This window comes from Paenibacillus sp. 276b (genome assembly GCF_900107875.1).
Taxonomy (GTDB): domain Bacteria; phylum Bacillota; class Bacilli; order Paenibacillales; family Paenibacillaceae; genus Paenibacillus; species Paenibacillus marchantiae.
Genome location: NZ_FNRR01000011.1, coordinates 115,344 through 157,833, shown reverse-complemented (window position 1 = coordinate 157,833; position 42,490 = coordinate 115,344). Strand labels below are relative to the sequence as shown.

The following is a 42,490-nucleotide window of genomic DNA, read 5'->3' as shown; positions in this document are numbered from 1 at the left end:
TAGCTACCGTTTCCGGTAGTTGTCCCAAACTTGAGGGCAGGTTGCCTACGTGTTACTCACCCGTCCGCCGCTAACTATCCGAGAAGCAAGCTTCTCTTCAAGTCCGCTCGACTTGCATGTATTAGGCATGCCGCCAGCGTTCGTCCTGAGCCAGGATCAAACTCTCCAATAAAGATGAATTTCAGTAGCGTGGTTAAACGCTATGAAAATCATCTCAAGTATTTGAAAAGAGCGATAAGCTCATTTTGAAACTGACGAGATTAAAAATCTCATTGTTTCGCTTTGAAATCATACAGTCCGAAGACTCGTACCGATTTCTCAGCGTCGATCTTGCAAGCAAGATCGTTACTCACTCGTTGTTCAGTTTTCAAAGATCAAACTCGTTTTCGTTGCCGTCGTTGTTTTCTTCAGCAACTCTTATATAATATCACGTCCGAACCAACTTTGCAAGCTCTTTTTTTAAGTTTCTTTCGAAGCTTATTTCATTCGCTTGCCGCACCGTGTTTCTCGTGTTTTCTTGGCCGGATTAATAATATATCATGTTCTAATACTAATTACAACCCATATTATAAATTAATTTTATTTCAATATATTTAGTTGATCTACTTTCCTATTATAAATGTCTCCAGCGGTTGTTAAGTTAACGGAATCTACGGAACCACTCTATGCGTTCTATGGGATAGCCTATACTGGCTGTAATTCCAACGTTAATACTCTAATGAACAGTTTGTCTTGTAGGGCCATGAAAACTTTTCTTCATTAATGTCACTACTTATTAAGTTAGCTTCATCTATATACTGTTGTCTTTCATTACAGTAATAGGATATCGTTCATTGATCTTTTCGTATTCGCCAAGTCTCGTTTAGAGTCATTTTTGCGTATTAATGTATTTCGTATATGCGCATATCTTTATTTCAACATAAATCCCTCACCCCTTTATGTATATACAAGTTAGGCACAATTCACTTTTTAAAATGAAGGGTCCTTATTCCTTTTGGCATTTAATTTCCCCAATCTTCAAAGAAATTGCCGTTATAAATTTGCGCATTTTTTAATAATGAACACAATAATGAAAGAAATGAGGAAAATTCTGAAAACCTTGGTACTAAAGCATCATTTTCATTCAAAAACTAACATTAGTCTAACCCTATTACGATATATCACATGGATACGAAGCACCATACGTAGAGCGAACACGCATCCAGATGGTCATAATTAGAAAAAGGAGTGAACTATGTTGTTAAATAAGATAAGGTGGAGTACTCTTCCCTTCTTTGCTAAAAATCTCGTTATTTCATTCGGCAGTATTATGTTGATTGGGGTTATCCTCATTACTGCGGGATATCAACTGCAAAAGAATATTCTGAGTCAACAATTGTACGAGCAGGCTGAAGTTACAACACAGAAATGGTTTGATGATCTGGATACAGACAAAGTAATTGAAGCAGTAAAAGAGAAAAGTTATTCTGGACCTGTTCAGAAAGAATTAAGAGAATACCTGGATTCCATCCACGAGCTATATCCCAATATTGCACAAGCCTATATCTTCGGCACTGAACTGAAGGAAGGAAATCAGACGTCCATCATCGCGATTCCTACTAATTTGTTGGGGCCTTTTGAAGAAAGCAATATGGCAGCAGGTTCAATGTATCCATTACCACAGAAAAATGTTATAGCTCTTGAAGGTATGAAAAACGACGAGGAACCTGCATTAAGCAGCTTTTATACGGACGAATACGGTACTTGGACTACGATTATGTACCCTATCAAAAATGCCGAAGGAAAAATGTACGCCGCACTTTACTTCGACGTTGATGCAAACGCAGTTCCAAAAGGACTTCATAAGCTGATTACATACAGTAGTATTTTCCTTATCGGTTTCCTGGTCCTGTTTATGGTACTGCAGTTTATTCTATTAAAGAAAACACTTAAGCCAATCCGTGACCTTATGAAGGGTATTGAGACTGCAAGCGCAGGCAATCTGGATGTAACCATCCAAACCGGACGGGATGATCTGGGAATTATCAATGAAAAATTCAATACGATGATTCAGCGATTCAATGACACGATGTTCAAAGTCCAAACGACATCTTATCATCTCTCTGACTCATCCAAGAAATTATTAGATATTTCCGAGAAAAATAACGATAATATCCAGATGATCAGCAGCAATATTCGGGACATCTCTCACGGCCTTCGCTCCCAGGATCAGGCGAGCGTGGAAAGTGCCCGAGCAATGACAGAAATGTCTACCGTTGTGCAGACGATTGCCAGCAGTTCTGCAGATGTAGCGGATGAGGCATTAAGCATGGAACAACGTTCCAATACAGGTCATGAGATTATGCAACAAGTGGTTGAGCAGATGAGACTGATCTCTGGTGCGGTGAAGCACACGTCGGAATCGATACAGTCTCTGGAAAGCCGCTCCAACGAAATTAGCAGCATCGTAAATATGATTACGCAAATTGCAGATCAGACTAATTTGCTCGCCCTGAATGCTTCCATTGAGGCGGCTCGTGTAGGTGAGGAAGGAAAAGGGTTTGCGGTTGTCGCAGGAGAAGTCCGCAAGCTCGCTGAACAGTCCCAGGATTCTGCCAAACAAATCCGTACCTTAATTGACGGCATTCAGCGCGATATCCTTCAATCTGCCGAAGCTATGCAGCTTGGCTCCCAAGAAGTGGTGAAGGGATCTCAGGTCACTATGGAGACGGGGCAATTTTTTGAAGATATTTTGACAGCTACGAACAAAGTCGCTAACCAAATTCAGGATATCTCCAGTTCTACCGAAGAAATATCCGCCAGCACACAGGAAATGTCCGCTACTGCGGATGAGTTGTCTGCGAGCGTCAGCAAAGCAGCACATAGCAGCAAACAGATTGAGCAATCCATTGCCGAACAGGAATCATCCATGGCCTCCATTGTTGCTGCCTCTGATGAACTTTCGGCTGTATCGGGCCAATTGCAAGAACTGATCTCTTTCTTTAAAGTAAGGGCCAACTAGAGCTGAATACCAAGTAAACCATAAGAACGTTAATAACAAAAAAACCGAGATGCTTGAGGGTAATTCCTGCGTCTTGGTTTTTTGTTATTCGTTTAATATGATGCGCTTGCGATGAAATAAAAAAGAGACCATCCCTGTATTCAGGTCAGTTCCCTTCTCTACTCTATCTCGTGCCCATTTAAACGGACTTGTCACTTGAAGTTTCGGAGCCATCTTCTTTCATTCAAGCTGCTATATAATAGACTGTATTACAGATTTAAGAGATCTTATCCAGATATCGGGTGGGCAGATCTCTTATACCTTTATAACTTCACCTTTTATTTTCCTTGTAGGTACTTGTATATCTCTGATACTCTTTCTTTACCCGATCATATCGACCCTCACCCGTATAGAACACGATCTCTACAAAATGATCCTGTGCTTCTAAAATGGTGTGTAGCTGGACAATCTTACGTTTATTTACTACTTGGTACCCTTCCATCTGAATCCCCTTCAAACCATTGATTTCAACAGACGTGCGTTCTGGAACGAGAATGGAGTTCTCTGGATCAGCATACATTTCAGCGACATAACGTCCATACTCCTCTAACGTTAGATCGGAATCAGATTCTTCCTTTGGTTCGAGATATATCGACATGTAATCATTGTTTGCCTGCAGAGAGATATCCAGATCTGAACCCCGTAATTCAAAATCTTGAACTTCCCAATTAGATGGAGTACGGATCTGGAATTGAGAATATTTTCCCTGATGCGATGTAAGATCGGTCGATGAAAGGACAAGGTCTGATGGTTCATCATTCAATATCCGAAATTGTTGAGACATTTTTTCGAAAAATTCCCGGTCTGCTAACGTAAATTCATACATCGATGTATATGTAATGATATAAAAATGGTAGTTACTTTCTAGGTATGCTGTAATGTACCCGAATTGATTCCTCTCATAACTGGTTCTTCCTTCTTTTACGTAAGCCTCCTTTTTATCAATAGTTAGATTGCTGGTTCTGATGATCTCATCTTTCTTTCTCTTTGGGCCTTGTTTGGATTCAATATTTTTCTTGTGGATTGCCATGTAATCGGTCAATGACGTATCCGATAAGTAGTCTGCCCGGTTCACTCGGTCGATTCGGATGGACTTTGTTCGATCCACTGGCGATAACTTCAATAGTGATGGATTAATAAGTTCTGTTGAAACCTTCCAATCCGAAGAGAGGGTTATTTCCACTTCCTTGTTCTTAGAGAATATTGTTACAGGTATTTCATTAACCGTTTTTTTCGAAGAAATAAATTTGGAGACCGCAGGAGTATTGGGAACACCTGACGAAGAGCTGCACGCAGTAAGCGTAACACCAACCATAAACAAATTAATTGTGTGTATCATTCTTTTATTGGACAATGACAAATCTCCTTTGTTCTAGGTAGTATATCGACACCACACAGGGGTAATTTACCATTTATATCGGCAATTTGGATATCACTTATTAGGCTCTGTTAAGCATAATTTTTTTAACGCATCAAGCCAAAAAAAAGAGAGCTGCCCTGTTTCAGGTCAGATCTCTTCTCCAACTTATCTCGTGCCCACTTACTGGGACTTGTCACTTGGCGTTTCGGCATCGGTTTTATTCTTTGTGCCTTTACTTTTATAAGGCTTCGGGGCACTTTTCGCCCGGTTAGCGGCGGCTTGCCAACGGTTCCAGCCTTTTTTGCCAGTACCACGGCCGGTACCGCCTTTTCCTTTTGCTTTGCTCATGTTATCACTCCAATAATCCTGTATATGCTTAAAAATGACCGTCCTCGGTAACTTATTATGCAACCCAGCCCATCTTCTTCACTTCCAGCTTTCTTATTATAACAAAAATTGACGTCTTTACGTTCATTTCCATAAATCATTGTATTGTTATTCTGTTATGAAAGCGGTATAGTGGACATAATTGAAAGAGGAAGCTGTGTCTTCTTCGGGATTGTTACTGGTAAGCAGGCGATACCCAAACAAAAGGCTGTCTAATAAGCCTTTGTTTGGGTTTTTTGTTATTATTACGAGCTATTGAGGTGAACACATACATGATCATCCGACAGATTTTCAACAACAACGTCATTCGCGCCGAGAATCAGGTAGGCCAAGAGTTTGTTGTCATCGGCAACGGTCTGGGCTTCAAGAAGAAGAATGGGCAGCCCGTGGATGAGGATAAAATCGAGAAAACCTTTGTGCTGAAATCGGATAAAATACCGCAAAAATTGATTGACCTGATCGGTGAAACATCGGTTGAATATTTAAAATTAGCTGACGAAATTGTAGGCTACGCCAAAAAGGAAATGGGCGATATTTTTAGTGATAATATCTATATATCGTTAATTGATCATATTCAATTCGCCATTACAAGGTACCGCAAATCCGTCGGACTGAAGAATTCCCTTTTGTGGCAAATCAAGAAGTTTTACAAAAAGGAATTTGGGATTGGCATGAATGCAGTAGATCTGATTCAGGAACAATTCGGCATCCAAATGGATGAGCATGAGGCCAGCTTTATTGCCATGCATTTTGTCAACGCTCGCCAAGATGGTCAGGGTATGAAACAAACGGTTGAAATTACCGAGGTTATTGATGATATTTTCAACATTGTCACCAATCATTACCACATCGCCCTGGATGAAAATTCATTTAATTATTCCCGGTTTATTACCCATCTGCAATACTTTGTGCAGAGAATGCTGAGTAATGAACAGGAGCAATTTGCATCGGGTGATAACTTCCTGTATGAGCAGGTTAAAGACAAATATGCCAAGGCTTTTCAGTGTACACAACTGATTAATCAATACCTTGAAGAGAAGTTTGAAAGCGCCATGTCCATTGATGAAAAAGTGTACTTGACGATCCATATTCACCGTGTCACTTCCCGTAACGAAATGCTGGACGCTGAATAAAAAAAGCTTGCAAACGATTTCGGCGTCATTTATAGTAGGTCTCACAACTTAACGACAAGGATTGTTACTGGTAAAGCAGGCGATACCTAAATGATTGGCAACGGGTCATCTTTCCGATGATCATAGCCATTCGTTTAGGTATTTTTTTGTTTTCAGGCAATCTTAACAACAAAGGAGAATGAACATGGATCATAAAAAAATGGGGGATGACATCGTTCGTCTCGTCGGCGGAGAAGCCAATATCAATGGTCTTGTCCACTGTGCAACCCGGCTGAGATTCGATCTGAAGGATTCGAAAAAGGCTGAACGCGAAACGCTCGAGAAACACGATGGTATCATTACCGTTGTCGAAAGCGGCGGACAGTTCCAGGTCGTCATTGGCAGCAATGTGGCTCATGTATATGCAGAGATCATGAAGAACAGAGATTTTGGAGGGGATTCTTCCTCATCTGCTGAGTCCACAGGAGAAAAAACATCGGTTTTATCCAAAGTTTTTGAAATTATATCCGGAAGTTTCTCACCTTTAATCCCGGCCATGGCAGGATCAGGTATGTTAAAAGCTTTGTTGACTGTCCTGACTATGCTTGGATGGATGTCTGATACAAGTGACACGTACCTGATTCTATCTGCTGCCGGGAACGCAGTCTTTTATTTCTTGCCTATCTTCCTCGGTATCACACTTGGTATGAAACTGAAAGCCAATCCTTATGTAGCCGGTGTAATTGGTGCCGCTCTGATGGAGCCGAACTTTACCGGACTGATGGATAAAGGCTCGGATGTATCGTTCCTCGGCATACCCGTTGTCATGATGAATTATTCAGCCAGCGTGTTCCCGATCTTCATATCGATCAGCATCTACGCTGTACTCGACAAACTACTGAAGAAAATCATTTTGAAAGATCTGCAATTGTTCCTGGTACCGATGATTGCTCTGATGATTATGGTTCCTTTGTCCGCAATGGCCTTCGGACCATTCGGCACCACGGTAGGTGACTGGATCTCCTCCGGCGTAACTTGGCTTATTGGTGTCAGCGGTATTTTGTCAGGAGTTGTACTGGGTGGATTCATGACCTTCATGGTTGTCTTCGGGCTCCACTGGGGTTTCACACCAATCACGATTCAGAATATCGGGGTTGGCGGCGATCCGATTGAAGCCATGGCAGCTGCAGCTGTGTTTGCACAAATCGGTGTAGCATTTGGTATTTTCCTGAAAGCCAAAAAGAACAAAACTCTGAGAACCCTTGCAGGTTCCACCAGCCTTACCGGTTTACTTGCAGGTGTCACTGAACCGATCGTATACGGTCTGATCTTGCGTTATAAACGAGTGATTCCTATCGTTGTCATTGCAGGTGCGATCGGCGGTGCCATTAATGGTCACTTTGGCGTTAAAATGACTGCTTATGTGTTCCACAATATATTTGCCATTCCTGTCTATACACCAACGGTTGTCTACGTGATTGCGATTGCCTGCTCCTTTGCTGTAGCAGCGATATTGACCGTGATGTTCGGATATGAAAGCAAAACTAAAGACACAGCTTCTTCCGAAAAAAATGAATCTGTTTCCAATACATTGACTGAAAGTACACCGGAAGAACTTCCTGTCGTACCTGAGGCAAAAACAACTGAAATCAAAAAAGAACAAATTTATAGTCCTCTTACAGGTAAAGCTGTAGCCTTAAGCACCATTAACGATCCTGCTTTCTCAACAGGTGCCATGGGCAAAGGATTGGCAATTGTTCCTGAGATTGGTGAAGTCGTCTCTCCCGTGGATGGCGTTGTAACTTCCCTCTTCCCAACTGGACATGCCATTGGATTAACGACCAACGCAGGTACCGAGATTTTGATTCATATTGGTATTAACACGGTGGCGCTGAAGGGGAAACATTTTAATCCTGTCGTTCAGGAAGGCGATATCGTAAGACAAGGCGATCTATTGATCCATTTTGAAATCGATAAAATTAAAGAGGCTGGATACGAAACCGTGACTCCTGTCATTGTTACTCTCACGCAGCAGGAAGTGGATGTATTCGAAACGACTCAAGAGCATGTACAGAAAAACGATGTCCTGCTGACTTTGGTTGTCTAACTCTTGTCTAACTCAACTTATATCATATGTATTCAATTTAGGAGGAACTAACAATGAAGCATACTCAACTTAAACCATTTCCTAAAGATTTCTTCTGGGGAGGATCAACCTCCGCCTATCAAATTGAGGGAGCCTGGGATGAAGATGGCAAAGGCCCTTCTGTCATCGACATGGGCAATCATGTGGAAGGCGTAACCGACTTCAAGGTAACCAGTGATCACTATCATATGTACAAAGAAGATGTGGCCCTGATGGCCGAAATGGGCTTCAAAGCCTACCGTTTCTCCATCGCCTGGACTCGCATCTATCCGCAAGGAGCAGGTGAAGTAAATCCAAAGGGACTGGCATTTTATGATTCCTTGATTGATGAGTTGATTAAATACGGTATTGAGCCCATTGTGACCATGTATCACTTTGATCTTCCTTATGCGCTTGAAGAAAAAGGGGGCTGGTCCAACCGTGCAACGATAGATGCCTTTGAACAATATGCCAAAACACTTTATGAAAACTACGGTGACCGGGTCAAATATTGGCTGACCATCAATGAACAAAATATGCTAATCCTTCACCCCGGCTCTCTGGGTACCCTGGATACAACACTTGTTGATCCACAAAAAACTCTGTATCAGCAAAATCACCACATGCTGGTCGCTCAAGCCAAAGCCATGGTTCTGTGTCATGAGATGCTGCCTGAAGCCAAAATCGGCCCAGCTCCCAATATCGGTGTTATCTATCCCGCGAGCTCCAAACCGGAAGATACGCTCGCTGCTGATAACTATGCTGCCATTCGCAACTGGCTCTATCTCGATATGGCGGTATATGGACGCTACAATCATATTGCCTGGAGTTATCTCGAAGAAAAAGGATATACCCCTGTCATTGAAGATGGAGACATGGACATCCTGGCTCAAGGAAACCCTGATTTTATCGCTTTTAACTACTATACATCACAGACCGTTGGTGAAAGCCTGAATGATGGCAATGACTTCTCCCATACAGGAGACCAGCATGAAATCGTCGGGGAGCCAGGAGCTTACAGAGGATCTGTAAATCCAAATCTGCAAAAGACTGAATTTGGTTGGGAAATTGATCCCGTTGGTTTCCGCTCAACGCTGCGCCAGATCTACTCCCGTTATCATCTGCCATTGATCGTTACCGAGAATGGTCTGGGTGCATTTGATAAACTAGAGGAAGGCGACGTGATCAACGACCCTTACCGCATCGAGTTTTTCAATAAACATATCGAACAGATTCAACTGGCTATTACAGACGGTGTAGATGTATTCGGCTTCTGCCCTTGGTCTGCGATTGATCTGGTCAGCACACATCAGGGATCAAGCAAACGTTATGGATTCATCTACGTGGATCGGGAAGAATTCGATATCAAGGAATTAAGACGTATCCGCAAACAGAGCTTCCACTGGTATCAAAAACTGATTGAAACCAATGGAGAAGTGCGTTAATACTGTAAAATAAAAAGCCAGTCGTTTACACATCGTTCATGTGTAGCCGACTGGCTTTTTGTTTTGGTTCACTCACTCATTCATATTCAAATCAGGATTACATTTCTGCTTTGGCGTTGCCTGTGGAGTTAACTCCTCTTAATACCCGCAGAGATAACAGGAAACAGATTGCCAGAACAACAGCTGCTGAAACGTAAGGATAGTTGATATTCACATCAAACAGTGCTCCCGCTACAATTGGACCTGCGATATTCCCCAAACTTGTGTAGGCTGAGTTCAATCCGGCCACAAAGCCTTGCTGTTCTTCCGCCAGTTTGGACATCTGCGTACTGATTGCCGGACGCAATATATCCATACCAAGGAAGACGATAAACGTTACGACAAGAATCATCCAGTAGGTGTTCACAAACAAGGTCAACAGTACAAATACGGCTACAAAAAGCAAGCAGACCGAAATGACTTTTTTCTCACCAAACCGGTTTAACAGCCAGCCAATCATGGAGACCTGCACCACAGCTCCCGCAATGGAACCAAACGTAATAATGAATGCAATATCCTTGGTGGTGAAGCCAAATTTGTGATCCACAAACAGTGAAAATACCGTCTCATAGTTAGCCAGACCAAACGCCATGACAAATACGATAATCAAACTGAAAAAGTAAGGCTCCCGGTACGAATGCAGCAACTGGGAAACCATGCCCGGGCTTTTGACCTTCGATGCACCCGCAACAGGTTTGGTTTGCTCTCCGGTAATTCTGGTCGATTCCGGCAAAATAATCAATGTAATGATGGATGCCAGCAAACCTGCAATACCTGCGGCATAGAAAGGAATCCGAATGCCAAAGTCCGCGATATATCCGCCGATCCCCGGACCAATAATAAATCCTGTAGTAATTGCCGCATTGATTAATCCCATGCCTCTACCGCGTTCTTCATCTGTCGTAATATCTGCGGTATACGCCATAACTGCCGGGAAGATCATTGCTGCACCGATTCCGCCAAGCATCCGGGCCGCGAAGAGCAGCGATGGTGCATTCACAGCACCAAACATAAACTCCGATACAGCAAAGATTAACATGCCGCCAACAATAATTTTTTTACGTCCCAAGATGTCAGACCAACGGCCCGCAACTGGAGAAAACAGAAACTGCGTGAAGGAGAATGCTGCTACCAGCAAACCAACCGTGAACCCGGTGATATGCAGTAGATCCATGTACGCAGGCATAATAGGTACAACAAGACCTATACCTGTAAAAACGAGAAAAATATTAAACATTAACAGCAGCAATGCGCCCCTGTTCCGTGTAAGTAATGCCATGATTCCATCCTCCGTAGTTGTCAAAATGTTGCCTTAAGCTTTATCTTTTGCTATTCCATATAAGAATACGCTAGCCGCTTGGCGGTATAAGGCAAGAGCCTGTTCTGGCTCCATTCCGCGCGACAGCTGACTAAGTCCAATAATGGTGCTTTCCAGAATGAGCGCAAGATTGTCTGCGTTGTCTGCCTTGAACTCTCCGCTCTCTATCCCCTGTTCCACCAATTGTTTGTTAAATTGAATATGCCGCTCAAACATCAAAGATATTCGTTCTTCAATATCATTTTCTTTCTTTTCCCCGGTAAAAAACTCATCTGCCGCCTTGGTTAGCGGGTGATTCATATCGTCGAGGATTAATTGTTCTGCCAAGCCGTAGATCTTCTCCGTAGAAGTATGATACAGATGCTCCTTGGCCGCCCAATTCTCTTCCCATTCCCGATCCCACTCATCAATCAGATACAGAAAGAGGCCTTCCTTACTTTTAAAATGGTAATAGATATTGCCTTTGCTGCTGCCTGTCGCAGCCACAATATCTTCAATGGAAGTTGCTTTATACCCTTTTTGCACAAAAAGAGCTCTTGAGGCATCCGCAAGTTTCTTCTTGGTCTGCTCGGTTTGAATTTGCTTTTTATTCATACTCATCCATTTCACTCCGCCTCTTGCATACTGAACGTTCGTTCTGTATTTTAACAGAACCATCACACTTAAGCAATCAAAAAGGAGAATCGGCTTGGTGCCCATTCTCCCTACATAACTTTTATTTCACTTTTTTTCCTTGACCATGAAGTATTTTCAGTTGTCCATTTTCATAACCGACTTGATACGTAACTTTATATTTCGTGGTGACCAATTCACTGTCTTTTCGTTCATCCGCTGTAATAACCGCAGTGACCTCTATTTCATCATTTGACTTGTCTGAGGACGAAACTTCGGCAATGGTAACATAACTGGTGTTGATGTAACCTTCACGGAACTTGGCATAACTTATACCGCTCTGCCACTCACTGCCAAGCAAGGCATATGCGGTAACATAGTCATTCAGATTCAGGTTCATATAAAATTCGGTCACCAGACCCTCCGCTTCCAAAGAAGCTGAGTCTGCTCCCGATCCCTGACTGCCACTCGTCTGAACCGCCGTTTTAGACGATGATGGTTTCTCAGACCAGGCCTGGACCTGCTTCAATACACTGGTGATCGGAATGCTGAACCCAATTCCACCTTCCTGCTCCACAACGGCTGAATTAATGCCCAATACTTCACCGGTTTCTGCACTGATCAGTGGGCCACCGCTGTTGCCGTGTGTAATAGGCGCCGAGATTTGATACAGATTACTATAGATATACGGGGCAATTTCGAAGCTGCGGCCAACTCCGCTGATAATGCCTGTAGTTACGGTGTTCTCCAGACCCAGCGGACTACCCAGAGCGAGAATCTCATCACCCGTCTCCGCTTTGGATTTGGCGATAGGTAACGGTTTAACTTTTTTCAGATCAGGCACCCTGACGACAGCAACATCCGTCTCTTCTCCAATCCCGATAACGGTTCCCTTATACTCCTCATGATTCAGGGTTCGAATCGTTACTTCTTTCGACCCCTCCACCACGTGAGCATTAGTTACCACATCCCCCTGATCATTGTAGAGAAAACCGGAACCCAGTCCGCTGCTGCTCTCAATTGTAACCACTTTCTTCTGACTCTCTTCAATAATCTGTTTACGTGTTTTCTTCACGGCTGTCTGGGAGGACGGTTTAGACGCTGTGGTTGCCGTTTCCTTCGTAGTGACAACAGCCAGTCTTGGTCCATCCTGCAGTTGATCTGCTGAATACTGATGAATCCAGAACACCCCTCCTGCTCCCGCTCCAATAATAATTGCACTGGATATAATCGTACTCCATGTTCGTTTGGCCATTCCAACCTGTCCTCCTATTCCAGATACCACGTTGCGTTCACTACAGAAACTTCAGCTTCCTCGTACACACCGTAATAATACGTTTCAAAAAATCCCTGATCCCCTACATCAAGCCAGCTTGGATACACATCCGCATAGGTTTGACCGAGATATGCCCCGTCTGAGCTGTAGATGTCCAGCATAACCGTCACGGAAGAGATAGGACGAGTGGCATTATTCACGATTGAGCCGCTTATATACAGATCGCCATACATATCAAGCGTCGCTTCTACGTCTACAATACTCACCGCTGCTGTGCGGTTTTTCAGGTCTTCTTCTGCCGCTTGTTGCTCAGCAAGTTGAATTCGTTCGGCTTCTGCTTTTTCAAAAGCCTTCTTCTCACTCAGCACCCGTTCGCGATATGCTGTCAATTTGTCATCCTCGGGCGCGTAGGACAGTCCCAAATCAACGGTTTGCAATGCAGCCGTAAAATCCTTTTTCTTCACTTGCTGTTCAGCTTGCTTATAGCTAAGGCCAGCCAGCTTGTCGATGATTTGTTTCTGAACCGCCTCTGCTTCCTTGCCTTTCAATTTCGATACCGTGTCCAATTTCTCAGCAAGTGCCTGTACGGTTGTCAAACTATCGATTTCTTTCTTTACCTTCAGGACAGCCAGTGTCACCTTGTTGTTGTTTAGAGTCGTACGTACCTTGGCAAATACCGGTTCTTCTCGCTCTTTCAACACTTTTGCTACAGCCTGAAGTGTCTTGTCACCTGCAGCAAGTTTTCCCGTTTTCAAACTTGTCGCAGCTTCGTTCAGCTGATTCATTAGATTGAAGGCTTTGGCTGTAATTTGGCGATCCTGCACAAGTCCATCAACATTTGGCCGTTTTGCAAGAGCCGAGTCCAGAAGTTGAAGCGCCTCTTGATATTTTCCGTCCAAGCCCGCCTGCTCCGCCTGTTGATGCAGTGTTTTTACCTCCGCATTGATGCCCATCTCCTGCTTGTAATAATAAGTCAACAAGGCCCCCATCACCGCTGCCAGAAGCAGTGGAATAATCCAGCTAAATGCTCGGCCTTGTGCCGTGTTGCTCTGCTTCAGTGCAGACTGATGCTGTCTGGATAACTGATCTAATGCTTTGCCCGTTCCACTTTCCAGACCAACTGCTGTTTCTGCCCAAATCTGTTCATCTGTAGAGCTTGAATCTTTTAATTTCGTTCTACACTTTCTACATGTGCTGTCCCCTGGATTGCTTTTGGTCCCACATACGTGACAATACACCCTGATCCCTCCATCAAAAAGAACGTATGTATACTATGCTATTTATACATGAATCGACACTTATCATATAGTAAAAAGGTAAATTACACCATATGTTATTGGGATATATGAACGCAAAAAGTGCCTCCCTGTTAATAGGAAGGCACTGACAAATGTATTCTATTCTTGCGTAGGAAAGCTACTTAGATCCATATAGGAAACTTCCCATAGATGATCATCCGGGTCCTGAAAACTCCACCCATACATAAACCCATGATCTTGAGGATCATTATACGGCTTGCCGCCAGCATCCAGGGCAGCTTGTACAATCAGATCGACTTGTTCACGACTCTCCACCGACAAGGCTACGATGACTTCCGCCGTGTCCGCCGCGTTGGATATTTTTTTGGAAATAAAAGATTGAAAACGATCCTCCACCAGCAGCATCGCATAGATGTTGTCTCCAATGATCATGCAAGTCGCAGACTCGTCTGTAAAATTCACATTGAACTCAAACCCTACTTTGGTAAAAAAATCAACGGACCTCTTCAAATCCTTAACGGGCAAATTAACAAAAATCTGCTTAGCGCGAACAGCCACCATCGATCACCTCAATCTAATAGAATGGATTTCACTTCAAATTAACATCTCGCGTATACGCTGTCAATTCATTATAATAACGATATTCCAAACTGTGAGGTGACACGGATGTTATTCCGAATCGTTCGAAGTAATTAGTCGTCGGGCTGGGTCAAAACGCGTACCAGCTAACATGGGGTACGTCTGCCCTTTTGAGCCTGTTCGGCATCTAATCGTAACGATTTGGTACAACATCTGTCTAGAATCAAGAACTCACATTGGAGGAATCATATAAATGAAGAAAAAGATGGACTATACTACTTTTTACGAACGTATTGGGCAATTGAATGGCTGGGACTTCAGCTCCCTGAAAGTGACTTCAGAAGGCATCGAATGGAATTTCTACGAGGAAGTTATACGCTGCACCGAACCGTCTGATCTATTGCTTGATATTGGTACAGGTGGTGGAGAAGCTGTTCTTTCTATCTCGAATGCCGCACTGTTATTGGTTGGAATCGACCTTTCCCGGGGAATGATTGAGACTGCCCAGCGTAATCTTAAGGCATCTGGTTCCAGGTCGAATGTCCGTTTTGTGCATATGAATGCAGAGCAACTGACATTTCCAGATCAATTCTTTAATGTGGTTTCCTCCAGACACTGCGACTTCTGCGCTACAGAAGTATTCAGGGTATTGGCTGATGGCGGTGTATTCCTTACCCAACAAGTCAGTGAACATGATAAATGTAATATCTGCAAGGCTTTTGACCGTGGACAATCGCTGGGCGTTCAGCCTGGCACATTAATGGAACGATACAAACGTGAACTTCGCGAAGCGGGTTTTCGTGACATTGAGGCACACGAATATAATGCAACAGAATATTACGCCACGCCTGATGATCTGCTTTTCCTACTGACCCATGCACCGATCATTTCCGGTTTTGGAGAGAAGGAATCCGACTTAGAGCATTTCCAACAGTTTGTTGAGCAAAATCGCTGCGATAAAGGGATTCGAACGAACTCGGCACGTTTTATGCTGACAGCTCGGAAATAAATCTTATAACATAAAGGCAAAATAAAGCCCATCCACCATTTTAGTAACATGAATGGTGGATGGGCTCTTCAAATACTAAAGATACATCGTAAATCGCAAATCAATTTACTGCGTTACTCCCTTTTTCTCCAGGAAAGGCTTTAATTTATCCAAAACATAATGACTGCCGCCTCTTCCGTTCACTTGTTCAATGACTGCGGCTATAAGGAAGGATGGTGATTCGGTATCAAACACCACAACAAAACCGTTCTCCTGTCCTTTTTCCCCCTTCTTGGCCTTAAGCTCGGCAGTCCCTGTCTTAGCCGCCAGTCCTTCAGGGAGTGAGTTCAAGGAATGAGCCGTTCCTCCCGATCGGGTCACGACCTCGCCCAAGGCATCCTTAACCGTATTTGCGACTTCAGGTGTAATCACAACTTCCGGTTCGGCGGTTTCCTTTTCCTCTATCAGTACAGGCTTCACCATTTTTCCTTCATTAATAAAAGGGGTGAAGGAGGATGCCAGATGGATTGGCGACATCAACATTTCTCCCTGTCCATAGGATGTGTCAGCGAGCAGCACCTCGGATGACAAATCGAGATGTGCCTCGTTTGCATACTGACTTGGTTTCAAATACAGTTCATCCAGTCCAAAGTTGTCTCCAAAACCGAACTTCTGAATGCCATCTATGAACTTGGCGCTGCCCATCTCAACAGCTTCCTTCGCAAAATAAATATTGTCTGAGTAGACCAGCGCATCAACCATGTTCACCGGGGATACACTTTTCACACGTTTCACATAGTAACCGCCCCAGCTCTCATCCTTGCGCCATTGCAGACCAGAGATATCATGCGATTTGTCCACTGTGGTAACCTTCTCCATCAAACCTGCCGCTGCCGTAATGGCTTTGAAGGTTGAACCTGGTGCATAACGGTTCGTAAACCGATTGATAAAAGGAAGCTTTTCATCTGCTGAATAGGCATCCCACTCTGCCTGTGTCAGTCCCGTAACCATCTTGTTCGGATTATAGGCAGGCGCACTTGCCAGTGCCAGCAGATTACCATCCGTTGGGTTCATCAGCACCATTGCTCCGGCGTCACCACCACTCGATAATGTCTTATACAACTTGCGCTGTTGCTCAGAGCTGATCGTCAGTTGAATATTCTCTCCATCCACTGCATCCTTGCGAATAAGCTCAGAGCGAGTGTTTCCAGATTCATCAGTGATCTCGATCAGGCCACCTCGTTCGCCGCGAAGCTGTTTCTCTAAGGATTGCTCCAGTCCGGCTTTGCCAATCCAATCTTCCGCACGATAGTATCCTTCCGTATCTTTCTCCAAATCTTCCTTGGTGGCCTTGCGCACATAACCGATTAAATGAGCAGCAGCCTCACCAAGAGGATAATATCGTATTTCCTTGGATTGAACTTGCACACCAGCCAGTGCTGTAGGCACCCGGGAGTCCTCTGTTGAAGCAATCGGGACAAAATATTCCGGCTTCACCCATTTCTGTGCAAGCGCGGTGTTAATCATAGCTTCTGTTACTTTGTAATGCTCCGCGATCCGGGCGATCATCGGCTCCGGATTTTCTCCCAGCTTCTCAGGTACGATTCCCCATTCATATATATTTCCCTTTGTTGCGAGGGGCAGCCCTTCACGATCAACAATGTCTCCTCGTTCCGGGAAAAGGGTTTTCACCCGAACTTTGCTTCCCTTGACCATGTCAGTCAGAATCATGGATGGCTTCCAGTTGATCCGCCAGACTTTGCCACCCTCCTCAAGGTCTTCACGCACCAGTTTCAGTGTATGCGTCTCGTCCACTTCCCCGAGGAAGGTCGTTAACTGCAGACTGTAGTCCACTTCGTAGGCATCCGGATTTTGATTTTGATTTTGGTTTTTATTTTCATTACCCATGCCGTCCGTTGTCTCTTCGTTTACTTTCGGTTTCAATTCTGCTTTAATCGCAGAAACCTCCATACCCGAATAGATTGCATTGTATTTTTCCACAAATTGTTCACGGTTCATGCCGGACTCTGTCAATGAAGCAGGCGTCATCAGGGTATACAGTTGATCAAATTCTTTCTTTTGCAGATGCTCTATGTACTGATTAACGGTTACCTCAGGCTTTACTTCCTCTGTTTTGCTATTCTGCATGTATAAGTACATTCCGATTCCACCGGCAAATAAGATGGGAAGCAGTCCATAAATAATTTTACGTTTCGATTTCATGATCACATCACCTCTAATATACACTATAGATTTCCAGCCTCAATTAAACAATGGAACAAATCTGACGAATTTATCATTAAAAATAGCCGAAAGCTCACATAATATGTTTAAATAAGGAGAGTGAGATTACAGTAAAGGAGCCCGATGATGGAAATCAGCTATTTTTTACTCCCCAAAGCCGACGTGGCCTATATCAAGTCTTCCGCTTCGATGAAAGATGCGATCGAGCAGCTTGAATTGCAGCATTATACCGCCATTCCCGTGATTGACCAGGATGGAAAATATGTTGCCACCCTGTCCGAAGGCGATTTGTTATGGAAAATGCGGAGCACTCCCGGACTGACATTTGAGACGATGGATCAGGTCCAAGTGCATGAGATCGACAACCGTGTATATAATGAATGTGTCTTTATTAAGGCAGAAATGGAGGATATGCTGACGCTGGCAGCAGATCAAAACTTTGTGCCTGTGGTGGATGTGGACCGTGTGTTCCTCGGTATTATCCGTCGCAAGGATATTATTGAGTATTATACGCGCAACATCTCCGACTAAATTTGAAATGAATATATGCCTTTTGCTGATCATAATGGCAGAAGACTGCAACAGAAATGACGAGTCCTTGGGGCAATATCACTAAGTTACTTAACTTAATGACATTGCACATTGAGCTCGTCATTTTTGTGTTTTCAGATAACATCCAAGCCCCACTTTCATCTTTGCGAAAAAAATAAATAAACATATTGCGCAAATTTCGACAAATAACTACAATAATTATTGTGATACGACAAAATTAACCATCAAAAATTGAACCAATGGCTCTATATTTAACGAGGTCCTATCTCTTTTTTCAGAATTTGTTCAGAATCGTTTAGTACAATGATCACATTCTTTTTATTCCGATAGGCGGCACTACTCAGAAAAATTAGGAAGAGGTATTCACTTGAACTACTTAAGTACACGCAACAAGATACTTGTCACAGCTACTGTGATTATGTCTTGTATTTACATCATTTGGCGTACATTTTTCACCATTCCTTTTGGACATGGCCCTCTCGCCGTAACCGCAGGTCTTGCCCTCCTCATTGTCGAACTTATAGGTATGTTCGAACTGGCCGTCCATTTTTACAATATGACCCGGCTCGAATATCCCGAACTTCCCGTTGTTGACGAAGCCTTATATCCGGATGTGGATGTATTTATCGCAACTTATAATGAACCCACTTCGCTTCTCTTCAAAACAATTAACGGCTGTCTGAACATGGATTATCCTGATCGCTCCAAAGTACATATCCATCTGTGTGATGACTCCAATCGTCCTGAGATGCGGGAACTGGCTGCTCATCTGGGCATTAACTACCTTACGCGAACAGAGCATGTACATGCCAAGGCGGGTAACCTGAACAATGCCATGAAGCATACGTCTTCCCCGCTAATCGTCACCTTTGATGCAGACATGATTCCAAAACATGATTTTCTGACGGCGTGTGTTCCCTATTTTCTGACCGGAGAAAAAATTGGGTTCGTGCAGACTCCACAGAGTTTCTATAATCCCGACCAGTTCCAGTACAATCTGTACTCCGAGAACCGGATACCGAATGAACAGGACTATTTCTATCGGGACGTACAAGTGGGACGCAACAAATCCAATTCAGTCATCTATGGCGGAACAAATACTGTACTCTCCAGACAGGCACTGGAAGACGTCGGCGGATTCTATACCGGTTCCATTACAGAGGATTTTGCCACTGGTATTGAAATGCAGAGCAAAGGGTATCGCTGCTTCGCTACCAATAAAGTACTGGCCTCCGGACTTGCTCCCGGTGATCTGAAAAGTCTGATCAAACAGCGTCAGCGCTGGGCGCGCGGTTGTATCCAGACAGGTAAAAAAATGAACCTTCTCTTCAAAAAAGGACTTAGTTTTGCGCAAAAACTGAACTACATTTCTTCCATTACCTACTGGTACTCCGGGTTAAAACGACTGCTGTACATCATGTCACCCATACTGTTTGCCGTGTTCGGCGTTCTGGTTGTGAAATGTACCATTCTGGAGATTCTCGTGTTCTGGTTGCCGATGTATCTGTTGACCAACACCTGCCTGCGAATGTTATCCGGCAATATTCGAACCACCAAATGGACCAATGTATATGAGACCATTCTGTTCCCTTCCCTTCTGCCCGCCGTCATTCTGGAAACTCTGGGCATCACGATGAACAAATTCGTCGTTACCCGCAAAGACGGTGCGCAAAATGATGATCGGAACTATCAGATTAAACAGATGATTCCTCATCTGATTCTGGCGGTACTATCCATTATCGGAATCGTGAATTGCATCCACTGGACATTTAGCCAGGGAACAATTGGTTTCCTCGTTGTACTGTATTGGTTATTGATTAATTTCTACAACATCATGATGTCGATCTTCTTTCTGGCTGGACGCAAAGTGTTCCGCAATCACGAGCGCTCAATGGCTGCTGTGGATTGCACGCTCACAACGGAAGGGGAGATCATCTCCTGCATCACTCACGATCTCTCGGAAGGCGGCATTTCCGTCATGCTGGATACACCGAAGTACATTCCAAGTGATATGGAGATTGGCATTAAACTGGTAAATGACCGGTATTCAAGCGAGTTTACAGGCAAGGTGGCACATGTCGCTTCGATCGGAAACCGTTGGAAATATGCTTTTACCGTTAAGGATATCACGGAACAAGAGCAGCGCCAGCTGCTGCACATCATCTATGATCGCGAACCTACGCTGCCTCAGAAGCTGGACAAGGATATTAGTACATTTGAAGACATTCGCCTGAATTTTGTACGTCGGGGTCAGAGTGAATTCATGTCCAACCGAAAGCTGGCACGAATTGCGCTAAATCGCGAATTGCTAACGGCAGATCATGGAACCGTGACATTGATGGATTTCAACTATGAATTCGTCTTGGTGGAGATGGAGCCTCATGATTTGGTCAATGAGATCCAACTTCCGCTTAGCGAAGACATCTCACTGGAATGCGTGTGGATGCAGTCCCTGCGTAACAAACGAGGCAATTTGTACCGCGTGACCAATATTCGAGATATTGCTCGCAACCATCAGATCCCAACCTTGGAAGCTCTGCTGAAACAGTGGAATAAGGAACATATCCAGTTGGATAAAACAGGCCCTGCATCTCAGGGCAAGAACAACATCTCTCCAGACGAACTGAACGAGATGGCTTATCTATAGAGGGGAGGCAAGAAAGCATGATCAAGAAGTGGAAACAACTGACACTTGTCGCCAGTCTTGTTGTGTTGTGGAACGTATATCCCATTCAGGCTGTTCAGGCAGAGCAGCTTAAGGTGAGTGGGAATACACTCCATGAATGGAACAACGGAGCCAAGGTAGACGCCAGCCTTGATAACAAAGGCAGTATCCAGATTAAGACCTCCACGCTGGGGCTCAAAAAAGGATACTATTCGGCCTACGTCTATGAGCTGCTGAATCGAGACTGGTCAAGCTATGGGGCTTTGACCTTCTCCATCCGCAATGAATCGGACCGAAAGCTGCCTCTTAATATCGTACTGACCCGAGCGGATAAAACTTCCCTTACTGTGTCTGATGATCGAAACGTCATCGTAGTCGAGAAATCAACCGGACAGGCTGAACTGGTTCGCCCGGTATCCGGCCTGATTGCATTGGAACCGGGATTTGTCGGACAGATTCGCATCCCCTTTTCCAGCCTAATGGTCCAGGACAAGGCCAGCACGGCAGGTCAGGTGAACTTGGGTAAAGTCATTGGCTGGGGCATTACAACCACAACTCCCGAAAACGCCAAGCTGAGCTTCCGCATCGGCAACATCAAGCCGTTGTCCAAGAAGCAAGCTGTGGTGGAGAATGGGCTCACCACCTTGCAAATGACCGGTGACGAACGTGTGGTGAAGCCTGTAGCCGGGGAATCCATTGCCCAATACGGTGTTGAATCCTCCTCAGAAGAAAAGCCCAATGTAAAATTCCAGCTCGACACCCCCGTGCAGGGAGTATCCATTACACCGGATGGACTGCTAACGCTTCATACCGATGTCGATGCTGAGCAAGCCACCATACGTGCACTTGTGAATGACAAATGGAATCTGACAACGACCGTCATGCTGGATCGCTCTTCGGCCATGAATGTTCAGGAGAAAGACGGAACGCCACGTTCTATTCCTGACCCATCTGAAGTTACCAAGGTACTCAGCCCTGCGGACCCACTGATGAAAACATCGGTGGGATGGTTTATTCGACTCTTGTTAACAGCTGCCGGAATCCATGGACTCGTCCTCTACTGGATGTGGAGAAGACAACGGAATACCCAGGGCGCCAGAAAACGACGTTCCCGGGATGATCGACAAGCACGGCGACCTTTTCGCATGTAAACGACCCTTGCAGACCAACTCGCATCCTGAGATGCGGGTGTCTGTCTGTTTTACTTGAGCATGTTGCATCACAATAGATACAACGTGCTCCCTTATATGATCCTCAAGGAGGAAAGGCAGTGCTCTTTTCCAGTGTAATCTTTCTATTTTATTTTCTGCCGCTTGTGCTGGGGCTGTATTACATACTGAGATTCTCGATTACGGCCAAAAACATGCTGCTGCTGGTTGCCAGCCTGTTCTTCTATGCATGGGGTGAACCGTGGTTTGTCCTCATCATGCTGGCCTCCATCTGTTTCAACTATATCTTCGCCCTGCTTGTGGACAAGTTCAGAGAACGACGGAATGCCGCTTACACCATCATTACGTTGATGCTTATCGTCAATCTGGGTATGCTGTTCGTCTTTAAATACATGGCTTTTGCACTGCGTATTGTGAATGAGAATACAAGCTTTGGCCTAAATATCCCGAATATTGCGTTACCGCTAGGGATCTCGTTCTTCACCTTCCACGGAATTTCCTACGTCATCGATGTGTATCGCGGACATGGTGCTGTGCAAAAAAATCTCTTTTATGTCGCGCTTTATATTTCCTTCTTCCCTCAGCTCGTTGCCGGTCCGATTCTGCGCTATAACACAATTGCCGATCAGATGGTCAACCGTAAGGAAAGTTGGGACAAGTTCGCACTGGGCTGCTGCCGCTTCATTGTCGGTCTGGGGAAAAAGGTGCTGTTATCCAACAGCATGGCGATTGTCGCCGATCACATCTTTAGCATGGGTGGCACCTCAGATATTCCAGCAAGTCTGGCATGGCTTGGAGCCATCGCCTATACGTTGCAGATTTATTTTGATTTCTCAGGATACTCCGATATGGCGATTGGTCTGGCCCTCATGTTCGGGTTCAAGTTCGAAGAGAACTTCAGATATCCGTATATCTCCCGGTCCATCACTGAATTTTGGCGCCGCTGGCATATCTCGCTTGGCACCTGGTTCAAGGAATATGTTTATTTCCCACTCGGGGGATCACGTGTCACCAACAAGGATAAAATGATTCGCAATCTGCTCATCGTCTGGGGATTGACTGGCGTGTGGCATGGTGCGGAGTGGACATTTGTAGTCTGGGGATTGATTAACTTCGCATTCATTGCGCTGGAGAAAATCTCTAACTTTGATAAAGGTACACGCTTCAACCCACTGCGGCATCTCTATGCCATGTTTATTGTGGTCATCGGGTGGGTGATCTTCCGTTCACCGGATCTAATACAAGCTGGCAACTATCTGGGCAACATGTTTGGACTGTACGGTAATGGGTTCTGGAGCGAAACAACCTGGATGTTCCTGAAGGAATACGCGCTCTTCTTCATCCTGGGTATTCTGTTCTGCATGCCGATTGCCACGCGAATGAACAAACTGATGGTTGACGGCGCACGTTTCAGCAAACCATTGGAACTGGTGTACCCGATCACGATCATCGTTTTATTTCTGGTCTGTGTATCGTATCTGGTCAAAGGTACATACAATCCGTTTATTTATTTCAATTTCTGAGAGAAGGCACAAGCATGCACAACTTTTTTGCCAAAAAGAGAATCACGGCTTTCCTCTTCATTCTCGTGCTCGTGACATTCTCTGTCCTAAATATTATTCAATCCTTCGGGCCGATCCAAAAGACACTGGCTTCAGCGGACTTCCATTATTCTGAAGCCAAAGAACTGATTCACGAACTGGATGACGACATTAATGAACATGTCTTCGATAAATTCGGCTTCGTGGAAGCGTATGGATATATGCAGTCACTCATGTGGAAGAACGAGGAGAACAACTTCGAGGTCGTAAAAGATATGGAGGGCAAGCTGCACTATACCTACTTCGCTACAGGGCCGACGGATACGAAAGATCTATCGGATCGGGTTGCTGCGCTGGGAGCACATTTGGACCCCAAAACAAAGCTGACCTATGTGATGACACCAGACAAATACGTACGTGGGTATACGCAGTTCCCGGAAGGCATTCCTTACAATTATAACAACGAAACCGCCGATGGCTTTCTGGCCAATCTCAAGCAGGATGGCATTGATACGGTGGATCTGCGCGAAGGGCTGTTGGAAAGTGGCATTCCGGCAAAGGATCTCTTTTTCACCACGGATCACCACTGGAAAATTAAAATCGCGTTCTGGGGCTTCGGCCAGCTCGTGAATCATCTAGACGGCATGTACGACAAGCCGCTGGACCCGGATCATTATTTCACGGACTTAAATAACTATAATGTGGTTCCGTATCAGGACATTTTCATTGGATCACAGGGTCGAAAAGCCGGGAAATACTTTGCTGGTGACGATGACTTTGACCTGATTTATCCGAAGTTCAAAACGGACTATTCCTTTTACTTCAAAACCGGCGAGACGGAAGCCACATTGAACGGCCGCTTTGAGGATGCTCTGCTTACGACCTATCCGCTGAATGTGCAAGGAGCTACCTATGATCTAACCGCTGACAAGTACTTTACGTACCTGTACGGAAATCAGGGAATCGTTCATGTGGTGAACAAAGACAAACCGAACGGACTCAAGGTACTGTTCATCAAGGACTCTCTCGCAGTGCCGATGATCTCCTTCCTGTCGACTGTCGTGTCTGAGATTTATCTGATTGATCCACGGTATTATACGGGAGACATCATGGATTTCGCTAGCAAAACCGACCTGGATCACGTCTTTGTGTCCATATCGCCGCAGGATCTCGTAGATGAATTTTTCCCTTATGGATCGAAAGATTAACTTGGTGAAGGATCATTCATCTATATAAATTCGAAAGAAATGGTACCCCACAGCCAATGATCTGGCAGACAGGGTACCCTTTTCTTTTTGTAATCCAATAGAATCAGTTTCGTTCACGCTTCGCCTTTTGTTCCTTATAATATTGCAAAACGTCACGCGGGCTGCCTTGAAACGCTCTTTCCTTGCCATATGCATACGCCAGATCCAAATTTGCAAAAGCCTCATCATGCTGCTCTAGCCTCATGCAGACTACACCCAGCTCAATCCACAGCCCGGTATTAATATCCGAACCTCGGGTTTGCAGTGCTAATTCAGCCCACGGCTTCGCCAGTGCGTACTGCTCCAAGTCCATATGTGCATTCACGTGACAGGAAGCGATCCAGCTTGCCATTTCCCAGTCGGTTTTCGGCTCGGGCAACATCCCCCATGCCTGATCATAATAGATCAGAGCTTGCTCATGCTGCTGCGTTTCATCGAGAACATTGCCTGCTTCTACTGTTTCGATAATTTGTCTCTCCAGTTCGGAATGCTCCGGTGTCAGATCCTTCACTCCGTAACCTCCTCCTCCAGTTCGAAATACCATTCCAGAAAGTTATTGAAGCTCGCCCACTGCGGTGTACTTTCACCGCTCAGGAAACGTTCGATCGACTCACCAAGCTCCACCAGAGCCACATCTCCCGTTTGACGGTTATAAAAGAACCCACCCTCGCCCTCAAAGCTGTCCAGCGGGATGTAGGCTTCTGGCAATCCCAACGTGAGTTGAGCCACCGTCATGTCCTCCACATATACGGTGTTTTCCATCATCCAGCAGATCTGATAGATTTCCTGATGTCTGCTGTAAAAGGTCGGACCATCATCAGCATGCAAATAAAAATGTGCAAACTCAGATTCAAGATCAATACCCAGTTTACGTAAAGCTTCTTCATACTCTGCTGGCACATCTTCATGCCACCAGCCCTGATTTTGACAATAATCAATCACTTTATTGGATAACATATTAAGCCTCCTAATGAATCGAACATGCTGCAGCCATGATGAGTAAACCCTCTGGTACTAGTATATTTATCTATATAACGATATAACCAGGCCTGTTATTCGTTAAATCACGACAAAGGTTTAACAGGTATCCATACTTGAGGAGGAAGACCCTGACCTCGGTATACCTCAAGTTCCGGAATTCCCGCGTGCTTGTAAGGGGTCGCTCCATACCATTCGCTCATAATATACTTCCACAACCGCTGTATCGCTTCTGGCGCCAATTCATCGGCTTCGAACACCATCCAGTGGGACGCGGGAATCTCTATTGAAAACAAACCCTCAGGCACTTCCCCGGAGTGTGAGGTTGCGATCCAATATTCCATTTGATCGCTGTGTAATTCCCTCTGATCTATACAAATGCCGACCAAACCGGAGACGGCCCCGTTATTAAACTCGTTTAAACGATCTTCTATTCCGTCCGCCAAAGCTTCCTGCCACATCTTTGGAATCTCTCTCAAATTCTCGCCATCCACACAAGAGAACGTTCTTTTAATGCCTACGAAAGTTAGGGACTGCTGTTCAATCAAGTTATCTTTCACATTCATGGAATGGGCTCCTTTCAAATCAAGTGCAGAACGATATGGAGTGTGGTTACCCATCACCCATTCATGAAATAATTGGTGAGCGCTGCTGGCATCCGGAGCCATGAAGAGATACGTTCCTTCCACCTCTCGGCGGCTCAGCTTGGAATCAAAAAGCTCCCGATCCTCTTCTTCATTCAAAACAATTCGGTACGTCCCATCTTCCTCTCGGAAACCGATCGCGTGCACATTCGTATTTTGTTTATAATATCCCAGCTGCAAAACGGCTGGTTGTTCTTCTGCCATTTCCCCTGTGGAGATCGGATTAGGAAACTCCTCGTCAAATCTCTCTTCTTCCAGCACGATGCCCTTAAAGAAACCATCAACCACTCTGCCCAGACAATCCACCATGAGATTTGCATATTCATAGGGAAACTGTTGGATCTCGTACACATCCCGATCCGAATGATGCCATTGCAGATGCTCCATGATTTTGGAATACGTGAAGCTAACGGCGCTCGCCATTTCCCGATCCAACGGCTGGTCCGCGGTAAGACGGGTCAATTCCACAATACTGTTCACATACTTCCAGAATAACAACTGGTCGATGCGCGCTTCCTCGTGCAACATGTACAAAAAGGTATTCTCCTCCGCACGCGCATTGCGCAGCAGTTCCTGAAGCGATTGTTCCATATACAATATATCCTCCCGGGTTTTACTATAAATACTGTATCAAAAGAGCAAGACGATTGGAAATGGGTTCATGCATAACCAGCCTTAGTTTCCTTATTCTGGTGCAACTTTACCTTCATTCTTTCGTCTAATGATTAACTAACAACGAAGGAGATGACTATGCGAATAAGTTGCAGTCCCGGTTTCCCAGGGAACATGATTGGGTCAATTGATCTTCAACCTACCAAGTTTAATATGGGTGTTTCAAGCAACAGCGAGATTACTCATCACGTTAACGCTGAACTCATTGCCATTCCCTATATGGAAGATCCCGAATTCGGATCATACTTTGATGCGATGAAGATGATGAAGGGAACGTACCAGGAAGAGTTTCACGTAAGTTATGATGTGGAATTTACGATTGATGTGGATAAAAAGGGGTACATCACTCAGTTCGAGCATACCTTTGCACTGAATCGTTACCTTGATCTTGTACGGACACAGTCCTATAAAGTGATTAAGACGAATTGGAAAGCACGTTCCTTCCATGTCATGACCTACAGTTATATGGAGGAAGTGTGTAACCCGAACAACGTAATCTTCAAATGTAACCATGCAGATGATGTTTTCGTTGTAGCCGATCTTGTCCCCTATTCTATTGGTGGTGTTGTGGAACAGCCCCATCATCGCTACCTTCAGCTCCGTGCATTAATCTCGGCGAGAGACGATCTCTACCCGATCGACTATATGTGTGAGCCCAATTTTGATCTTAGCATCTAACCATAAGTCCTACATCATTTGAATACAGCAAAGAGCACAAAGCGTTCCTGACTTATCCGGATCACCTGTGCTCTTTTTGAATATAGGTTCTGTTTACCAAAAAAAATTAAATCTCAGGGGTGGTTACATGGATTTCCGAGAAGATACACGCGAAGAAAAAAGAGAACGTTTGAGACAAGAAGAATTAAAGGGAAACCCCATGGGTACGTTTGGTGATGGCATAAATCGTGCTCAATTTGGAAGCTTCTCAGATTTAGTTGGCGGGTTGGGATGGAAATGCACTGGAATCCTCATTATATTATTGATGATAGGTTATGTAATTTATAAATTAGTGTTCTAGATAAGGATTGGGATAACTATGCATTCTTCGTTATTTGAATAAAATAAGCGTATTCAAAACTTTCTATTGAATACGCTTATTCATTTGCTGAAAATACTCAACCATTTAAGCACTCAAGTCCTTCTTTTCTTCCTTTGCCACCAGCTTCTTGTGCTCCCACTTCTCAATCCAACCCCCAACCCGGATGAAAAAGAAAGCTACCGCCATCGAAAAGGTCACAATTCCGTAGAAACCGGCGCCCGTGCCAATACCGACCCCACCTGCAAATAGGATCATTGCTGCAGATGTCAAACCCTTCACTTCAAATCCTGCCTTCATAATGAGTCCTGCTCCGAGAAAGCCAAGGCCCGAGACGATTTGAGCCGCCAGACGCATCGGATCCATCATCGTTCGGTTATGCAGCTGTCCGTACACTTCAACACTCTCAATGGATACGATTGTAATGAGTGCAGAAGCGACCGTGACAAATGTATATGTCTTTACGCCTGCAGGTTTGTTTTTATGGGTCCGATCGAATCCGATTAACAGCCCAAGCACAGCACTGATCAGAATTCGAACATAATATTCAAAAGGTACAGAATTGCCCATCCAGGATGTAAACGTTATCATATTTAACCTCACGACATCCGAAACTCATTCTTGCTAATTCTTGATCGAGGAACAAGAGTTTCTTTCTATGATTTTGCTAGGCACAATCTTGTTATTCTCGTACGATCCCTCTAGAATACCCAGCTTATGCATAAGCAACCTTACCGACTGAACACCCAGCTCAGATGGTTGCAAATCCATTCCCGTCAAAGAAGGTCTTACTTGGTGCATCATGGACTGATCACCGCAGATGACAAACAATGAGATATCTTCCGGCACACGCAGACCCGCGTCGTTGATGGCATTAAGGGCGCTAAATGCAGTACGATCGTCGTCTGCAATAATGGCCGTAACCCTCCCCATGGGATTCTTCACATTATGAAGTGTCTCATCATAGCCGTATTTAATATACTTGTCTGAATGAATACCCGGTTTATAATGAATCATTCCGGGCTGGATCATCACACCATGCTCCTGCAGCACCTGGACGAACTCTTCCGACCGTTCAATGGAAACCGTCATCTGCTCCCCGGCGTTCAGGAACATAATGTTCCGATGACCCAGTCCGAGCAGATAATCGCAAATATCGCGCATAACCTGTTTATTATCGTTATTGACGGTAGAAACACCCTGAAGTCCCTTGTTAATGATTTTGCCGATCGTAACAAACGGAATGTCATGCTGATACAGCAGATTGATCCGGTCATCCTCTTCTGTAGGTCCCAGCACAATGGCCCCGTCAATAGGATAGCTCGCAAGTGAAGGTGTCTTCACCTCTTCGGCAGCAATCATGTCCAGAAGCACCCGATATCCGTAATTGGAAGCTTCCAGAATGACACCATTGATAAACTGATTATGGAACACGCTGAAAAAGAATTTGCCGTGCGGAATCGTAAGCCCGATCGCCATTGTTTTCTTGGTGACCAAGCTTCTTGCAATATGATTCGGCACGTAATTCAATTCCTTCGAGATTTGCAGCACTTTCTCGGTTACCTTTTTGCTCGTTGGCCTTTTCTGGCTGAATACGTTGGATACCGTTCCCTTGGATACACCCGCCAGACGGGCTACATCATCAATCTTTGCCATTAGGAACAACCTCTCCTCAACACTAGTTCGATTTCGTGCTCGCGAGTTCAAAGATGACTGATGGTATCGTCAGGTTCATGTCGTTGGTTAGGATGTCCTGGAGTGCATCTCATCCTCAGTCTCGATTGGAACGCCGCGAAGCTGAAGCTGCTCTGCATAATGACAGGCAGCAAAATGATTATATCCTACTTCACGGAGTTCAGGAACGTGCTGGATGCATTTATCCGTCTTATACGAGCATCGGGGATGAAAATGACAGCCGCTTGGCGGATTGGCCGGATTCGGTACTTCCCCCTCCAGTATAATTCGTTCTTTTTTAAAATCCGGATTCGGTTGGGGCACGGCTGACATTAGCGCCTCCGTATAGGGATGCTGAGGATTCGAGAACAATGATTCCGTTGTCGCCAGTTCCACAATTCTGCCCAGATGCATAACTGCTACCCGGTCGGAAATGTTCTGTACGATGGAAAGATCATGCGAGATGAAGATATATGTGATCTTGAATTGCTCCTGCAAATCTTTGAGCAGGTTGATAATCTGAGCCTGAATCGATACATCCAGCGCAGAGACCGCTTCATCACAGACAATCAGTCTGGGTTGTGTAATCAGCGCACGCGCAATGGCTATCCGCTGCCGCTGTCCTCCCGAAAATGCATGTGGGTAACGTTTCAGGTAACCTACATTCAGACCTGTTTTCTCGGCAATCTCCATCACTTTCGCTTCTACCTCAGCCCTGCTCAGCTTAAAGTTCGCAATCAGCGGTTCGGCGATAATATCGAATACGCTCATCCGGGGGCTGAGTGAGGAATACGGGTCTTGAAAAATCATCTGGATATCCTTGCGATATGCTTTGATCTCTTTGCCCTTCAAGTTTAGGTAATTCACTTCTTTTCCATCTTCCGCATGATAGACTACACTGCCTGAAGAAGCATCCACACCTCTAACGATACAGCGTCCGAGCGTCGTTTTTCCACATCCAGATTCCCCGACAATACTGAGCGTCTCCCCTTCAAGGAGTTCAAATGAAATTTCATTCAAAATATGAATGGGTTTAGGCTTTTTGAACAGGGCTTTTTTGGATTTGACCTGAAAGCTTTTGTTCAGGTTGAGGACTTCAAGAATGGGTTTGGTCATTATGCTTCTCCTTCTCTCTGGTCCGCGTACAAGAAACATCTGACCATATGCTGGTCGGAAATCGCGGTTTTCGGTACAACTTGTTGATTACATACGCCTTCAATTCTGTCCTTGCAGCGATCATAGAATCCGCACATTGGAGGCATGTTAATCGGCATCGGAACGGAACCTTCGATGGAATCCAGCCGTTTGCTTTTATTCCCTCCCAGTCTAGGCATCGATTTAAGTAACCCTTTCGTGTAGGGATGCTTCGGATTGTTGAAGATTTCCCTCATTGGAGCCTGCTCAACAATTCTTCCGAGGTACATCACCGCAACCTCATCACACATCTCGGCGATAATACCCAGATCATGGGTCACCAGCAGAATGGCCATGCCAAACTCCGCCTGCAGGCTTTTCATAAGTTCGAGTACCTGAGCCTGAATGGTCACATCGAGCGCCGTCGTGGGCTCATCCGCAATCAGAATTTCGGGGTTACAGGACAATGCCATGGAGATCATCGCCCGCTGACGCATACCTCCCGAGAATTCATGCGGATATTGATCGAAACGCTTGGCCTGATCGGAAATCCCGACTTTGCTAAGCATCTCTAACGCGATTCTTTTGGCCTCTTTCTTATTCCTCGTCTGATGAATTCGGATCGCTTCCATGATTTGATTCCCGATGGTATACATCGGTGAGAAGGCCGTCATCGGCTCCTGAAAGATCATCGAGATTTTGCGCCCACGGATGGAGCGGATCTGCTTGCCCGTCGGCTTAAGAGACAAAAGATTCAGACCATGGAGAGTCGATTCAGAGTCGGAATTGTAAGTGATTGTTCCACTCGTTTCACATTCCTTGGGATTGATACTGATGATCGATCGACTTGTCAGGCTTTTGCCGCAGCCGGATTCCCCCACAAGCCCAAGGGTTTTGCCTTTGTATATATTGAAGTCGACTCCATCCACGGCATTCATGACGCCATTTTCCATCTGAATCCGAATCTTCAGGTCTTGAACGGACAGTAAAGGTTGCTCCTTCTCAACAGCTTGAGTTGCCATGCTATCCCCTCGCTTGCCTAGTATTTGGACAATTATTTTTTATACGGATCAGCCGCGTCGCGCAAACCATCGCCGATGAAGTTATAGGTCAATACAGTCAGAATGACAAAAGCGAGTGGAATGAGCTTCCATGGATACAGGGCCACATTTTCAATTTTTTGCGCCTCCTGAAGCAGCACACCCCAACTGGTTGCCGGCGAACGAACGCCCAGACCGAGAAAGCTCATAGCCGTCTCACCCAGAATCATGCTCGGAATCGCCAGGGTTGTCGCCACGACTAAATAACTCATGAAGCCTGGCAGCAGATGTTTGACAATAATCTTTGCGTCTCCTACACCAGCGATCTTTGCAGCTATTACATAATCTTCATTCTTCAACGAAATGAACTTGCCTCTGACCACCCGTGCCAGATCCGTCCAGCCAATAAATGCGAAGATGATCACGATGTATAAATACATGGTCACGACCGGAATACGTGGCGGAATTGCAGCGGATAGTGCCATCCACAACGGCAGCGTCGGAAAGGAACGTATGATTTCGATGATGCGCTGTATCATGGAATCAATCCAGCCGCCAAAATAACCGGAGATGCCTCCAATAATCAAACCCAGAATAAAGCTAATGCCTACGCCGACCAGCGGGATGCTTAGTGAGATTTGACTGCCCAGCACGATCCGGGAGAACAGGTCACGCCCCATACCGTCCGTACCCAGCAGGAATATCCGCCCTGGCTCATCTACAGCGAACAAATGCGTCGACATGGGGATCAGACCAAGAAACTTATATTCTTCTCCCTTTACAAAGAACTTGAAGAAATGCTTTTTTTCGGTATCCGGGACAAACATTTTACGCAATGTTTCGGGGTCACGCTCGCTCTTCAATTCATATACAAACGGCTTGATGTGAAACTTGCCGTCCGCATCAACGAATCGAAGTCCCATTGGCGGGGCATTCACATATTTGCTGTCATAGCTTTGCAGCCCATACGGCGCGATAAACTGTGCGAACAGTGCGATGATGTAAAATGCGCCCAGAATGTACATGCTGATCCGGGCCAACTTGTGTTTCTTGAATTTCTGATATATCAGCCGCCACTGCGAGCTGTATACAGTTTCTTTTGGTGCTGATGTAACTGGGACTGCCGGCCTTTGACCTTTAAATAACGGTAGTGGTCTCATCATTAGGATCCTCTGAACTCTGTACGTATTTTGGGATCAAGCCAAGCCAGCAAAATATCGGAAATCAATGTTCCGAGAACCGTCAGCAAAGCCATGATCAATAAAAAGGTTCCAGCAAGATACATGTCCTGACCGAGCAATGCATTATGCATAACTGGCCCTTGAATCGGCAGGTTCAATACGATTGCTGTAATGGTAGCGCCGGTAAAGATGGAGGACAGTGACCAGCCAAAGGTACTCACAATAGGATTCAAGGCTGCACGTGTCGGATACTTGAACAGGATTTGCATCTCTGATAAGCCCTTGGCGCGGGCAGTAATAACATTCGGTTTGTTCAACTCATCGAGCATTTGTCCGCGCATGATACGAATCAGATCCGCAGTACCCGAAAGTCCGATAACAATAACCGGAATCACCATATGCTGCATTAAGTCTTTTACCTTGTCCAGGGACCACGGCGCATTCACGTATTCGTTGGAGAATAAGCCGAGCAATGGATTACCGAACCACTTATAGGAAAAGAACATGAGAATAATGGCTAACAAAAAGTTGGGCGTTGCCATTCCGATAAAGCTCAGGCCGGAGAAGAAATAATCGCCCGCAGAATACTGCTTTACCGCCGTGTAGATCCCAACCGGAATCGCGATTATATAATGGAAAGCCATTGTCACCAGCGAGACGACCAGAGTCAGTCCCATATACTGCTGGATCACCGCCATCACCGGTTTGTTGTAGTTGAATGAGAAACCAAAGTCTCCATGCAGGATTATTTTCTTTACCCAAACGAAGTATTGTTCATAGATTGGCCGATCGAGTCCCAGATTCGCCCGCATGTCATCCATCTCAGCCTGGGTCATGATATCGCCGGAAGCGGACATCTTGGCCGAGTAGGAGGATACGTAATCGCCAGGTGGCAATTGAATAATGTAGAAGACGATAAAGGAGATCACAACAACAACAGGAATGGCCAACAGGATTCGTTTTAAAATGTATTCAAACATCTATTCCTCTCCTCTGCACCGCGTGAATGATACAAAAGGAAACAATAGCAAGGATAAATCCCTTCCTCACTATTGTTTACCTGAATGCTTCACCAGCTATTGCTTGATGAAAAATTGTGCCGGATGGCCTTGACCCAGCGAGCGATACTCATCGGACCAGATAAGATCCGTAGGGATGTTATGAATTTTATTCGAGGCTGTAATCAGCACCGGAGTTGGTCCCGCATATCCGATTACCCACTGATTCTTCTGGTGCAGTTTCACGATCTCATTGCTATACTGATTGATTTCATCCAGTGTCTTGCTTGCTTTCACTTTTTCCCAATACTCAAGGATTTTAGCGACATCCCCTTCAGGTTTGACACCTTCCTTGCCGCCAGATTGACTGTATAAGCCGTAATGGCCGAACCATGGTGTGATCACACGGAGCGGAACCATGGTATCCGGTCGGAAGGCTACGTTGACGACAGAAATATTCTCGGTAGTCATCGGAATCTTGTTGGCATATTTCATATCAAAATGTGTGCCTCCGTCAACCACTTTCAGGTTCGTTCGCAGACCCATATCCTCGTAATATTTCTTAAGCAATTCAAGGAATGGTGCTGTATCAGTCGTGCTCTCAATCACCGTAAGCGTCAACTCGGAACCATCAGGGTTCAGACGGAAGTTGTCTTTATCCCGCTTGTTCAAACCTAACTCGTCAAGAATTTGGTTAGCGCGTTCAGGATCGTATTCCGCCCACTGCTGGGCCCACCCTTCCTGATAGCCCATTACGCCTTCCGGTACAGAAGCTTGAATCGGTTCTCCCAGTCCACTGGTGACAATCTCAGACACCTGGTTACGATCCACCCCAATGGAGAGTGCTTCCCTGAACTTGATGTCCTGGAAGAGTTTGCGGAGATTCGGATCTTCCGTAGTCTGGTTTAACTGTACTCCCGCGCTGGACCAAGCTGGTTGTGTCCAAGGGATGATTCGGTAGTCACCTTTTTTCTCATTCTCTTTCAGTACCGTGAAGTCTTTGGAATCAAAGATCACCAGGTTGTAATCGCCGGCAAGCGTTCCAAGTACCTTTTGGCTCGGATCTTGAATCTTAGTCGCTACAATCCGGTCAATATACGGAAGCTGTTTACCTTCTTTATCTGTTTTCCAGTAGTACGGGTTGCGCTCCATGACAAACTGATCGCCATTAGGATCATTGGTTGGAACCCATGCCCGGAGTGTAGGAATCTGGTAGTGCAGCCAATCCGTATACCCGGTTTCCATCAAGAATACTTTGGGATCTTCATAGCCCCATTGCTTCGTAATCTCCAATGTTTTGGCATCCCCTACGAACTCAGGAAGAATGGTTTTGTGAAAGTGTGCAGGAGCGAAGAACCACTTGTTATCGATGGCCACACGTTCCAGAAAGAGCACACTTGGATATTTGTGAGTTACGGTAAACGTGTAGTCATCCACCTTCTTCACTTCAGCCAACGCTCTGTCCCCGGTAACAGGGTCAACGGAATAATAAGCGTCATAGATCTTTTTACCAAAGGTCTCTTTGGTCAACATATGCTCCCAATAAAAGAGAACATCATCCGCTGTGAAAGGAACACCGTCGGACCATTTCATGCCTTCTCGCAAATGGATGGTGAACATGGTGGAATCATCATTCACTTCATAGCTCTTGGCTACGTTTGGCTCAACCTTGTTTCCTTCCTTGTTGAAACGGAACAGCGCTTCCTCTGTCGGTTGGCCTATCCCCCACTTATCAGGAACACCAGTCCAAGGCATGTTCCAATCCCCACCATATTGCCCGATTTCCTCGACGACCTCTTCAACCATAATGTCTTTGGAAGCTGGCAGGCGCTCAGCCAGGGCAGGCAATTTACCTTCATCGACAAGCTTTGCCAGCATCGGGGCTTCTTTGGCACTGTTGTCCGTAACAACAGGTTCTTTCACTGTTGATTCCTCATTTTCGTTGTTAGACGAAGATGCAGAGCATCCCCCTAGTAATGTCGTGATTAGGACAAGAACAATTAACAAGTTGCTTTTCCTTTTCAAGCTAAACCCCTCCACGTTTGGATTTGCCATTAACTTGCCTGAATATGCTCTGGTTGGCGCTCACCTCCCTAACGAAATAAACCCTTTATGTACAGATGTAGATACAATTAAACCGGTTTAATTTTTATGCAATAGAGGTTCTCAATCGGGAAAACATCTCATAGAATTAAACCGGTTTAATTGACATATAAGAAAATGTAAACGCTTTATTTGTATATAATACATGGATGACTACGTTCAAGCAATAGGGATTTTACAAAAAAATTCTGTTTTTTCAAATTCATTTCAGAAACAGTTCCGAACAGTTCAGATCTGCTCAAACAGCATCCTCACTCACAAATCCAAGTATAGATTCCAATTGTACTAGGATTATTATCCGATCATCAATTTTTGGTAAAATTCTACATCAACTTCTCTTATTTGCGGTTTGCAGCTGTATTTAGTCGAAAGCGGAATTTGGCATCCTCGCCGTACCACATTGGGAAATTGGTGCCCCAGATATTGTTATGCAGATTAAATTGCCATCCGGATTCAAGCGAAACAAACGAGTTGTCGAATTGCAGCAATCTTCTCTGTCCAGGTGCGACCAAAGCGGAATCCAGTGCTTCAATAGAGGCCTGACCATCTGTGCCCTCATAGAATACTCCCTTGTCTACAGCATGCAGATTGCGGTTGCCGTCTTTTACAACATTCAACGGAGAGATTCGTCCTCCAAGCTTGTCCATCATCCACAGATTGGGGTTATCCACCTTCAGTCCGCATCCAAACCAACTGGCCTCTGGAAGACGATTCGCTTCTTTTCCAAACCATTGCAAGCTAACCTCTACCACTCCTGCCTGTGAAAACGTATATACCAGTTCCAGTTCCTTGGGTGCTCCGTACAATTCATGACTTTCTGTTGGCATGGACAACCGGAACCCATACGTATCGCTATGAGCATTGCCTGACTTGTGCATATCGGTCACGATTGGCAAGTACACCTGATGGCTTGGCAGTGGGCGCACAAATTCAAAGCCAGGTTTGTTGAAGTCGGCATCCGCCCAAGGATGTGTCACAGGCAGGTTCTGCATATAGGTACGGAAATACCTGTCGTAATCCTCCGTCCCGAAGGTTTCATAGGCATAGGCTCCGAACGGATGCTTCGCGTCCACCCAATTCTTTCCCTTCTCGTCCGTCAGCTGAATCAGTGCACCATTGTTATTGAAGGCCAGCCGGTATCCACCACTGCTATAAACTTGATGACTTACCGCAGATACATTACCGGAAAACACACTTTTAACTGGATTTAGTTGTTCAAAAGCTTGCCGCGCTTCCTTCTGCTTGTCATCACTCAGGCACGCCACAGCCGTGTCCAAATATCCCCGCTGTTCCGCCCAAGAGCTCTCTATCATGGAATAGGTACGACGGCTCGTCTCCGAAGAGAACATTCCGCTGGAATGACTGTCGAACTCATCCATGGCGAAGGCACCGATATATTGAAATTTTGCAGGGATATCCTCCACATCGACTTCGTTCATTTCCCGTGCACGGTTGAAGTCAGGCTTGGCATAATTCCGGAAATCCGGAAGCCATTTCTTCACATCAAGCCCCCACGTATGCTCCACAACCAGCAGCATGGCATCACTCATGCCTTTATATTCAGCGCTTGCCGGATCGATCCGGCCTTCGGTCAGCCACTTGTCTCTTAACCGCTGCAACTGGCGGAATCGGGCTATTTTAAGCGGGTCAGTACCGCCTCCGTGAATCCAAGTATCCCCGAGCTCTTCACATACAACAGGTAATTGGTCCCGAACCTGATCAAGGTGCACTGCAAATGCATCAAGAGACGACGCCATAATCTCTGCATCGGGGTATCGTTCCTGGATATGCTGGAATTGTTCACGAATCTCTTCTGCGCTTGGCGGTCCGCAATTGTCGCCCGTATGGGCAAACAACAAGATATCATCGATACCTTCAATTTCGACTGCCTCTCCGTAGGTGTCCGCATAATTGACAATGATCTCACTGCCATCCGCTGCCTGCCATCTGAACAGTTTAGGCACATCCGGGCGCATGGAAGCTGGATTAACCCCAAGATGCATATACCGGATACCCACTTCATTCATCAAAGGCACCATAGACAGGGTATGACCGGGTACATCCGTCATTTTTGCTGCAATGGTCGTTTTGCCAAATTGTTTATCCAGTTCCAGTCCAATGGACAATCCGTAGCGAAATAATGAGGGGTCCATCAGCTCGGTATGCGTCGTGAACGGTAATCCATGCCATACAATATGACCTTTGCGGATCGCTTGTTCCATAGCCTGTTTACCCTCTTTGGACGCATGATTCAGATAATGACGGATCAGCCAGGAACCCGTGGTCCATATGAACTGCTCTCGTCCTCCCTCTGCTTCCAACTGCGCGGACAAAGCGATAGCTTTGGGTACGTACTCTTCCATGTACTGCTTTACGACGTTCTCCGCCAAGTGCGTAAATCCGATATCCAGGTGAGTTTTAAAAACAACATGTACTTTTTTACGGTTAGTCATGGTTGTCTGAGCCTCCGTTGTTAGATTCACAGTTAATACTGTTTATATGAACAATAAGCATGGAAGACCCGCTTCATGTGAAAGCGAGTCCCCTCGTTAATTATCGTCTAATCTAAAATAACATCATTCGTTAATGCGCCTTTTTCCTGCGGTCCTGTTGGTCCCCCTGCAAGTAGAGGCTGACCAAAGAAGGAGCCTTGGGACGGATTTCCGAATCTATAGACAGACAAGCTGTTCGGATTACTGTAATCCCTGTCCAGCCATGATGGCCAAGCATTTCCCAGACCATTACCTGTTCGAGTATTCGGATAATACTGAAAAGCCTGGATATTGTTCCAGGTATCCCATGCCGTTCCCTGATTCGTCACATCAATCAACTGGGTTACGACGAGTTCCTGATAGACATGATTACCAGGATCTTTCCACATCCCATGGGAACCAAACGCGGAATACGCAACAGGATGTGTATTGTTTACTTTGTCCACTTCACCCCAAGAGTAGGTTGTACCGAAAGAATGCGCGCCATAGTAAACTTGAACCGGCTTCACATAGTTACTGTTCTGATCAGTGAACTTGGCCAATCTGACCGTGACCCGCTCCCAGTCTCCGACATGATCTCCCACTTCCGTACCAAACACCGTTTTCCCAAGATCATAGGGACTGAACTGGAAATATACCAGATCGATGTTGTTATACTCCTTCTCCACCCAAAACGCATAGATCGGCGCATTAGCCAGATCGCCCGTAAAATAAGGTAGTTTCAGGGTATATGGATTCAATTCCGTTTTGGTCTTAAATTCATACAAACCTGAACCTGGATTCACATAGCGATCCACATGCGGCAGGGTATGTTCTACCGAGGACGGGAAATAAACTTCGCCTTGGGCAAACCAGATCTTGGGAGCAAAGGTTTGCAATATTTCACGCTTGGCTGTGTCACTGTAATCGTTACCCGGAACGGCAACCGAGGTGGCATCGAGCGGCGAGATGGCTTCAACCTTCAGGCTCGATACCGAATCATTGATATCTCCGCCAACATAGATCGCATCTGCGGTCAGAACCTTGGAATATCCAGCGAAATTGTAGTCTTTGTACAATGTGACCTTATACCCTGGGGCTACCCGGAGTGCAGAGATGGCATCATTGCCTACTCCAGCCTTCAGTTCATCCACATTATAGCTGCCGATATCAAACTGCTGCTCAAAACCTCCATAAGGCGAATTGGAATATGCGATAACTGGTTTATTGGGGCCTCCGATCTTCTCTACTTTCAGACTGGAGGTCGCGTCGTTAAAATCATCAAGCCATCCCGCATCGCCGGTCAGCGTTTTGGTATCACCGGAGAAATCCTTGTCACGATACAGGGTCAATCGATATCCCGGAGCTACCTTTACCGAAGATATTTTGTCGTTGCCAACCACGTTAAGCTGATTCACATTGAACTGGCCAATCCCAAACGGTTGGGAGCTGCCTCCAAAATCTCCATCCTGGTAAACCGTTACGGCGTTGTCCTCTTCCGCCTGCGCGGGTTGCGCCAGTGGAAAGAAAAGAGATAATGCCAAGAACGAAGCTGCAAGCAAGGATTTGATTGTCATATTCGGGCTCCTCTTCGAATAATGATTTCGTTTATTGCCAACGTTCGTACGTTACATTTCTTTTGGCTCTGCAGGTCATTTCCCAGGATGTATGGTAGCGCTTTCCGGAATATCCTCCCTTCATCCTTGAAAGATAAGTGGCATATCTTCACACTAATATATGTCATTGACATATACAATGATATAAATGTAAATTTTTCTCCAAATAAACTTCATATAACTACTATTATTTACATTATATTTGCATAAAACGGTAACAAGCATAACAAATTTTGCATTGTTGAGTTTGAATAAGATAGCAAACCACATATGTCACTGACATACAAAAAAACCTCCCTTATCATCAAAACGAGATAAGGAAGGTTTAAATTGGCTTGAATAACGGAACCGCATCAACACTCATTGATTAAGATTACGTACGGAGCTTCGTTCGATGATGGTTGTGTTCACCTTGATGGATAAAGCACCTTCTCGGGAATTCTCCATACGTTTGCACAGCAAATTCACTGCTGCCTGTCCAAGCTTCTCTGTCGTTTGTCTTGCCGTAGTCAGTGGCACGGGCAGCAGACTCGCCAACTGGATGTCGGAAAAACCAATGATGGACAGTTCCTCAGGTACCTGCTTGTGGATGGATAAGGCCGTGTACAGACAAGAAGTCGCGATATAATCATCCGCACAGACAACGGCTGTCATTGCCGGATTACTTTGAATGAAATCCTTGAGTTGCAGATTCGGCCCATTCAGGTTGAGCATGTAATCCTCTGCACAATCCAGGCAAATATTGCGACCGTTAACAGGCAGTGCGTAGTCCAGCATGGCCTGCACATAACCTTTATAGCGATCCTCCCGGCTCGTCACTCCATCAAACGACATAGAGATATACCCAATTTCCCGATGTCCTCTATCAATCAAATATTCCGTCAAGTTGTAGGCTCCCTGATAATGGTCATGGTACACACAATCAATATTGACCTCACGAAAGATCCGATCGATGATTACCAAAGGGTAATTCAACAGATTAAGCTCCAGCACCTTTTCACTGCAGCGTGTTCGCCCCCTTGGAAACAAAATAATTCCATCGATTCCTTCCTCGTACAACTCTTGTAGGCAGAAGCTCTCATCCTCTTTATCCGTAGTAATCCGAATGAGCAGCTGGCACCCGGATTTACGTGCTTCCTGCTCAACGGATGCTATAATTCTGGCTACGTAATCATCCATATTGGGGAACAGCAGGGCAATTTTTCGCTTTATAAGTTTCTTGTCTGTAGTTACATTCCCCGACAAAAACTCTTTACCCGGGCCGCCCAAATAATCACCCGACACAAATGTCCCCCGCCGCGCCAACCGATAGACAATACCTTGTTTCTCCAAAATTTGCAGCGCAAGCTTGGCCGTCATACGGCTGACAGAATACAGTTTGGCGAGCTCGCCTTCCGATGGCACGGGATCATGTGGCTGCAGTTTCCGGTTACGGATTTCTTCCATCACCAAATCGGCAGTTTGCAAGTACAACAACGGCTTCCGATGTGGTTCCTCCATGTGAACACCTACCCTGTTCCGGATTTTACGATCATTCTATCATTTTCTCATGTAAAAAAGTAAAAATAGCCCTTGAGCAGAAGGTAGAATGACATTCAATCCTTCTGCTCAAGGGCATGCAAGCAAACATTTATTTATTTGACTTCGGCATTTAGCCGTTCAATAAGTTCAAGCAGCTCCAACGGTTCACCAACTGTGTGAGTCGGACGTTCTGTTTCATCCACCGGCTCATGGGGATAACGCGGCGTCCAGCTCTGAAAGATGCTGGTGATGCCAAGTGCGTTGGCTCCCTTCATATCACGACTCAGGTTATTGCCAATCATCACTGTTCTTGAAAAATCCCCTTCGGACAAATCAAGGGCACCAATTGCTGCCTTAAACATCCGCGGGCTTGGCTTGCTGGCTTTAATATTCTCCGAAATAATCATTGCGCTAAAATAATCATGAAGTCCATGCTGCTTAAATACGTTCTTGAAGGATTGTGC

Annotated in this window: 34 protein-coding genes and 1 rRNA gene (1 of these 35 running past the window's edge); 12 read left to right on the top strand and 23 right to left on the bottom strand. The window is 45.3% G+C overall.

Translation table 11 applies throughout. The features are described from left to right. Positions 1-172 (bottom strand): 16S ribosomal RNA (locus BLV50_RS30825); the annotation flags it as partial. Positions 173-1,309: 1,137 nt separating this feature from the next. On the opposite strand from BLV50_RS30825, the gene BLV50_RS30820 reads away from it, so the two are divergent. Continuing rightward, positions 1,310-3,001: a methyl-accepting chemotaxis protein gene (locus BLV50_RS30820; protein WP_256338087.1), complete on the top strand. Its 1,692-nt coding sequence runs from the start codon at positions 1,310-1,312 to the stop codon at positions 2,999-3,001. 310 nt (positions 3,002-3,311) lie between these two features. Here the strand turns inward: BLV50_RS30820 and BLV50_RS30815 are convergent, their stop codons facing one another. Together BLV50_RS30815 and BLV50_RS30810 are read right to left on the bottom strand one after the other, a co-directional pair. Beyond that, on the bottom strand, positions 3,312-4,394 hold the full coding sequence (locus BLV50_RS30815) for a hypothetical protein (protein ID WP_090811863.1): 1,083 nt from the start codon (positions 4,392-4,394) through the stop codon (positions 3,312-3,314). A 186-nt stretch (positions 4,395-4,580) separates the two neighbouring features. Beyond that, a complete protein-coding gene (locus tag BLV50_RS30810) occupies positions 4,581-4,748 on the bottom strand; it encodes a DUF3934 family protein (RefSeq protein WP_064506465.1) in 168 nt (55 codons plus the stop codon). Positions 4,749-5,059: 311 nt separating this feature from the next. Here BLV50_RS30810 and licT point away from each other — a divergent pair, with 311 nt between their 5' ends. The 3 genes from licT (at position 5,060) to BLV50_RS30795 (ending at position 9,469) form a co-directional block, all read left to right on the top strand. Continuing rightward, positions 5,060-5,920: a BglG family transcription antiterminator LicT gene (gene licT / locus BLV50_RS30805; protein ID WP_063568380.1), complete on the top strand. Its 861-nt coding sequence runs from the start codon at positions 5,060-5,062 to the stop codon at positions 5,918-5,920. A 184-nt stretch (positions 5,921-6,104) separates the two neighbouring features. Then, positions 6,105-8,006, top strand: coding sequence for a beta-glucoside-specific PTS transporter subunit IIABC (locus tag BLV50_RS30800; RefSeq protein WP_090811861.1), 1,902 nt, complete (start codon positions 6,105-6,107; stop codon positions 8,004-8,006). A gap of 53 nt (positions 8,007-8,059) precedes the next feature. After that, the gene (locus BLV50_RS30795) at positions 8,060-9,469 is read left to right on the top strand and encodes a glycoside hydrolase family 1 protein (protein WP_072735891.1); all 1,410 of its coding nucleotides are present in this window, start codon (positions 8,060-8,062) and stop codon (positions 9,467-9,469) included. Positions 9,470-9,566: 97 nt separating this feature from the next. On the opposite strand, the gene BLV50_RS30790 is transcribed toward BLV50_RS30795, so the two are convergent. The 5 genes from BLV50_RS30790 to BLV50_RS30770 all read right to left on the bottom strand — a co-directional run bounded on the left by BLV50_RS30790 (position 9,567) and on the right by BLV50_RS30770 (position 14,531). Then, positions 9,567-10,787: an MFS transporter gene (locus BLV50_RS30790; protein ID WP_079697247.1), complete on the bottom strand. Its 1,221-nt coding sequence runs from the start codon at positions 10,785-10,787 to the stop codon at positions 9,567-9,569. 33 nt (positions 10,788-10,820) lie between these two features. Continuing rightward, entirely contained in the window at positions 10,821-11,420 is a 600-nt protein-coding gene (locus BLV50_RS30785; protein ID WP_063567182.1) for a TetR/AcrR family transcriptional regulator, read from the bottom strand. Positions 11,421-11,541: 121 nt separating this feature from the next. After that, positions 11,542-12,693 carry a S1C family serine protease gene (locus BLV50_RS30780; protein WP_063567172.1) on the bottom strand — a complete coding sequence of 384 codons (1,152 nt, stop codon included), beginning with the start codon at positions 12,691-12,693 and terminating at the stop codon, positions 11,542-11,544. Between the two features lie 14 nt (positions 12,694-12,707). Beyond that, on the bottom strand, positions 12,708-13,952 hold the full coding sequence (locus BLV50_RS30775; protein WP_079697246.1) for an FxLYD domain-containing protein: 1,245 nt from the start codon (positions 13,950-13,952) through the stop codon (positions 12,708-12,710). Positions 13,953-14,111: 159 nt separating this feature from the next. Beyond that, positions 14,112-14,531 (bottom strand): VOC family protein, encoded by a 420-nt coding sequence (locus BLV50_RS30770; RefSeq protein ID WP_063567181.1) that lies wholly within the window; start codon positions 14,529-14,531, stop codon positions 14,112-14,114. A 274-nt stretch (positions 14,532-14,805) separates the two neighbouring features. On the opposite strand from BLV50_RS30770, the gene BLV50_RS30765 reads away from it, so the two are divergent. Then, positions 14,806-15,561 (top strand): class I SAM-dependent methyltransferase, encoded by a 756-nt coding sequence (locus BLV50_RS30765; RefSeq protein ID WP_079697245.1) that lies wholly within the window; start codon positions 14,806-14,808, stop codon positions 15,559-15,561. 105 nt (positions 15,562-15,666) lie between these two features. On the opposite strand, the gene BLV50_RS30760 is transcribed toward BLV50_RS30765, so the two are convergent. After that, a complete protein-coding gene (locus BLV50_RS30760) occupies positions 15,667-17,763 on the bottom strand; it encodes a penicillin-binding protein PBP4(5) (protein ID WP_090811859.1) in 2,097 nt (698 codons plus the stop codon). Between the two features lie 147 nt (positions 17,764-17,910). Here BLV50_RS30760 and BLV50_RS30755 point away from each other — a divergent pair, with 147 nt between their 5' ends. From BLV50_RS30755 to BLV50_RS30735, 5 genes are all read left to right on the top strand, one after another. Next, the gene (locus BLV50_RS30755; RefSeq protein WP_063567168.1) at positions 17,911-18,315 is read left to right on the top strand and encodes a CBS domain-containing protein; all 405 of its coding nucleotides are present in this window, start codon (positions 17,911-17,913) and stop codon (positions 18,313-18,315) included. Positions 18,316-18,703: 388 nt separating this feature from the next. Beyond that, positions 18,704-20,983 (top strand): glycosyltransferase, encoded by a 2,280-nt coding sequence (locus BLV50_RS30750; protein ID WP_090811857.1) that lies wholly within the window; start codon positions 18,704-18,706, stop codon positions 20,981-20,983. A 17-nt stretch (positions 20,984-21,000) separates the two neighbouring features. Next, positions 21,001-22,152 (top strand): hypothetical protein, encoded by a 1,152-nt coding sequence (locus tag BLV50_RS30745; protein ID WP_090811855.1) that lies wholly within the window; start codon positions 21,001-21,003, stop codon positions 22,150-22,152. Between the two features lie 119 nt (positions 22,153-22,271). After that, on the top strand, positions 22,272-23,693 hold the full coding sequence (locus tag BLV50_RS30740; RefSeq protein ID WP_090811853.1) for an MBOAT family O-acyltransferase: 1,422 nt from the start codon (positions 22,272-22,274) through the stop codon (positions 23,691-23,693). Positions 23,694-23,707: 14 nt separating this feature from the next. Further along, positions 23,708-24,919 (top strand): alginate O-acetyltransferase AlgX-related protein, encoded by a 1,212-nt coding sequence (locus BLV50_RS30735; RefSeq protein ID WP_090811851.1) that lies wholly within the window; start codon positions 23,708-23,710, stop codon positions 24,917-24,919. Positions 24,920-25,022: 103 nt separating this feature from the next. Here the strand turns inward: BLV50_RS30735 and BLV50_RS30730 are convergent, their stop codons facing one another. From BLV50_RS30730 to BLV50_RS30720, 3 genes are all read right to left on the bottom strand, one after another. Further along, entirely contained in the window at positions 25,023-25,469 is a 447-nt protein-coding gene (locus tag BLV50_RS30730) for a hypothetical protein (protein ID WP_090811849.1), read from the bottom strand. Then, a complete protein-coding gene (locus BLV50_RS30725; RefSeq protein ID WP_072735650.1) occupies positions 25,466-25,915 on the bottom strand; it encodes a hypothetical protein in 450 nt (149 codons plus the stop codon). The genes BLV50_RS30730 and BLV50_RS30725 overlap by 4 nt, the downstream gene beginning before the upstream one ends. Before the next feature lie 107 nt (positions 25,916-26,022). Next, positions 26,023-27,171, bottom strand: a complete 1,149-nt coding sequence (locus BLV50_RS30720; protein WP_090811848.1) for an effector binding domain-containing protein — start codon at positions 27,169-27,171, stop codon at positions 26,023-26,025. A gap of 195 nt (positions 27,172-27,366) precedes the next feature. Here BLV50_RS30720 and BLV50_RS30715 point away from each other — a divergent pair, with 195 nt between their 5' ends. Both BLV50_RS30715 and BLV50_RS30710 read left to right on the top strand, forming a co-directional pair. Beyond that, positions 27,367-27,930: a hypothetical protein gene (locus BLV50_RS30715; RefSeq protein WP_143806609.1), complete on the top strand. Its 564-nt coding sequence runs from the start codon at positions 27,367-27,369 to the stop codon at positions 27,928-27,930. 127 nt (positions 27,931-28,057) lie between these two features. Then, complete coding sequence (locus BLV50_RS30710) at positions 28,058-28,270, top strand: DUF6366 family protein (protein ID WP_090811847.1); 213 nt, start codon at positions 28,058-28,060, stop codon at positions 28,268-28,270. A 105-nt stretch (positions 28,271-28,375) separates the two neighbouring features. On the opposite strand, the gene BLV50_RS30705 is transcribed toward BLV50_RS30710, so the two are convergent. From BLV50_RS30705 to BLV50_RS30655, 11 genes are all read right to left on the bottom strand, one after another. Further along, positions 28,376-28,879 carry an MgtC/SapB family protein gene (locus BLV50_RS30705; protein ID WP_079697238.1) on the bottom strand — a complete coding sequence of 168 codons (504 nt, stop codon included), beginning with the start codon at positions 28,877-28,879 and terminating at the stop codon, positions 28,376-28,378. 33 nt (positions 28,880-28,912) lie between these two features. Beyond that, positions 28,913-29,944: a LacI family DNA-binding transcriptional regulator gene (locus tag BLV50_RS30700; RefSeq protein WP_063567160.1), complete on the bottom strand. Its 1,032-nt coding sequence runs from the start codon at positions 29,942-29,944 to the stop codon at positions 28,913-28,915. An 87-nt stretch (positions 29,945-30,031) separates the two neighbouring features. Next, positions 30,032-31,078: an ABC transporter ATP-binding protein gene (locus BLV50_RS30695; protein ID WP_063567159.1), complete on the bottom strand. Its 1,047-nt coding sequence runs from the start codon at positions 31,076-31,078 to the stop codon at positions 30,032-30,034. Then, on the bottom strand, positions 31,078-32,118 hold the full coding sequence (locus BLV50_RS30690; RefSeq protein WP_063567158.1) for an ABC transporter ATP-binding protein: 1,041 nt from the start codon (positions 32,116-32,118) through the stop codon (positions 31,078-31,080). The genes BLV50_RS30695 and BLV50_RS30690 overlap by 1 nt, the downstream gene beginning before the upstream one ends. Before the next feature lie 32 nt (positions 32,119-32,150). Next, complete coding sequence (locus BLV50_RS30685; RefSeq protein ID WP_063567157.1) at positions 32,151-33,296, bottom strand: ABC transporter permease; 1,146 nt, start codon at positions 33,294-33,296, stop codon at positions 32,151-32,153. A 2-nt stretch (positions 33,297-33,298) separates the two neighbouring features. After that, positions 33,299-34,297, bottom strand: a complete 999-nt coding sequence (locus BLV50_RS30680) for an ABC transporter permease (protein ID WP_063567156.1) — start codon at positions 34,295-34,297, stop codon at positions 33,299-33,301. A 96-nt stretch (positions 34,298-34,393) separates the two neighbouring features. Next, complete coding sequence (locus BLV50_RS30675) at positions 34,394-36,340, bottom strand: ABC transporter substrate-binding protein (protein ID WP_240321532.1); 1,947 nt, start codon at positions 36,338-36,340, stop codon at positions 34,394-34,396. Between the two features lie 416 nt (positions 36,341-36,756). Next, complete coding sequence (locus BLV50_RS30670; RefSeq protein WP_090811845.1) at positions 36,757-38,871, bottom strand: DUF5054 domain-containing protein; 2,115 nt, start codon at positions 38,869-38,871, stop codon at positions 36,757-36,759. 107 nt (positions 38,872-38,978) lie between these two features. After that, a complete protein-coding gene (locus tag BLV50_RS30665; protein WP_063567153.1) occupies positions 38,979-40,466 on the bottom strand; it encodes a Vps62-related protein in 1,488 nt (495 codons plus the stop codon). A 399-nt stretch (positions 40,467-40,865) separates the two neighbouring features. Continuing rightward, positions 40,866-42,005: a GntR family transcriptional regulator gene (locus tag BLV50_RS30660; RefSeq protein ID WP_072735658.1), complete on the bottom strand. Its 1,140-nt coding sequence runs from the start codon at positions 42,003-42,005 to the stop codon at positions 40,866-40,868. A gap of 134 nt (positions 42,006-42,139) precedes the next feature. Then, on the bottom strand, positions 42,140-42,490 hold the 3' portion of the coding sequence (locus tag BLV50_RS30655; RefSeq protein ID WP_090811843.1) for an HAD family hydrolase. The gene runs 180 nt beyond the window's last position; 351 of the gene's 531 nt are visible here — the last part of the coding sequence; its start codon lies beyond the right edge, outside the window; the stop codon is at positions 42,140-42,142.

Excerpts from the sequence above, each read along its gene's own strand:
- BLV50_RS30820 (WP_256338087.1), top strand. The coding sequence starts at position 1,310 with ATGTTGATTGGGGTTATCCTCATTACTGCGGGATATCAACTGCAAAAG.
- BLV50_RS30810 (WP_064506465.1), bottom strand. The coding sequence starts at position 4,748 with ATGAGCAAAGCAAAAGGAAAAGGCGGTACCGGCCGTGGTACTGGCAAA.
- licT (WP_063568380.1), top strand. The coding sequence starts at position 5,060 with ATGATCATCCGACAGATTTTCAACAACAACGTCATTCGCGCCGAGAAT.
- BLV50_RS30800 (WP_090811861.1), top strand. The coding sequence starts at position 6,105 with ATGGATCATAAAAAAATGGGGGATGACATCGTTCGTCTCGTCGGCGGA.
- BLV50_RS30795 (WP_072735891.1), top strand. The coding sequence starts at position 8,060 with ATGAAGCATACTCAACTTAAACCATTTCCTAAAGATTTCTTCTGGGGA.
- BLV50_RS30790 (WP_079697247.1), bottom strand. The coding sequence starts at position 10,787 with ATGGCATTACTTACACGGAACAGGGGCGCATTGCTGCTGTTAATGTTT.
- BLV50_RS30785 (WP_063567182.1), bottom strand. The coding sequence starts at position 11,420 with ATGAATAAAAAGCAAATTCAAACCGAGCAGACCAAGAAGAAACTTGCG.
- BLV50_RS30780 (WP_063567172.1), bottom strand. The coding sequence starts at position 12,693 with ATGGCCAAACGAACATGGAGTACGATTATATCCAGTGCAATTATTATT.
- BLV50_RS30765 (WP_079697245.1), top strand. The coding sequence starts at position 14,806 with ATGAAGAAAAAGATGGACTATACTACTTTTTACGAACGTATTGGGCAA.
- BLV50_RS30760 (WP_090811859.1), bottom strand. The coding sequence starts at position 17,763 with ATGAAATCGAAACGTAAAATTATTTATGGACTGCTTCCCATCTTATTT.
- BLV50_RS30755 (WP_063567168.1), top strand. The coding sequence starts at position 17,911 with ATGGAAATCAGCTATTTTTTACTCCCCAAAGCCGACGTGGCCTATATC.
- BLV50_RS30745 (WP_090811855.1), top strand. The coding sequence starts at position 21,001 with ATGATCAAGAAGTGGAAACAACTGACACTTGTCGCCAGTCTTGTTGTG.
- BLV50_RS30735 (WP_090811851.1), top strand. The coding sequence starts at position 23,708 with ATGCACAACTTTTTTGCCAAAAAGAGAATCACGGCTTTCCTCTTCATT.
- BLV50_RS30725 (WP_072735650.1), bottom strand. The coding sequence starts at position 25,915 with ATGTTATCCAATAAAGTGATTGATTATTGTCAAAATCAGGGCTGGTGG.
- BLV50_RS30720 (WP_090811848.1), bottom strand. The coding sequence starts at position 27,171 with ATGGAACAATCGCTTCAGGAACTGCTGCGCAATGCGCGTGCGGAGGAG.
- BLV50_RS30715 (WP_143806609.1), top strand. The coding sequence starts at position 27,367 with ATGATTGGGTCAATTGATCTTCAACCTACCAAGTTTAATATGGGTGTT.
- BLV50_RS30710 (WP_090811847.1), top strand. The coding sequence starts at position 28,058 with ATGGATTTCCGAGAAGATACACGCGAAGAAAAAAGAGAACGTTTGAGA.
- BLV50_RS30705 (WP_079697238.1), bottom strand. The coding sequence starts at position 28,879 with ATGATAACGTTTACATCCTGGATGGGCAATTCTGTACCTTTTGAATAT.
- BLV50_RS30700 (WP_063567160.1), bottom strand. The coding sequence starts at position 29,944 with ATGGCAAAGATTGATGATGTAGCCCGTCTGGCGGGTGTATCCAAGGGA.
- BLV50_RS30695 (WP_063567159.1), bottom strand. The coding sequence starts at position 31,078 with ATGACCAAACCCATTCTTGAAGTCCTCAACCTGAACAAAAGCTTTCAG.
- BLV50_RS30690 (WP_063567158.1), bottom strand. The coding sequence starts at position 32,118 with ATGGCAACTCAAGCTGTTGAGAAGGAGCAACCTTTACTGTCCGTTCAA.
- BLV50_RS30685 (WP_063567157.1), bottom strand. The coding sequence starts at position 33,296 with ATGAGACCACTACCGTTATTTAAAGGTCAAAGGCCGGCAGTCCCAGTT.
- BLV50_RS30680 (WP_063567156.1), bottom strand. The coding sequence starts at position 34,297 with ATGTTTGAATACATTTTAAAACGAATCCTGTTGGCCATTCCTGTTGTT.
- BLV50_RS30670 (WP_090811845.1), bottom strand. The coding sequence starts at position 38,871 with ATGACTAACCGTAAAAAAGTACATGTTGTTTTTAAAACTCACCTGGAT.
- BLV50_RS30665 (WP_063567153.1), bottom strand. The coding sequence starts at position 40,466 with ATGACAATCAAATCCTTGCTTGCAGCTTCGTTCTTGGCATTATCTCTT.
- BLV50_RS30660 (WP_072735658.1), bottom strand. The coding sequence starts at position 42,005 with ATGGAGGAACCACATCGGAAGCCGTTGTTGTACTTGCAAACTGCCGAT.